Origin of the sequence: Burkholderia sp. Bp8986, assembly GCF_003854225.1 — a bacterium.
In the GTDB taxonomy this organism is placed as follows: Bacteria; Pseudomonadota; Gammaproteobacteria; order Burkholderiales; family Burkholderiaceae; genus Burkholderia.
Genome location: NZ_QTQM01000047.1, coordinates 1 through 55,711, shown reverse-complemented (window position 1 = coordinate 55,711; position 55,711 = coordinate 1). Strand labels below are relative to the sequence as shown.

Below are 55,711 nucleotides of genomic sequence, written 5' to 3'. Positions count from 1 at the left end.
GCGGCGACACTGACGCGAGCGCCTTCAGCGAGACGGTTTCCATCGATCAGTAGCGTGCGTTCAGCGTGACGAACGCCGAGCGGCCCGGCGCGATCGACGCATAGTGCGCCGGATACGCCTGATCGAAGTACGTGCGGTTGAACAAGTTGTTCACGTTCAGCTGCAGGTCGAGCTTCTTGTTGATCCGGTATTGCGCCATCGCGTCGAAGCGCCAGTACGACGGCACCGCACGCAGGTTCGCGGGATCGCCGAACACTTCCGACATGTAGAACGCGCCGCCGCCGACAGTGAACTTCGGCGTCACGTCGTAGTTCGACCACATCGTCAGGCTGTGCTTCGGCGTATTCGGGAAGCGGTTGCCGTCGTTCGCTGCATCCTTGCCGTTGTCGCGCAGCTCGCTCTTCATGTACGTATAGCCGCCGAACACCTGCCACTGCTTCGTGATCTGCCCGGCGACGCCGAGTTCGAGACCCTGCACGCGCTTGTTGCCGACCATCGCGTACTGGTTGTTCGGCAGCGTCACGCGCGCATTCGTCGTGTCGATCTGGAACAGCGCGGCGGTCAGCGACAGCTTGTCGTTCAGCACGTTCCACTTGGTGCCGAGTTCGATGCTGCGGTTCTTCTCGGGGGCCATTTGATCGGCGTTCGGGCCGACGCCGCCGCGGCCCGGCGTGAGCGACTGCGTTTCGCTGCCTTCGCCGAGCAGCATGCCGGCCGGCGTCGACGACGTCGCATACGACGCGTAGATGCTGCCGTTCCGCGCGGGCTTGAACACGAGGCCGGCCTGCCAGTTGAAGAGCGTGTCGTCGCGCGTATAGGTCTTGCTGCCGTTGGCCTTGGTGTCGGTGAAGCGGGTCGAGTAATCGTCGACGCGCACGCCGGCGTTCACCTGCCAGCGCGGCGTGAGCTCGATCGTGTCGAAGCCGTAGATCGACTTGGTCGTGGTGCGTGCATGCGCATAGTCGTTGTTGCGCGTGACGGAGCCGGCCCACGGATCGTTCGGATCAGGCGACCACAGGCTCGTGCAGTTGTAGCCGGACGGCGCGCCGATGCCCTTCTGGCAGATCGTTCCCTTGTCGGTCGCGACCGTGTACGAATCGCGCTTGCCCCATTCGCGCGTCAGCTCGATGCCGGTCGTGAAGCTGTGCTTGAACGGGCCGGTGCGGAATTCGCCGAACAGTTCGGTCAGGTTCGCGAGGCTGTTGATCGAGCTGTCGCGGTTGTTGTTGCGGCGCCAGACACGGCCGTTGACCACGTTGCCCTGGCTGTCGTCGGGCTGCGTCCAGATGTAGTCCTGCGTCGATTCCGTGTAGCGCGTGGTGTTGCGCACCGTCAGATTCGACGTGATGTCGTGCTCGATCTTGATCGTGCTGATGTCCGAGGTGGTCTTGCGGAAGTCGCGGTCGATCAGGCCGTAGAAGTTGTGGCGGTCGACCGGCGCCGGATAGATCGTGTCGACGTTCGCGGGCTTGTTCGACGTCGTGTAGAAGTACGGAATGCCGCCGTCGGGCATGTCGTCGGTCGACAGGTGGTAGTAGCTCGCGGTCACGCGCGTCGGCGTGCCGAGGCCGAACGCGATCGACGGCGCGACGCCCCAGCGCTCGTTGTTGACGGCGTCGCGGCCGGCGACGTCGTTGTTGTGGCTCATCAGGTTCAGGCGGAACGCGGCGTGATCGGCGAACTGCCAGTTGCCGTCGGCGGTGAAGCGGCGGTAGCGGTCGGTGCCGAGGCCCGCGCTCGCGGCGGCCGTCGTGCCGAGGTGCGGCGCCTTCGTGATCAGGTTGATGCTGCCGCCCGCGCCGCCGCGGCCGCCGTACGCGCCGTCGGAGCCCTTGGTGATCTCGACGTGTTCCGTGTTGAAGATCTCGCGCGTGGTCGCGCCCGTGTCGCGCATCCCGTCGACGAACATGCTGCCCTGCGTGTCGTAGCCGCGGATGAACGGGCGGTCGCCGAGCGGGTTGCCGCCTTCGCCGGCGCCGAACGTGATGCCGGGCACGGTGCGCAGCGCTTCGGTCAGCGTCGCCGCGCCGCTGTTCCGGATCAGTTCCTGCGGGATCACGGTCACCGACTTCGGCGTGTCGACGAGCGGCGCGGTGAATTTCGCGGATGCGGAAAAGTCGGCCTTGTAGCTGTGCTCGGCCTTGCCCTGGACCTCGATCGGCGCGAGATGGCCTTCGGTGCTGACCGGGGCGGATGGCGGCGTGCCGTCGGCGAACGCCGGGCTCGCGGCGAGTACGCTGCACAGGGTGGTGAATTTGCCGAGCTTCTGCTCGTCAGGACGGGACTTCATGGTGCGCTTCGACCTCGCAGTATGGCCCCGGGAACGACGCGCTACGGAAATGTGCATGCCGCCCGGAATTATTACGATTTGTTTTCAGGCGGCATTCTATGTAATTTCTTTTTAAATGAGAAGCGTTCGTGTTCGCATTTGCGAGGAGAATGTTGACGAATGTGGCGGAGGGCTGCCGAGCGCGTAGGGGCCGCGGCGATGGCCGAATGGCCGAGTGGGAAAGGCGTGTCGGGCGATTTACAGTGATCGGGTCTTCACTCGTCCAAAATGACAGCAAGGTGATAATATGACTACATTGAAAGCAAATGTAGTGAGGCGCATCATGCCTGTGATCACTGTTAGAAACCTGCCCGACGAGGTGCATCGCGCGCTTCGAATCCGTGCTGCACAACATGGCCGCAGTACCGAGGCCGAGGTGCGCGATATCCTCGAGCAGGCCGTTCGGCCCGGCGGACGTCCCAGGCTGGGAACGCTGCTGGCGGAGATCGGGAGAGAGGCCGGCGGCATCGATTTCGAGGTTCAGCGCGATCAATCGCCAACCGATCCGATGAGCTTCGAATGATTCTGGTCGATACCAACGTCATTTCGGAGCCGCTGCGACGCGAACCGAGCGCGGCCGTGATCGAATGGCTCGACGCGCAAAACGTCGAGACGCTGTTTCTTGCCGCGATCAGTCTGGCCGAGATGCGATTCGGCGTGGCCGCGTTGCCGGAGGGGCGCAGGCGAGACTGGCTGCACCAAAACATCGAGCAACGCGTCGTGCCGTTGTTTCGCGGGCGGATTCTGCCGTTCGACGATGCGGCCAGTGACGCATATGCGAGCCTACGCGCGAAGGCGCGCGCCCTGGGGCACACGATGGCGCCTGCCGATGGCTTCATCGCTGCAACCGCCGCAGCCAACGGGTTGATCGTGGCCACGCGCGACGTCGCACCGTTCGAAGCAGCGGGCCTGCGCGTGATCGATCCGTGGGCTCGCTAACTTCCGGCCGGTCGCCTCGATATCACCCGCGCCGAAAATGAAAACGCGCCGTGCAAGGCGGCGCGTCGTGCGTTGCTTCGGCGCGCGGCGCTCGATCTTCAGCAATCTCGAGTCTGGCCGCGCGACACTGGATGCGGGTCAATCGATTCCGTGAAACACCGCATCCTCCGGCCCGAGGTACGCCGGCGGGCGCCACGTCGCATCGCGCATCGAATGCTGGACGAGATTCTCGACGCCGAGCAGCACCGCGAAGATCGCCATCCGCACCGGAATGCCGTTGTCGGTCTGCCGGAAGATCGCGAGTCGCGGATCGCGGTTCAAGTCGACCGACAGGTCGTTCGCGCCGGGCCGGCTGTCGCGCGGCAGCGGGTGCATGATCAGCGTGTCGGGCTTGCAGACGGAGTCGACGAGCGCCTGGTTGATCTGGAAATCCGGCGTATAGCCCTCGAACGACTCGTCGGTGAAGCGCTCCTTCTGGATCCGCGTCGCATAGACGACGTCCGCGCCGCGCAGCCCGCCCGCGAGGTCGTTCGTCTGCTCGATCACGTGGCCGTTCGTCGCAATCTGGTCGATGATGTACGCGGGCATTTCGAGCGTCGGCGGCGACACGAGCGTGAACTTCAGCCCGCGGTACAGCGCGAGCAGCTTGACGAGCGAATGCACGGTACGGCCGTATTTCAGGTCGCCGACGAGCGCGATATGCGCGCCGTCGACGATCTTGCCGAGCCGCGAGAACTCGCGCTGGATCGTATAGAGATCGAGGAGTGCCTGGCTCGGGTGCTCGCCCGGGCCGTCGCCGCCGTTGATCACCGGCAGGTTGGTCGCGCGCGCGAATTCGGCAACCGAGCCTTTCTCCGGGTGGCGGATCACGAGTGCGTCGACGTAGCCGGCCATCACGCGGCTCGTGTCGTAGATCGATTCGCCCTTGGCCATCGACGAGAACGTGAAGCCGGTCGTGTCGCACACCGAGCCGCCGAGCCGGCAGAAGGCCGCGCCGAACGACACGCGCGTGCGCGTGCTGGCTTCGAAGAACAGGTTGCCGAGCACCGCGCCCTCGAGCACGCGCGAGATCTTGTGGCGGCGCGCGATCGGCTGCATCACGTCGGCGACGCGGAACAGCGCCTCGACCGAGTCGCGCGAGAACTGGTCCACCGAGATCAGCTGCGGCTTGCCTTCGAACAGGAATTGCTTTGCGAGCTCCTGTTTGTCTACGCTTTGCGTATAGTCTGCGCCGTCCGGCGCCGAGCGCTCGACGATTTCCGACACGAAGCGTTCGACGATCTCGGGCATCCCGCGCGATTCCTGCGAGTCGTCGGGCAACAGCCACGTGTCCAGCGCGCGGCGGCTTACGCCAATGCGGTTCGCGAACGCTTCGCGGGTCATGTTGAGGCGGCGCATCGCGTCGCGCAGGAAGGCTTGCTGGGGAACGGTCATCGGGGGCACCTGATGAAAAATATACGCGGTGCGTATATTAGTTCGCGCGCCGACGAAGTCAAGGAAAATCTGTGCGACCGGCCGTGTCGTGCGCGGGCACTGGCGCGGTCGCCACTGGCGCACGGCGGCCGTCTCCGTATAATCAGGTCAGGCCCCGTGTCCTGCACGCCGCAGGGCACCACGCCGCATACGATTCGCCCGGTCGGGCATGTTGACTCGAAGGAGAATGAGCATGACGCGTACGATTGCTGCAGTGCTGCTGGTGGTGACCGCCGCGCTCGCCGGTTGCAATACCGTTGCAGGCATGGGGCAGGACATTTCGAAGGGTGGCCAGGCAATCAGCGATACGGCTGAGAAGGCCAAATAAGCTGCCGGGTTCCGGAATGCAGAAGGCGCCGGGCCGTCCCGCGATTGCGGGGCGGCCCGGCGCCTTTTTCACGGTGCGAGGTGCGTGGTGTGCGGTATCAGGCGGTTTCCACGAACGCGTAACGGCCCTCGACCTTGCGCGGCGTGAACCAGCCGAAGTCGGGGAACAGCCGGTTGCGGACGAACCAGACGTAGCCGACCAGGATGACCGTCACCCCGAGGGTCGGCAGCGCGGTCGACGGATCGCGGCCGAGATCGGCGATGGTCTTCGGTACCTGCAGCAGCGACAGAATGATGAACGCGTGATATGCGCCGACGCGATGGGTCGCGAAGCCCCAGATGAACAGCAGCGACAGCGGCACCGTCAGTGCGAGGAACAGCGCCGCGGCGCCGACGCTGAGTGTGTCCACCAGGATGAGATAGGCGAGTGCGACGCTGATCACCAACTGCGCGATGCCGAGCCCGATCAGGACCCGCGTATGCACCTTGTTCTTCCTGCACAGCTCGGGGTCGGGGCGCGACGCGATCAGGCGCGCGAGCACGCGATCCTTGAGGCCCTGTCCGGCCAGCTCGGCCAGCACGTCGGCTTTCCTCGCACCCGCGGACAGCAGCGCCGCGATTCTTGTCTTGGCTTCCTTCTTGTTCATGATGATGCGAATTATTGTTCGGTGGTTGTCAAATGGCCCGGCCACGCGAATATTGCATCTTGTGCGACGGTGCGCAACGATTTTGCCGCGGGCGGACACATTCCTACAGTCGCCGCGCACGCGGATCAATCGGTAGCAGTCGACGTGGATGCCGCTGGGCGCGCTGGCGACCTCGACCGTGAGTCCGTTGCGCGTGCCGGCGGCTCGCGCCGCCGCGTCGCGCCCACCAGCATTCCCGCGACGACGAGCGCGATGCCGAGGAGCCGCGTGCCGCCCAGGGTCTCGCCGAACAGCGCGACCGCGAACAGCACGGCCGAGACCGGCGCAACCGCCGTGAACAGCGCGGCTTCGGTGCCGCTCGTGCGCGCCGAACCCGCATACCAGCACAGATAGCCGAGCACGGTCGGCACCAGCGCGTAGTACACGATCGCCGACACCGCGCCGATATTCCAGTTCGTCGCCAGCGCGTGCCATTCGAACGCGGCCGGCACCAGTGCGAGCACGAAGCCGAGGCCCGACATCGCCGTCGACAGCGTGAGCGGCGGCAACGGCGCCGACAGCCGCCGGTTGAGCAGGATGAACACGGCCTCGCATGCGACGGCGGCCAGCACCAGCGCGTCGCCGGCGAGCGTCCGGAGCGACGGCATGGCCTGGCCGGGCGCGAACGTGACCAACACCACGCCGGCGGTGGCGAGCGCGGCCGCGCTCCAGTCGCGCCGCGTCTGCCGCTCGCGCAGCACCACCGCCGCGATCAGCGTCGACATCGCCGGCAGCGTGCCGAGCATCACGCCCGCATCGACCGGCGACGACAGCTTCGTGCCGCTGATCAGCAGCACCGTATAGCCGACCCCGCCCGCCGCAGCCTGCACGACCAGCAGCACGGCGTCGCGTGCGGAGAGCCGCGGCCATCGCAGCCGCTGCGCCCGCATCAGCGCGAACAGCAACGGGGTTGCGATCAGGAAGCGCAGCGCGGTGGCGGCGAACGGCGGCAGGCCGCCGGCCGCGAGGCGGCTCGCGATGACGGTGCTGCCGACGCCCGCCATCGCGGCGGCGAGATAGAGATAGCCGATCAGTCGTGTTTTCATGTGCCGCATAGTCGCGTGCGGCGGCGCGGGCGTCTTGAACGAAATTGCAGCGGCGCCGGCGAGCGGAGCGGGTGAACGGAAGGGTATTGCGCTCGGTGTCCCCGGATGACCGGTGGCGCCGCCATCAAGCGCCATCGTTGGTGCTGAACGGCGGCGATCGGCGACGTCGCGCCACGGCGGCGGCCGTGCCGGGACCGCGACGTCAGTCAGCCGGCCTGCGTGAATCGGCCCGGCGTGATCCCGAACTGGCGTGCGAACGCGCGCGTGAGGTGGCTCTGGTCGGCAAAACCGGCTTCGGCCGCGGCATCCGCGATCGGCCGGCCGCTCGCGAGCAGTGCCCGCGCCAGCCGTGTGCGCGACTGCACCAGATACGCGTGCGGCGTGATGCCGAGTTCGCGCGCGAACCCGCGCAGCAACTGGAAGCGGCTCACGCCGCTCAGGCCGGCGAGTTCGGCCAGCGAGACGGGTGCGGCGGGCGCCGCATCGAGCCGCTCGCGGGCCACGCGGATCGCCGGCGCGACGCCGGCGGCCGGCAGCGCCCGGTTCGAATGCCGCGCAAGCAGCCCGGCGACCAGTGTCACGAGCGCCTCGTCGCGGGCGAGCGGCACGGTATCTCCTGCGACGATTCGAGCATGCAACCGGCCGAACGCGGCCGCGAGCCGCGCGTCGCGCACGGCCGGATGCGCGAGCTCGACGCCGCCGACGCCTTCTTCCGCCGCGACGCCCGCGACCAGCGCCGGCGCGAGGTACAGCATCCGCCAGCGCCGGGCCGTGCCCGTCCCGATCGGCATGCCGTCGTGCATTTCGCCCGGATTGACCATGATCGCGTCGCCGGCCAGCGCATCGACCTGCCCGCGGCCGCTCCAGGACCGGTGCGCGCCGCTGACGATCACGCCGACCCCGAATTCGTCGTGCGCGTGCCGCGGAAACGTGCGGTCGGACTCGAGGCTGATCGCCTCGATGCCTTCATCGGTCCGTCGGTAGTGGGTGACACGGTGCATGGGGGCTCCTCGCGCCGGCAGCGGCGCGGATCACGTGCACTGTAGCGCGTTCCGGCGGCGCGCGCCCTTCATCCTTTTGGCCGATACCGTGCGGCGCGTGCAGCCCGCACCATGTGCACATGAGCAGCGTACACGGCCCGCCGGGCCTGAAGCTGCGCGGGAGACGGCAGGTGGAACGACAGGATCCGGTATTCATTCAGGTTGGCGCGCTCGCGGACGGCTTTGCGCCGGACGCGAACATCCTCACGCCCGTGAACGCGCTCGTCGGGCGGTCCCTGGCCCTTGGCGACGCAACGGGCGCATGGCGCGTCTATACGTTCGAGGCGGGTGCGCTGCAATGGCGCGATGCGGCGACCGACACGGGCGGCCGTGCGCCGTGCCGCGTCACGCGGCTGCGCGACGACCTGTACTTCGTCGACTACATCGATCCGGTGGCGCGCGCGACGTCCGTCAGCCTCGTGATTGACGTCGGCCGCGGCGTGTGGACGTCGGTGATCGGCACGCTGCCGACCGAGGCCGACACGCATGTCGACGCGTTCACGCGCGTTTCGCGCGGGTTGCCGCTGACGGGCGTCGACGCGGCATTCCGGCACGGCACGCTCGGCGGCCATGCGCAGCCGGGCCCGCTGCATGGGCCCACGCGCGAACTGATCGGCAAGCGGACGATGTATCGCTACAGCCCGACCGAATGCTACGAGCACATCTACCTGAACGAGAACTTCTACGCATGGCAGTGCCTGCAGGGCGTAGAAGGCGGGCTGGCGGACGTGGATCGCTGCCATTACTTCAGGATTGCCGATGAACTGTATCTGTTCGTGTGGCGCGAAAAGGTGGTGCCGACGCTCGGCGTCGTGCTGATCGACCTCGCGCAACGCAAGACGGACGGCAAGATCTTCGGCTATCAGGGCGGCGACTTCGGCACGTTGTCGAACTTCCCGGTCGGCGCGCATGCGCAGGTGCTGAACGAAACCGTGCATCCGCTCGGCGGCGAGGCGCAATGATGAGCGCCGTGCCGGGCAGCGCCCGCCTGCGTGCGGATTTCAGCGGACGCGTCGTGCTGGTCACGGGCGCCGCGCAGGGGATCGGCGCGGCAATCGCGCGCCGTTTCGCGGAATCCGATGCGTTCGTCGCGCTCGCCGATCTCAACGGCGATGCCGCCGCCGCGCAGGCGGACGCCCTTGCCAGTGCGGGCGGCGACGCGCGCGCGTATCGCGTCGACGCCGCGAGCCGCGACGAACTCGGCGCGCTCGTCGCGACGGTCGAGCGCGACGGCGGCCGGCTCGACGTCGTCGTTCACAACGCCGCGTACTTCCCGCTGACCCCGTTTGCGCAGATCGACGAGCCGATGCTCGAGCGCACGCTGTCGGTCAACCTGTCGGCGCTGTTCTGGCTCGCGCAGGCCGCGCTGCCGGCGTTCGAGCGTGCGGGAGCGGGGCGGCTGCTCGTCACGTCGTCGGTGACCGGGCCGCGCGTCGTCTATCCGGGGCTCGCGCACTACGCGGCGTCGAAGGCTGGCGTGAACGGCTTCATCCGTGCGGCGGCGCTCGAACTCGCGCGTCGCAACGTGACGGTCAACGGCGTCGAGCCGGGGATGATCCGCACGCCGGCCGCCGACAATCTCGGCGACGCGTCGGTCGCCGCGCAGATCGCGCGCGACATTCCGCTCGCGCGGATGGGCGAGCCGGAGGACGTCGCGAACGCGATGCTGTTTCTCGCGTCGGCCGATGCGGCGTACATCACCGGGCAGACGATCGTCGTCGACGGCGGCGCGACGCTGCCGGAGAGCGGGGCACTGCTGGGCGACGGGTAAGCGGCGCGTGAGCGATCGTGCGATCGCGGCCGTCGAATGTGCCGGCCGCGGTGTCGTCGGCCAAGCCGCGCACCGTCGCGCCTACAGCCAGCCGTTGCGGATGAACTCCACGATCGAGTATCGGCGGGGTTCGAGTTCGTGCCGCCGGACGGTCTCGACGATCCGCGACACGCCGTCCGCGTAAGGCGACGCGCCGTACACGCGCGATTCGAACTGCAGGCTGCATGCGCCATCCTCGATGCGGATCCGGTGGAACGCATGGCGGCCGAGCTGATCGTCGGGGATCTGCAGGGCGTCGCGCTGTTCGTCGGGGTCGCGCACGGAGCGGATGTCCTGCGCCGGCACGCCGAGCGACTGACCGATGCCGACCGCGGTGCCCGGCACGGACGTCTTGCTGGCCTGGTGCGACTCCGTCACGCTGATGCGGCAGTCGCGAAACAGATGGCCGCTGGTTTCCAGCATGCTCATGAACTTCAGCATCAGGATGTTCGTATTCGGACAAAGCACGACGGGAAAGTCGTGCGATCCGGTTTCGAGCTCGGAGCCGGTGGACAGCTCGACGAGCGGCGAGCCCGTTGCGCGGCAGAATTTGATCGCGGCAGGCAGCTCGCGGCCGGATCCGGCATGCACGACGATCGAACGCGTCTCGGTGCGTGCGGGGGCCGACCAGGCCGTCACGCGACAGGTTGCGGGGTCGAGCCGGTGCGAGCCGAGCAGTTCGGTTGCCAGCTTGCCGGTGCCAACGACGAGTACTTGCATGGGATAGACGGATTGAGGTTCGGGTTTCGTTACGGAAACGACGCGGGCCGATCAAGCACCCGGCGCGACCACGGGGCACCGCGCGGCGCACCGTGTTCGCGCATTATGCCCGGCCGTCGGCCGTCGGCCGTCCACCGTCCACCGTCCACCGTCCACCGCCCACCGTCCACCGTCCACCGTCCACCGTCCACCGCCCACCGCCCACCGCCTAACGCCTACCTCCTGCCGTCCACCGTCATGCGCGGTGCGCGCCTTCATGGCTGCGGATCAACCGAGCGGCTGCGTTGGCGGTGACGCATTTATCGCCGTGCGCACGCGGCATGAACGGCGCTACGCTGTCGAAACGGTGGCCACGCGCGTCCGTGTCGGTACCGGCATCGCCCCGAACCACGTATCATCCAACCCCCTCGACCCAGGAGAGCACATCGATGGAACACGACCTGAAAGGCAAGGCAGTCGCGATCACCGGCGGATTCGGCCATCTCGGCGTCGCCACGGCCGCCTGGCTCGGCCAGCGCGGCGCGCGCGTCGCGCTGATCGGCCGCGGCGCGGCGCCGGACGCGCGGGCGTTGCCCGGCGTGCCGGCCGATGCGCTGCGCATCGGCGGCATCGACCTCGTCGATCCGCAGGCGGCTGCGCGCGCCCTTGAAGCGGTGAATCGCGAATTCGGCCGGGTCGACGCGCTGCTGAACATCGCGGGCGCGTTCGTCTGGCAGACGATCGCCGACGGCGACGCGGCCACGTGGGACCGCATGTACGAACTGAACGTGAAGACGGCATTGAACGCGTCGAAGGCCGCGCTGCCGTATCTGGTGGCGAGCCCGGCCGGCCGCATCGTCAACATCGGCGCGGGCGCGGCGTTCAAGGCGGGCACCGGGATGGGTGCATATGCGGCCGCGAAGGCGGGCGTCGCGCGGCTCACCGAGGCGCTGGCGGCGGAACTGCTCGATCGCGGCGTGACCGTGAACGCGCTGCTGCCGAGCATCATCGACACGCCGCCGAACCGTGCGGACATGCCGGATGCGGATTTCACGCGCTGGGTCCGGCCCGAGCAGCTGGCGGCGACGATCGGGTTCCTGCTGTCGCCCGACGCGCAGGCGATCACCGGCGCATCGATTCCGGTGAGCGGTCGCGTGGCGTAGTCGGGAGCGGGTTATCGCACTCGAGTGCGACGTCGGGGCATGCGAAATCGCGCACGCGGGATTTCCGCGATCGCCGCGATTTCGATCGGATCCCGCCGTCGCCCTGGACCCCGGCCATCGAGAGGGCGCCGAATGGCGCCCGGCGTTCCGGCGGATTCACTGCTTCGGCCACGGCGCGATTCCTGTCGGTGCGGGATGCGCGGCTGCGTCCGGTGCGTGCCTGCATGCCGCCGACCATCACCGTATACTGGGCGTTCCGCACCATATGACTGAAGCCGTGACCAAGCCTGCCTCCGCGGATGCGCTCGCCGACGATCCGCGTCCGACCCCGCCCGAACAACCCGAACTGGAAGACTGCTGCAACAGCGGCTGCTCGCCGTGCGTGTTCGACCTGTACGACGAAGCGCTGGCGCGCTATCGCGTCGAGCTGGCCGAATGGGAAGCACGGCACGCGCAATTCAAGCATCACCAGTGAGCCCGCCGCCGGCAAGCGGGCGCGCATGCCGCGATTCGCTGCCGGCGAGGGCTTCCCTGGCCGGCGTCGTCACGCGATGGTGCGCCCCCGCCGATGCATCGGCCCCAATGCGGCCGACAACGCGACGCACGCCAGCAGTACGGCCGCCAGCGCCCACATCGCCGTCCTGAACCCCTGCACGTAGTCGAGCGCACGCGGCTGCGCGCCGAGCCGCGCGAAGAATAGCCCGCCCAGCGTCGCGGCGCCGACGGCCGCGCCGATCTGCAGCATCGCGGTGACCATGCCGGATGCGACCCCGGCGCGCGCCGCGTCGACTTCCGCGAGCACGATCCGCACGACCGACGGCAGCACGAGGCCTTGCCCGATGCCGATCGCCGCGATGCCCGCGTAAAAGCCCGGGCCGGGCGCATGATCGCCGGCCAGCGCGGCGGCGGTCGCGACGCCGGCCGCGAGCATCGCGAAGCCGAGCGTGAGCACGCGATAGCCGCCGAACCGCTCGACGAGACGCGGCATCAGCAGTGGGCTCGCGAGAAAGCCGATGCCGAGCGGCAGGATCGCGAGCCCCGACGCGAGCGGCGACCAGTTCAGGCAGCCTTGCAGATAGATGCCGTAGCTCAGGAAGAACGCGCTCAGCATGTAGAACAGGAACGCGAGCGTGAGCCCGAGCGCGACGACCGGATTGCGCAGCAGGCGCACGTCGAGCAGCGGGTCGCGGCCGCCGGCGAGCCGGCGCGCTTCGACCGCCAGCAGCGCGCCGAGCATCGGCAGCGCACCGACGACGCACGCGATCATCCACAGCGGCCAGTCCGCCTCGCGTCCGTGCGTGAGCGGATAGACGAGCATCAGCAGGAACAGCGACAGCAGCACCGTGCCGGGCACGTCGATGCGCTGGCCGCGCGGCGGCCGGCTTTCCGGGATGAAGCGCCAGCTGCCGAGCAGCGCAAGGATGCCGATCGGCACGTTGACCAGGAAGATCGCGCGCCAGCCGAGCCCGAACGGATGCAGGTCGATCAGCGCGCCGCCGCCGAGCTGGCCGATCACGGCCGCGAGGCCGAACACGAAACCGTAGAAGCCCATCACGCGCACCTGCTCCTGCGGGCTGAACACGCTGCGGATCGTCGCGAGCACCTGCGGCGCGAGGATCGCGGCGAACAGGCCCTGCAGCACGCGGCCGCCGACCAGCACCGCGCCGCTGCCGGCGAGCCCGCACAGCGCCGACGCGACGACGAACCCGGCCATCCCGATCATGAACATCCGCTTGCGGCCGTACAGGTCGCCGAGACGCCCGCCGGTGATCTGCACGACCGCGTTCGCGCACGCGTAGGCCGACACGACGAGCTGCAGCTCGGCCGGCCGCGCGCCGATGCCGTCGCGGATGGCCGGCAGCGCGAGATTCACGATGAAGTAGTCGAGCGGCGGCAGAATGGCGCCGACCAGCAGGACCACGAGCGCCCAGCCGTGATGGCTGCGCGGCGGTGCCGCGGCAGCCGCGCCGGCCGGCGCGCAACGGGCGAGGGTGTTGTCGGTCATGAAAGGAAATCCGGAAGAATGGTGGCCGCAACGCATGCCGAATCCCGTGGAAACGGGTTCGGCGGGCCGTTGAACCGATATTCTGCGGACCGCCGATGAATCGGAAAAGCGGGAATTGGTGGTAGCATCCATCGGGTTATTCGATGGATGGAGGGTGCGATGCGCGGTTTCGACCTGGATCAGTTACGCACGTTCGCGGCGGTGGCGGATGCGGGCAGCCTTACGGCGGCCGCGCCGCTGCTGCATCTGTCACAGTCGACGGTCAGCGAGCAGGTGCGCAAGCTCGAGTCGCGCGCCGGCGTGCCGCTGTTCGTGCGCAGCAAGCGCGGCGTCGAGCCGACGCCGGCCGGCGCGCGCCTGCTGCAGCATGCGCGGCGCATCGTCGCGCTGAACGAGGCCGCGTTCGACGAAGTGCGCGGACAGGCGATCAAGGGCGAATTGCGCGTCGCGATCACCGACTACTACCGGACGCATGAAGTCGCGGGCCTGCTCGCGCGGTTGCGGGAGTGCTACCCGCAACTGAGCCTGCACGTGAGCGCGATGAAGAGCGCGGAGATCGAAGCTGCCCATGCGCGCGGGCAGATCGATCTTGGCGTCGTGATGAACCTGTCGAGCGGCCCGTTCCGGCCCGCGTCGGCCGATACGCGCTGGGTGCTGCGGCGCGAGCCGCTGTCGTGGGTCACGTCGCCCGCGCTCGCCGAGCAGTTGCCCGAGCCGTTGCCGCTCGTGCTGCTGCCGGACGACTGCATGATGCATCAGATCGCGGTGCGCTCGCTCGACGAGCAGCACGCGCCGTACGTGCTCGTGCACAGCGCGTCGGGCGTCGCGGGGCTGCAGTCGATGCTGGCGGCGGGGCTCGGCGTCGGCTGCCTGTGCGCGTCGGCGATCGGCGAGGGCCTCGTGCGGCTCGGCGCGAAATACCGGCTGCCGACGCTGCCCGACGCGGTGTTCTCGCTGACGCCGCCGATGCCGGGCGAGCGCGAGACGGTCACGCAGGCGCGCGAGGTGCTGTCGCGGCAGTTGCTGATGTAAAGCGTGAAGCACGCATGCGCGTCGGCGCAGCGGCACGTATTCGACGGGAGTCGGTACCGATGAAAATATCGAGAGATTTCGGGATCGTCGTTCGACGCGCGGCGCTGGTCGAGAAAGACGTCGACCTGTCCGCGCTCATGCGCGAATTCAATTTCGCCGACTGTTTCGACGAATCGGACCGGCTGGTGTCGCTCGGCCCGTTCTTCGGCGGCGACGCCGCCGATGCGTGCATGAGGTCGCTCGAACGGCGCGGGCTGGTCTACTTCGACGATTTCTTCATCGTCGAGCAAACGTATCCCGGTTGGTGCGAGCTGGAAGCGTTCTGAACGTTGCGTAGCAGGGGGCGATACGCATGAACGACGAACTGAAAAGCGAGATGGCCGCGCGGTTGGCGCACGCGCTCGAGCGGGTGATCGACGAGCGCTCGCTGATCCGTTTCCTGCGCGTGCTCGGCCATGACTGGCACAAGGAGCGTCAGCTCGAGGCCGACTTGCCGCCGGCGCCGTATGCGGCCGCCGCGCTCGGCTGGGAAAACCGCTCGATCGGCGAGTACCTGGAGGCGATGGTCGACTGGGCCGAGGCGTCCGAGGAGGGGCTGCGCTGCTACGACCTGCCCGACAACCCGTGGCGGCGCATGGCCGACATCCTGTTCGCCGGCAAGATCCACGAATAGCGCGCGCCGTGGCGATTCGCGCGTGCGGCGGCCGGGAACGGCCTAGTCGGCCGTCCCTTCGGCATACGCACGCAGCCCGTTCGCCAGCGCATCGAACACGGCCCGGCAACGCGGGCTCGTCCGCAGATCCTCGTGCATGACCATCCAGGTTTCCAGTTTCGTCGCGGGCCCGTCCGGCAGCACGCGCACGAGCCGTGCATCGCGCTGCGCGAGCCGGTTCTGGCAGAAGCCGATCCCGTAGCCCGCGCGAATCATCGCGAGCTGCGCGAGATTGCTGTCGGTGCGCAGCGCGAACGCATCGCGGTTCCACAGCGGCATCCCGCGCCCCGCCGCGCGGATGAACGGCGTGACCGTATCGAAGCCGATCAGCGCGTGATGGGCGAGTTCGTCCGTCGATGACGGCGTACCGTTGCGCGCCAGGTAGTCGTCGCGCGCATGCAGCCCGACTTCCAGCTCGCCGATGCGCCGCGCGACGAGCGCCTCCTGCGCGGGCGGCGCCATCCGCACCGCGATGTCGGCCTCGCGATTCAGGACGTCCTGGATGCGGTCGGTCGGCACCAGTTCGATCACGAGCCCCGGATGCTCACGCCGCAACTGCGCGAGCATCGGCGGCAGCACCTCCACCGCGATCACGTCGCTGGCCGAGATCCGCACGGTGCCGCGCACGCCCGCGCCGTGGCTCGCGGCCGCGCGCTCGAACGCGGCCGCCGCGCTGCGCAGCGCCTCGGCATGGCCGCGCAGCGCCAGGGCCGCCTCGGTCGGCAGCAGCCCCGACGGCGAGCGCGTGAACAGCGTCTGGCCGAACGCGGCTTCGAGCGCCGCGACGTGGCGGCCGGCCGTCGGCTGCGTGATGCCGAGCGTGCGCGCCGCGCCCGACAGCGAGCCTTCCGTCAGCACGGCGAGGAAGGTGCGGTAGCGTTCCCAGTTCAGATCGATGGCCATGCATAAATGTATAGCCGATGCATCGGGTTAGGCAATTCCTTGTTAGGCGGCCTCGCGCCAGAATGGGTGCTGACACGGTTCATTCACGGAGAACGGCAATGACGGCGAACGCAGGCGGGACGCAACGACAGGCACTCGTGCTCGGCGCGAGCGGAGGTATCGGCGGCGAGGTCGCGCGTCAGTTGCGCGATGCCGGCTGGCAGGTGCGCGCGCTCAAGCGCGGGCTCGACGCCGAGACGGTGGAGCGCGACGGGATCGCGTGGCTGCGCGGCGACGCGCTCGACCGCGAGGCGGTGGTTCGCGCGGCGCGCGGCTGCAGCGTGATCGTGCATGCGGTGAATCCGCCCGGCTACCGGAACTGGTCGACGCAGGTGCTGCCGATGCTCGACAACACGATCGCGGCGGCGACGCTGGCGCAGGCGACCGTCGTGCTGCCGGGGACGGTCTACAACTATGGCCCCGACGCGTTTCCGGTGCTGCGCGAAGAGGCGCCGCAGCATCCGGTGACGCGCAAGGGCGCGATCCGCGTCGAGATGGAGCGGCGGTTGCAGGCGGCGACCGCGCAGGGCGTCCGGACGATCATCGTGCGGGCCGGCGATTTCTTCGGGGCGCACGCCGGCAACAACTGGTTCGGGCAGGCGCTCGTCAAGGCCGGGCGGCCCGTCGCGGCCATCAGCGTGCCGGGCCGGCCGGGCGTCGGCCATCAATGGGCGTACCTTCCGGACGTCGCGCGCACGATGGTCGAACTGCTCGAGCGGCGCGACACGCTGGCGCCGTTCGCGCGCTTCCACTTCGGCGGTCACTGGGACGCGGACGGCACGCAGATGGCGCAGGCCGTACGCCGCGTCGCGCAGCGTCACGGGATGCGGCCGACGGTGCGGCGTTTCCCGTGGTGGCTCGTGTGGGGCGCGGCGCCGTTCGTCACGACGATGCGCGAGATGCTCGAGATGCGCTATCTGTGGCGCGAGCCGCTCCGGATGGACAACGCGCGGGTGACGGCGGTGCTGGGCCGCGAGCCGGTGACGCCGCTCGATACGGCGGTGGAGGCGACGCTGGCCGGGCTGGGCTGCTTGCGATGACGGCGAGCGCTCAAGGCGGGTGACGGGGCCGCGTGCGGGTCATGTTCTTTATTGCCTGCGCACCCGCCGCCGTCCTTTACGCGACAACCGGCAATACCTCGACCTCGTATCGGTGCCGCAGGCTGCGCCCGAGCACCGGATCGTGGAGTTCCATCTCGAACGCGTCACCGTCGCCCATCGCCGCGATCGCGCCGTGTACGGCGACCGTGCCGCCGAACATCGCGCAGCGCGCGGGCATCGTGCGCCGATCGTCGAAGCGGTGCCACAGCGCGGCGGGCGCAAGCAGCCCGCTGACCGCGCCGTGCTGATACGCGATGCGGCTGCCGCCGGGTTTGATCCACCACGAACGCATCTCGATCGCGTCCCAATGATCGGCGACGTCCGCATGACGCCACGCCTCGCGGCCGAGCGGTTTCGCGCACACCTGTTTCGACACCGCGACGCCGTAGGCCTCGACTTCCCGATCCGTATGATCGGAGCCGACCGTCACCAGCGTGCCGACCGGGCTGTCGATCAGCACGCACTCGATCTCGCCGCCCGAGCGTGCGCCGAGCACGCCGATCGACGGCGCCTGCGTGAGCAGCGCGGACGACACGCGATAGAAACACGGCGTGGCCGACGGCGGCGCGACGCCGAGCGCCGCGAGTTCGTCGATGTGCGCGCGGATCGCTTCCGGATCGCGGCCAGCCCAGCCGGCGATCACGACACGTTCGATCTCGACGTCGACCTGGGCGGGCGCGCCTTGCAGGGACATCACGTTGAACGACAGGGCTTGCATGCGGGTATCCGTTCGAAGTGCGAATGAGTGAAACGACCGGCGGGGATGTTCAATCCGCGAGCGGCCGGTGCGCGGTCTCGCGCGCGGCCAGCAGCGCGATCGACGTGACGACGAGCGCCGCGGTGACGTACAGCGACACGGCCGTCGTCGTGCCCGTCTGGCGGAACAGCGTGGCGATCACGAGCGGTGCGAAGCCGCCGCCGGCGATGCCGGCGAGCGTGTAGGCCAGCGACGAGCCCGCATAACGCACGCGGGTCGGGAACTGTTCGGTGACGAACGCGCCTTGCGGACCGTACATCACCGCATGGATCACGAGGCCGATCGCAACCGCCGCGACGATCGCGCCCGGCCGCGCCGAATCGAGCATCGCGAAGAACACGAACGCCCATACGATCCCGGCGATCGCGCCGGCGAGGTATACCGGACGGCGTCCGAAGCGGTCCGACAGCGCGCCGAAGAACGGCACCGCGAGCGCGTTGCAGGCCGTGCCGATCATCACGGCCGTCAGCGCGACCGGGCGCGACAGGTGCAGCACGGTCGTCACGTAGGTCAGCGTGAACACGACGATCAGCGCGTACAGCACGTCGGAGCCGATCCGCGAGCCGCCGGCGATCAGCAGGCGCCGCCAGTGACACTTCAGCACTTCGGCGACAGGCACGTCGGCGGTCGCGTGCGATTCGGCGAGCTGCTCGAACTGCGGCGTTTCGTCGACGCCGCGCCGCAGCCAGAAACCGAATACGACGAGCAGCGCGCTGGCCGCGAACGGCACGCGCCAGCCCCACGACAGGAAGGCGTCGGACGTGGTGGAGAGCGTCACGAGCGCGATGCAGCCGGTGCCGAGCAGCGTGCCGAACGACGGGCCGATCTGCGTCCACGACGCGGACAGTCCGCGCCGTTTCTGGTCGCCGTGCTCGACCGACAGCAGCACCGCGCCGGCCCATTCTCCGCCGAGCGCGACACCCTGCACGAAGCGCAGCGCGACGAGCAGGATCGGGCTCAGGATGCCGGCCTGCGCATAGGTCGGCAGCGCACCCATCAGCGCGGTCGTGACACCCATCAGCACGAGCGTGAGCATCAGCACCGCGCGGCGGCCGATGCGGTCGCCGAGGTTGCCGAACACGAAGCCGCCGAGCGGACGCGACACGTAGCCGACCGCATAGGTCGAGAACGCGAGGATCGTGCCGGCCAGCGGATCGACCGACGGAAAGAACAGGTGGTTGAAGACGAGCGCGGCGAGCGTGTTGTAGATCGTGAAGTCGTACCACTCGAGCGACGTGCCGATCATGCTCGCGGTCGCGAGTCGGCTGTTGCGGACGCGGCGGGGCGCGTGGGCGGCGGGCTGGGCGAGAGTGCTCATGGTGTCGGGCATGTCGTGAAGAAGGACGGGGGTGACGCGCGGGGACCGATGCGCGGGCCGCGTGTGGATCACGGACGGCGCGGCCGGTGGCGGCGTCGGCGTTCAGGCCGGCAACGCGGCGGCGGCCGGTTTTGCTTGGGCGTCGCGACCGGCGGCCGGCAGCGGCGCGGCGGCGCGCCACAGCAGGTCGAAGGTGCGCACGTCGTCGTGACCGGCGATCGCGGCGGCGACGCGGCGCGTGGCCGCGGCATCGCTGCCCTCGATCAGCACGAGCGCGTCGGCGGCCGGACGCGCGGCCGCATCGGCGCCGATCGGCGCGGACAGGTCCGGCGCGGTGCGGAACAGCCGGGCCGCGTGGATGCCGGGTTCGTGCAGCGCCGCGTCGAAGCGCTCGCGCAGGTGCGGCACGTCGACGCGCTCCGGCGGTAGCACGAACAGCGCGAGATGCATGCCTTCGCCGTCGCCGGCCTCGATCGTCAGGTCGCCGACCCGCCGCTGCGTGCCCGTCATCCGTTCGAAGTTCGCGAGCGACCACGCGGTCTGCTGCGTGAACGCGCGCCGGTACGCGTCGCTATGGAATACGTCGAGCGTGTCCGTCACGTACAGCGCGAGGTACTTGCGCGGGCCGCCGTCGGTCGCGCGAAACCGCCGCGCATGCGTGAAGCCGGGAATCGCGACACGCTCCTGCATGTGCTCGCGGTCGTACCACGCGTTGAAATCGGCTTCGTGTGCGGGATCGATGTCCGTCCAGACGCAGAGCTGGCCGTGCGGAAGGGAAAGGCGGGACATGGCGGGTTCCTTGTGACGGGGTGTGTCAGGAACCGCAGTGTCCCGAAGACGGGCCGCACCCGTCCAACAAGAAAACAAATTCGCGGTGAACAGGTTTTCTTATGAGCGGCGCGGGCGGCGTTTCGCCGGGGTGGCGGGCGACGCGGATTGGGGCGTGCGTTTTGCTGACGCGGGTCGGGCTTTTTTCGCCGAGCGGGCGGGGGACTTGTCGACGATGTCGGTCTCGGCCTTTGCCGATGCGGCGGGCTTCGCATGACTGGAAGCCGCCGGCATCGCGCGCGCGACTTCGCTCGCCAGTTCCGCGATGCGCGCGGCGACCGGCAGCCCCTGCGTGCGATACGACGCGACGAGTGGCAGCGCGGGGAATTCGGGTTCGACGTCGAGCAGTTCGAGCGCGCCTTCCTGCAGTTCGCGCCCGATGATCGCAGGCGGCAGCGCGGCCACGCCGAAACCGTCGGCGACGAGCCGGATCATCGCGGCGACCGACGTGATGCAGTTGATGCTGGCCGGCCGCTCGACGGCCGCGAACAGCCGCTCGATCGTCGCGTGCGGGCCCGAGTGGCGCGAGAAGCTGATGATCGGGTACGCGGCAAGCCGCGCGACGTCGAGCCGTTCGCCGCCGAGCCCGAGACGCGGGCTCGCCGCCCAGCGTACCGGGAATTCGCACAGCGGCAGGTTCGTGAAGTCGGGGCCCGGCACCGGGTCGGTCTGCAGGATCAGGTCGACGCCGTCGGTGCTCAGCAGGCGGATCAGGTGCAGTGTCGTGTCGCTGGTGATCTCGACGTCGAGGCGCGGATAGCGCTCGCGCAATTGCGCCATCAGTGCCGGAAACCAGCTGTGCACGATCGACTCGATCACGCCGATCCGGATCAGCCCCGCGTCGCTCGCTGCGTCGATGTCGCGCCGCATCTCGCTGTCGAGCCGCACGATGCGTTCCGCGTACGCGAGCATGCGCCGCCCCGCGGGCGTGAGCGTCGCCGAACGCGTGTTGCGGTCGAACAGCCGCACGTCGAACGCTTCTTCCAGCGACGCGATGCGGCTCGACACGGCCGCCTGCGTCGTGTGCAGTTTCTCGGCCGTGAGCCGGAAGTTCTCCAGCTTCGCGAGCCAGACGAAGGTTTCAAGAAACCGGATGTTCATCGAATGCCGATCGGTGAGGCAGTGCCGCGCAGGGGCGGCGGGATCGGTCGATGTTAGCGGATTTCCGGGGCGGGAAGCGCGCGCGGCGTGGTGCATGCGCCGGGCGAAGGGACGGGCGGTCGCGTGCCGGCGGGCGAGCGCGGCCGCCCGTCACGATGCGCGCGCGGGCGATGCGTCCCCGTGCAGTGAAGATGCGTGGTGCGGGCGGCGTATCCCCATGCATCAAAGCGTGTCGAATGCGAGGGTCGGCACGTCGACGACCGTTGCGCCGCCGTCGGCGACGAGCGTCGCGCCCGTTACGAACGACGCATCCGGTGATGCCAGGAATGCGCATACGGCCGCGATCTCGTCCGGATCGGCCGCGCGCCGCAGCGGCACGTCGGCGCTCACGCGGGCATACGCACCGTCGAGCGTGTCGCCGTATGCGGACATCAGCGGTTCCATTTCCGCATCGGCCATCGGCGTGCGGACCCAGCCCGGGCACACAGCGTTCGCGCGCACGCCGTGCGGCCCGTAGTCGCGTGCCAGCGATCGCGCGAGCCCGAGCAGAGCATGCTTGCCGACCGTATAGCCGCATACGCCGGGCCCGGCCGCGAGCGCGGCGATCGACGCGACCAGCACGATGCTGCCGCGCTGCGCGATCAGGTCGGGCAGGCACGCGCGTGCGCTGACGAACGCGGTGTCGAGGTTCGCATGCAGCGCGTCGCGCCATTGCGCGTCGTCGGTTTCGTCCGCGCGGCCGAGACCGTGGCCGCCCGCGCACGCGACGAGCGCATCGACGGGGCCGAACCGCCCGGCGATCTCCGGCACGAAGCGGGCCCAGTCGGCCGTGCTCGCGGCGTCGCCGGCGAGCGCGAGGCCGCCCGTCTCGGCGGCGAGCGCGTCGAGCGGCGCGCGGCGCCGCCCGATCAGCACGACGTGATCGCCGCGGGCGGCGAAGCGGCGCGCGCACGCGGCGCCGATGCCGGTGCCGGCGCCGGTGAGCACGATCGTGCGGGGTTGCGGGTGCGTCATGTCGTTCTCCGGAAGGGGGGCGTTCCGGTCACTTTAGGCGGCACGGATGAACGCCGGTATCAGCCGAAAGGATGAACGTGAATGAGGGGCGATGGCCGGCGATGACGTAACGCCGCACGGCGAGGCGCCCGCGTTTCTGCCGTTCCGGATCCGGGGGCGAGCGTGCACCCGCCCGCCGGGGGGGCGACTGATATTCGGACGCCTGACCAGTCCGGAATCCGGACGTCCCAAGGCGAATCGCCTACCCGAAGCAACCCGCTCCATCCGATGGGCGCCCCGCCTGGCTTGACCGGGGCGCGCCGACCGGCCGGATCCACCGAATGGCACGGTTGTTGCCTCCTTGCAGATGAGCCGGCGCCCGGGATCGAACGATGACCCCGTTCGAACCGGAGCGCGGCTCATCACGACTTCAATCATTGGAGACATCACCATGGAAGGACTTTCGCAAGTCCAGGTCTTGGGCATCGACGCGGGCGGCACGATGACCGACACCTTCTTCGTGCGCGAGGACGGACGGTTTGTCGTCGGCAAGGCGCAAAGCAATCCGGAGGATGAATCACTCGCGATCTTCAACTCGTCGCAGGACGCGCTCGCGCATTGGCAACGCGACGTCGACGACGTCTATCCGGAACTGGTCACCTGCGTGTATTCCGGCACTGCGATGCTCAACCGCGTCGTGCAGCGCAAGGGGCTCGACGTCGGGTTGCTCGTCAACAAGGGCTTCGAGCACGTGCACCTGATGGGGCGGGCGATCCAGAGCTACCTCGGGTACGCGCTCGAAGAGCGCATCCACCTGAATACGCACCGCTACGACGAGCCGCTCGTGCCGTTGTCGCGAACGCGCGGCGTCACCGAGCGTACGGACGTCCAGGGCGAGATCGTGATTCCGCTGCGGGAAAACGAAGTGCGGCAGGCTACGCGGGAGCTCGTCGCCGCCGGTGCGAAAGCGATCGTCATCTGTTTTCTTCAGTCGCACAAGAACGCCGCGAGCGAGCGCCAGGCGCGGGACATCGTGCGCGACGAGCTGGCTGCGCGCGGCGTCGATCTCCCGGTGTTCGCATCGGTCGACTACTACCCGCAGCGCAAGGAAAGCCACCGGATGAACACGACGGTGCTCGAAGCGTATGCGGCCGAGCCGTCGCGGCAGACGCTCAGGAAAGTCAGCGACCGCTTCCGCAAGCACGGCGCGAAATTCGACCTGCGCGTGATGGCGACGCACGGCGGCACGATCAGCTGGAAAGCGAAGGAACTGGCGCGCACGATCGTGTCGGGGCCGATCGGCGGCGTGATCGGCTCGAAGCTCCTCGGCGAGGCGCTCGGCTACGACAACATCGCATGCTCGGACATCGGCGGAACGTCGTTCGACATGGCGCTCATCACGAAAGGCAAATTCGCAATTGCGTCCGACCCGGACATGGCACGCCTGGTGCTGTCGCTGCCGCTCGTCACGATGGATTCGGTCGGCGCGGGCGCCGGCAGCTTCGTGCGGCTCGATCCGTACAGCGGGGCCATCAAGCTCGGGCCGGACAGTGCCGGCTATCGCGTCGGCACGTGCTGGCCCGACAGCGGCCTGACGACGGTGTCCGTATCCGATTGCCACGTCGTGCTCGGCTACCTGAACCCGGACAACTTCCTCGGCGGCCAGATCAAGCTCGACGTGAATCGCGCCCGCGAGCACATTCGCGTGCAGATCGCCGAGCCGCTCGGACTCTCCGTGGAGGATGCTGCGGCCGGCGTGATCGAGCTGCTCGACCTGCAACTGCGCGAATACCTGCGCTCGAACGTCAGCGCGAAAGGGTACAACCCGACCGAATTCGTGTGCTTCTCGTATGGCGGCGCGGGGCCGGTTCATACCTATGGCTACACCGAGGGCCTCGGCTTCAAGGATGTCGTCGTGCCGGCGTGGGCGGCGGGCTTCTCGGCATTCGGCTGCGCGTGCGCGGATTTCGAGTATCGCTACGACAAGAGCGTCGATCTCGCGCTGCCGCAGCTCGCGTCCGACGCCGAGAAGGCGCAGGCCGCGCAGACGATCCAGAAAGCCTGGGCCGAACTGACCGCCAAGGTGATCGACGAGTTTCGCATCAACGGTTTCGGCGAGCGGGACGTGATATTGCGGCCGGGCTTCCGGATGCAGTACATGGGCCAGCTCAACGACCTCGAAATCGAATCGCCGATCGCGGGCGCGTCCGGTGCGGACGACTGGGACAAGATCGTGACGGCCTTCGAAGAGACCTACGGCCGCGTGTACGCGAGCTCCGCGCGCTCGCCGGAGCTGGGTTTCTCGGTCACGGGCGCGATCATGCGCGGCATGGTCGTCACGCAGAAGCCGGTATTGCCGGAAGACGCCATTGCCGGCCCCACGCCGCCGGCGGACGCGCGTATCGGCACGCGGCGTCTGTATCGGCACAAGCAGTGGCATGACGCGGTGATCTGGCGAATGGAGTCGCTCAAGCCGGGCAACGAGATCGCGGGGCCCGCGATCATCGAATCCGACGCGACGACGTTCGTCGTCCCGAAGGGCTTCGCCACCACGCTCGACAAGCACCGCCTCTTCCATCTCAGCGAAGTCAAGTAAGGAGACATGCGATGAACATGATGTCCAGCCAGGAAGTCGGCTTCGCCGATCTGCTGAAGAACGGCCAGACGCTCAAGCAGTTTCGCGACGGCATTCTCGAGCGCACCGCGCAAACCGGCCATTACAACGGGCTCGAACGGCTCGAGCTGCGCGAGCGCGATCCGATCCGCTACGAGAAGATCTTCTCGAAGCTGCGCGGCGGCCTCGTGCATGCGCGCGAAACGGCCAAGAAGATTGCCGCGAGCCCGATCGTCGAGCAGGAAGGGGAGCTGTGCTTCACGCTCTACAACGCGGCGGGCGATTGCGTGCTCACGTCGACCGGAATCATCATCCACGTCGGCACGATGGGCGCGGCGATCAAGTACATGATCGAAAACAACTGGGAAGCCAATCCGGGCATTCAGCCCGGCGACATGTTCACCAACAACGACTGCTCGATCGGCAACGTCCACCCGTGCGACATCGCAACGATCGTGCCGATTTTCGCGCACGGCAAGCTGGTCGGGTGGGTTGGCGGCGTCACGCACGTGATCGATACCGGCGCGGTGACGCCGGGCTCGATGTCGACGGGCCAGGTGCAGCGTTTCGGCGACGGCTACATGATTACGTGCCGTAAGACAGGGGTGAACGACACGCCGCTGCGCGACTGGCTGCACGAGAGCCAGCGCTCGGTTCGCACGCCGAAGTACTGGATTCTCGACGAGCGCACGCGCATCGCCGGCTGCCACATGATCCGTGATCTGATCGAGGAAGTGATCGACGAGGAGGGCCTCGACGCCTACGAGAAATTCGGCTTCGAGGTGATCGAGGAAGGACGGCGCGGGTTGCAGACGCGCCTCAAGGCGATGACGCTGCCGGGCAAGTATCGCAAGGTCGCGTTCGTCGACGTGCCGTACGACCATCCGGACGTGCAGACGTCGTCGGCGTTTGCGAAGCTCGACTCGATCATGCACTCGCCGGTCGAGATGGAGATCCGCAAGGACGGCTCGTGGCGTCTCGATTTCGAAGGCGCGAGCCGCTGGGGCTGGCACTCGTACAACGCGCACCAGGTCGCGTTCACGAGCGGCATCTGGGTGATGATGACGCAGACGCTGGTGCCGACGCAGCGCATCAACGACGGCGCGTATTTCGGCACCGAATTTCACCTGCCCAAGGGCGCGTGGATGAACCCGGACGACCGCCGCACCGGACACGCTTACGCGTGGCACTTCCTGGTGTCGGGCTGGAGCGCGATGTGGCGCGCCCTGTCGCAGGCGTACTTCAGCCGCGGCTATCTCGAGGAAGTCAACGCGGGGAACGCCAACACGTCGAACTGGCTGCAGGGCGGCGGGATCAACCAGGACGGCGACATCCATGCGGTGAACAGCTTCGAGGCGTCGTCGTGCGGCACCGGCGCGTGCGCGATCAAGGACGGTCTGAATCACGCGGCCGCGATCTGGAACCCCGAAGGCGACATGGGCGACATCGAGATCTGGGAGATGGCCGAGCCGCTGCTGTACCTCGGCCGCAACGTGAAGTCGAATTCGGGCGGCTACGGCAAGTACCGCGGCGGTTGCGGATTCGAGACGCTGCGCATGGTCTGGAAGGCGCAGGACTGGACGATGTTCTTCATGGGCAACGGCTACATGAACAGCGACTGGGGCCTGATGGGCGGCTACCCGCCCGCCACCGGCTATCGCTTCGAAGCGCATCGCACGGGCATCGAGGAGCGCATCGCGCTCGGCGAGAGCCTGCCGCTCGGCGGCGATACGAATCCGGACCTGCCGGATTACGAAAACCACCTGAACGCCGGCGCGGTCGTCAAGCGCGACCAGCAATGCATGACCACGGAGGACTGCTACAGCAACTACGATCTCTACCTGAACTATCTGCGCGGCGGCCCCGGCTTCGGCGATCCGCTCGACCGCGAGATCGACGCGATCGAACGCGATCTCAACAACGCGGTGCTGCTGCCCGAATACGCGCAGAAGGTCTATGGGGCGGTCGCGACGCGGGATGCCAACGGCATCTGGACGGTCGATCCGCAAGCGACCGCGCTGCGGCGCATCGAGATCCGCAACGCGCGGCTCGCGCGCTCGCAACCGACCCGCGAATGGATGAAGGGCGAGCGCGAGCGGATCCTGCTCAAGCATGCATCGACGCAGGTGCGGCACATGTTCGCGACGAGCTTCGGCCTGTCGACGAAATTCGAGCAGCAGTTCCGCGCGTTCTGGGAGTTGCCGGACACGTGGACGCTCACCGAGGACGAGCTCGACGTGCCGACCTACGGCTCGAAATTCCGCATGGACCTGTCGAAGATGCCCGACGTCAATACGGTGGTGCTGGTCGAGGAGTGAGCCGGACCCTGCGCACTATCACCCACATGGAGGACTGGAGATGTCTACCTACACCAAGGAACAGATCAGGAACATGGTCGACGGCAAGCTCGACTGGGACACCACGTTGCGCATGCTGTCGATGCCGAAGGACGGCGAGCGCTTCCGGATGTACGTCGATGCGCTGCAGCAGAAGCTCGGCTGGAAGGACCGCATCGTGTTGCCGCTCGGCCCGCACCTGTACATCGTGCAGCAATGGGCGACGAAGCACTGGGTCACGCAATGCGACTGCGGCCATGTGTTCTGCGATTACCGCGACAACTGGAAACTGCACGCGAACATCTTCGTGCGCGAATCCGAAGAGGCGATGGACGAGGTCTACCCACGCTTGATGGCGCCCGACACGCAATGGCAGGTCTATCGCGAATACTACTGCCCGACCTGCGGCGCGATGCACGACGTCGAGGCGCCTACGCCGTGGTACCCGGTCATTCACGACTTCGAACCCGACATCGATGCGTTCTACGCGGAATGGGTGAAGCTGCCGGTTCCGGAGCGCGTGCAATGATCTGACGTTTGACGCTGTCCGCGTGGCTCGGCGTTCGCCGGCCTCGCTTCGGCTTCGTTCGCGGAAAGTGTTCGATTTCCGGCCGTTCGATTTTCGAACGGCCGGTTTCTTTTCGGCCACCGGTTCTCGACGGCGTGCCGAGCCGCGCGACGACGTGCGGGCGACCGCTTGCTGGCGCGCGCATTGCTTGCAGTGATTGGTGTCCGGACGGACGTCGAGGCGCCGGGACGGAGTACGATAGTCGCTACGCTCGCCGCCGGCTGCGGTCGGGCGCCCCACAAAGTCGACAAAATGGCCGCTGAGACGGCCGTGCGGTTGGTGCCGTCACGACACCGCCAGGAGACAGACATGCAACAGAGAGGCACGCCGATGGACTGGTTTCCCAGTCCACGCCATGACGCGAGCATCATGGCCGCATGGGAGCATCTGGTGACAGGCAGCGAGTGGCGTTCGCCCGACGTACGCGGCGTGGTCGACGATTCGTGGCAGCGCTGTCTCGTCAGTCGCGTCGATCCCGGCGTCGACCGTGCGCCGCCGCCGCTCGATGAAGACGGGCTCGTGCAGTGGCGCACGTCGAACCGTCGCCTCGTCGATGCGAGCCTGCCGCTGATGCAGCACACCCGGGATTTTCTTTCGCAGACGGGTACGGTAATGCTGCTGGCCGATCCGAGCGGGATGATCCTCCAGCAGGAGGGCGACATGCGGATCGTCGAGCCTGCGCGCGAGGTCGGCCTCATTCCGGGCTGCGAGTGGACCGAGCTGAATTGCGGCACCAATGCGATCGGCACCGCGCTCGCGCTCAGGCAGCCGGTCCAGATCCATGGCGCGGAGCACTTCTGCGCGGGCATCAAGCGCTGGACCTGCTCGGCGACCGTCATCCAGGATCCGCGCGACGGGCACGTATTGGGCGTGATCGACATTTCGGGGCTCGCGCAGACCTACAACCCATACAGCCTTGCGCTCGCGGTATCGCTTGCGGGCCGCATCGAAAGCCGGCTCGCGAAGGAGGGCATGGCGCGCCGTCTGAGCCTGCTCGACCGCTGCGCGTCACGCTTCGGTGCGTCTTCCTCCGATGCGGTGATCGTCGTCGACGAACGCGGCCGACTCGTCAAGGCCAACGCGCAGGTCGTTCCGGTGTTGCGCCGGCTCGGATTCGATATCCGGTGCGACGCGGCGTTCGCGCTGCCCGAACTCGAGCACTACGCGGGCGACGGCCGCCTGTCGGCGAGTGCGCCGGCATGGCTGTCGCGCAGCCACATCGAAACCGTGCGTGACGGTGCGGACGTGCTCGGCTACATGATCGTGACGCCGGGCATCACGAATCCCCGCGGCGCCGTTCCGATCGCGCGCGGACGGGAACGGCACGGCGGTGAGCCGCGAGGGTTCGAGCGTATCGTCGGCGACAGCGCCGCATTGCGGGCGGCCGTGAATCGTGCGCGCCAGCTCGCGCCGTCCAGGGTGCCGGTGCTGCTGCTTGGCGAAACCGGCGTCGGCAAGGAACTGTTCGCGCAGGGTATCCACCAGGCGAGCGATCGCGCCGACGGTCCGTTCGTTGCGCTCAACTGCGGTGGGTTGTCGAGAGACCTCCTGGCCAGCGAGTTGTTCGGCTACGCGGAAGGCGCATTTACCGGCGCACGCAAGTCCGGTGCGGCGGGCAAGATCGAAGCGGCCGATGGCGGCACGCTGTTTCTCGACGAGATCGGGGAAATGCCGCTCGATATCCAGCCGCACCTGCTGCGCGTGCTGGAGGAGAGCGAAATCTATCGCCTGGGCGAGAACACGCCGCGCAGGGTGAATTTCCGGCTGGTCGCGGCGACGCACCGGGATCTGAAGGACGCAGTCGCGAAAGGCCGGTTCCGGATGGATCTGTACTACCGGATCGCGGTCACGACCGTGTCGATTCCGAACTTGCGCGAGCGCGGCGAGGACCTGCCGGCGCTGATTGCGCATTGGCTCGGGCATCTATGCGAGTCGTATGGCCTCTCCCCGAGGTCGTTCGACGACGATGCGTATGCACGCCTGTTGCGCTATCCGTGGCCCGGCAATGTGCGCGAGCTGCGGAACGCGATCGAGGGGGCGCTGCTGCTGTCGGACAGCCCGGTGATAAAGGCCGACAAGTTGCCTGCCGAGATCGGCGCGGGGGCGCCGATCGATGCATGCGCCGCGCGGGCCGTCGACGCGCTCGCGCCGGATGCGGGCGACTCGTTGAAGATGGCCGAGGCGGAATCGATCCGTCGCGCGCTTGCGCGTCATGCCGGCAATCTGACGAAGGCAGCGAGTCAGCTCGGCATCGCGAAGAGCACGCTCTATGAAAAGATCCGCAAGTACCGCTTGCTCGAAGCAGTGAGCGACGTTCGTCGAGGTCACGCGAAGTAAGTCGCGGCAGGCCTGGCCGGGCGGCAGACGGGCAAGCCTGGTTCTTCCGCCGGTCATCTCGTCCTCCCGGGCCGCACGCGCCGTCATTTTGCAAAGAATGACGATGTCGCCGGTCCGGTCGCTCTATGCTCCTTATTTTGCGATAAGACGCCAAGGTCGGCAAAATGGCGCGTGCGCCAGCCTGTCGTCCGGGTGCCGCGTGCGTCGTGTAACGGCGGGGCGGCGCGGGACTGGATGGTGCCGCGCCACTGACCGGGCGGTGCCGCCGTGCGATGGCGCGCCGGACGCTGCACGTCGCAACGGGAATCAATCGTCTGCCGGGGGCTGTCCGGTCAGCACAACGACAAGGAAGGGAGGGGCCGGCAATGAGGCTGGACGACGAAAGAGAAAGCGTGAACGTCGAGGATCGACGCGGTGGCGGCGGGTTCGGCGGCGGGCGTGCGACGATCGGCATCGGCACGATCGTGGTCGCGCTGGCCGCATCGTATTTCTTCGGGATCGACCCGCGCGTCGTGCTCGAAGGCGCATCGGCGCTGCAGGGCCGCCAGCAGCAGGCGCAGCCCGCGCCCACGCAGCACCAGGGCGCGCCGGCGAACGATCCCGGCGCGGTATTTACGCGCAAGGTGCTCGGCAATATCGAGCGCACGTGGACGGGCGTCTTCAACACCCAGTTGCATGCGCAGTACGAGGCGCCGAAGCTCGTGATGTTCACGAACTCGACGCCGACCGCGTGCGGCACCGGCCAGACCGCGATGGGGCCGTTCTACTGTCCGGGCGATCGCAACGTGTACATCGATCTCGGCTTCTACGACGAACTGCGCAAGCGCTTCGGCGCGGGCGGCGATTTCGCGCAGGCCTACGTGATCGCGCATGAAGTCGGCCATCACGTGCAGAACCTGCTCGGCATTTCCGACAAGGTCGATGCCGCGCGCCGCCGTTCGAGCGAAGCGCGCTCGAACGCGCTGTCGGTGCGGATGGAGCTGCAGGCCGACTGTTTCGCCGGCGTGTGGGCGAACAACGCGCAGCGCGCGAACCAGCGGCTGATGGAGCCCGGCGATTTCGAGCAGGGGCTGAAGGCGGCGGCTGCGATCGGCGACGATCGGCTGCAGCAGCAAGGCCAGGGCTATGTCGTGCCGGAGAGCTTCACGCACGGCACCAGCGAGCAGCGCGTGTACTGGCTGCGGCGCGGGATGGAGTCGGGTGAAGTAAGCGCCTGCGACACGTTCGCCGCGAACGCGCACTGACGCAGACCCTGACTGACCGGGCGCGGCGCACACGCTGCCGCACCGCCGTTTCGCGGCTGCGCGTGCGGCCGCTCCGCGCATTTCGCTGATCATTCCGATCATGCTCGATCGGCGCGCGCGATGTCTCGCGTCACTCTCGACGTCCATTCTCGACTGCACGGCTTGCGGCGCATGCCTACGCGACGCGGATTCTGTCGTCGGGTCGCCGCCGGCGCGTGCGATGACTCGCGTCACCCTCGACAGCCATCATCGTCCGAACGGCTCGCGGCGCAAGACTTCCCGACGCAGGCTCCGTTGTCGCGACATGGCCGGCGGCCCCCGTCATCCGTCACCCACGGACGAATTGCCGATTTGTGCTCACCGGCCCATTTCGGCGTGGGTAGGCTGGCCCTATCTTCGACGCGTTCGGCCGCCGGCCGCTCCCATCATGCCGACCTCATCCGCTTCCGCCGACCACGAAGCCGCCGACTGGCAGCGCGCGCTACGCGCGTGCGTCGATGCGTTCGACGCGTTTGCGAGCCCGTCCGCGACCGTGTTCTACCGGCTCGACCTGAGCGGCGAGCCGGCCGATTTCGAGCTGTTCGGGATGCCGGAGGCGATGCATCGCACCTACATCGCGCGCTACCGGATGCTCGACCCGCTGCACCCGTCGCGCTGCGCGGCAGGTGAACGTGCGGTCGTGACGCTCGCGTCCCAATTGCCTGACGAAAGACGCGATGCGTCCGCGTACTGGACCCGTTTCCTGCGACGGCACGATGTGGCCGACGTCGTCGAGATCTGGCTGCGCGACGACGCGGGCCGCACGGTCGGCGCGTTTTCGCTGCTGCGCTTCGGGACGGGCGACGCGGACGGCAACCGCACGGCGGGCCGGTTCGCATCAGGCGAGATCGACGCGCTGGCACGGCTGCAGCCGGTCGCCGAAGCCGCGCTGGCCCCGCTGCTGCGCGCGCGGCGCGGGATTCACCGGATCGGCTGCGAGGAGCGGTTGACTTACCGCGAGGAGCAGATCGCCCGACTCGTACGCGACGGCCGCTCGAACAAGGAAATCGCACGCGATCTCGCGCTCGGCCAGCCGACCATCAAGACACATCTGATGCGCATGTACCGGAAGCTCGGCGTGTCGAACCGCACCGAGCTGGTCGGCGCGTTGTTCCTGTAGCTTTTCCGCATCCGCATCCGCATCCGCATCCGCATCCGCATCCGCATCCGCATCCGCATCCGCACCCGCACCCGCATCCGCGTCCGCGTCCGTACCCACGTCCGCATCCACGTCCGCGTCCGCATCCACGTCGCACCGATCGCATCGCACGCCGCCATTCCACGTTCCCGAGTCACCCGCGTTCCGGTCCCGCACGCGCTTGCCAATTTGCGCTCACCGGGCGCGATCCCCCGTCGATACAGTGGTTCGACACCCGCATGCCGAAGCGCACGCGGCCCAGTCATGACAATCATCGAGACGCCCATGAGCACCACGAACTTCGTCGCGGTCAGCGACACCGTGCGCACCTTCGTCGCACGCGACTTCGGCCTTTTCATCGACGGCGCCATGCAGCGCGCGCACTCGCCCGCGCGGCTCGACGTGTACGACCCGGCGACGGGCGAGCGGCTCGCGACGGTCGCGGATGCCGACGCGCACGACGTCGACCGCGCGGTCGCGAGCGCGAAGCAGGCGTTCGACACCCGCGTATGGAGCGGGCTGCGCCCGGCGGACCGCGAGCGCATCCTGCTGAAGCTCGCCGACCTGATCGACGCCGACGCCGAAACGCTCGCGCAGCTCGAAACGCTGAACCAGGGCAAGTCGATCCATGTGTCGCGCGCGATCGAGGTCGGCGCGAGCGTCGAATACGTGCGCTACATGGCCGGCTGGGCGACCAAGATCACCGGCCAGACGCTCGACGTGTCGATCCCGTTCCCGCCCGGCGCCCGCTATACGGCCTATACGCGCAAGGAGCCGGTCGGCGTGGTCGCGGCGATCGTGCCGTGGAATTTCCCGCTGATGATCGCGGTGTGGAAGCTGATACCGGCGCTCGCGGCCGGCTGCACGATCGTGCTGAAGCCGTCGCCGGAAACGCCGCTCACCGCGCTGCGTCTCGCCGAACTCGCCCTCGACGCCGGCGTGCCGCCTGGCGTGTTCAACGTCGTCACCGGCGGCCGCACGTGCGGCGCCGCGCTGTCGAGCCACCCGTCGATCGCGAAGATCTCGTTCACGGGTTCGACCGCGACCGGCAAGCTGGTCGGCGCGGCGGCCGTGCAGAACATGACGCGCTTCTCGCTCGAACTCGGCGGCAAGAACCCGATCGTGATGCTCGACGACGTCGACGTCGCGCAGGCGCTCGACGGCGTCGCCGCCGGCGCGTTCTTCAACCAGGGGCAGGTGTGCGCGGCCGCGTCGCGCATTTACGTTCATCGCAGCAAATTCGCGCAGCTCGCGGACGGCCTCGCGGGCGTCGCGCAGTCGATGAAGCTCGGCGCGGGGCTCGATACCACCGCGCAGATCAACCCGCTGGTGTCCGCGCACCATCGCGACAAGGTCGTCGAGCACATCGAATGCGCACGCCGCGCGGGCCTCACGTTCCTCGCGGGCGGCACGCCCGCCGACGACCTGCCCGGCTACTACGTGAAGCCGGCCGTGATCGCCGATCCGCATCCGGACAGCGCGATCGTGCGCGACGAAGTGTTCGGCCCGGTGATCGTCGTCGTGCCGTTCGACGATGCGGCCGACGCGGTGCGTCTCGCGAACGCGTCGCCGTACGGCCTCGCCGCGAGCATCTGGAGCAACGACCTGAAGCGCGTGATGAACCTCGTGCCGCAGATCGAGGCCGGCACCGTGTGGGTGAACTGTCACATTCCGCTCGACCCGTCGATGCCGTTCGGCGGCTACAAGCAATCGGGCATCGGCCGCGAGTTCGGCCAGTACGCGATCGAAGGCTTCACCGAAACCAAATCCGTCTGCATCGCGCACTGACGCGCGGCGCCTGCTCCGAACACCACGAACCCCGCGAACAACCCGAAAACCTCGAACCCCGACCCCGGACGGTCGAGGTTCAAACGATCCGAAAGTGGAGATTGCAATGAGCTACAACGAAGCGAAATTCTGGCACCCGATGCTGCACCCGAACGAAATGAAACAGCGCAAGCCGATCCGCATCGTGCGCGGCGACGGCTGCTACGTGTTCGACGAAACCGGCAAGCAGCTGGTCGACGGCGTCGCGGGCCTGTGGAACGTGAACGTCGGGCACAACCGCCAGGAAGTGAAGGATGCGATCGTGCGCCAGCTCGACGAACTCGAATACTTCCAGCTGTTCGACGGCATCTCGCATCCGCGCGCGGAAGAGTTGTCGAAGAAGCTGATCGACATGATGGAGCCGGAAGGGATGCGCCGCGTGCTGTACAGCTCGGGCGGCTCGGACTCGATCGAGACCGCGCTGAAGATCGCGCGCCAGTACTGGAAGGTGCGCGGCCAGGCCGACCGCACCAAGTTCATCTCGCTGAAGCAGGGCTATCACGGCACGCACTTCGGCGGCGCGTCGGTGAACGGTAACACGGTGTTCCGCCGCAATTACGAGCCGAACCTGCCCGGCTGTTTCCACGTCGAGACGCCGTGGCTGTACCGCAACCCGTTCACGCAGGATCCGGAGGAGCTCGGCCGGATCTGCGCGGAAATGCTGGAGCGCGAGATCCAGTTCCAGAGCCCCGACACGGTCGCCGCGTTCATTGCCGAGCCGGTGCAGGGCGCGGGCGGCGTGATCGTGCCGCCGGCCAACTACTGGCCGCTCGTGCGCGAGGTGTGCGACCGCTACGGCGTGCTGCTGATCGCCGACGAAGTCGTGACCGGCTTCGGCCGCAGCGGCAGCCTGTTCGGCAGCCGCGGCTGGGGCGTGCGCCCGGACATCATGTGCCTCGCGAAAGGGATCTCGTCCGGCTACGTGCCGCTCGGCGCGACGGCCGTGAACGCGCGGATCGAGGACGCGTTCGCCGCGAACGCGGACTTCGGCGGCGCGATCATGCACGGCTACACGTACGCAGGGCACCCGGTCGCCTGCGCGGCCGCCATCGCGAGCCTCGACATCGTCGTGAAGGAAGACCTGCCGGCGAACGCGGCGAAGCAGGGCGCGTATCTGCTCGAAGCGCTGCAGTCGTTCCCGGAACGCTTCGCGGCGGTCGGCGAGGTGCGCGGCAAGGGGCTGATGCTCGCGCTCGATCTCGTCGCGAACAAGCAGACCCGCGAGCCGATCGACCCGCTGTCCGGCTATGCGAACGCGGTCGCGGAAGTGGCGCGCGAGCACGGCGTGCTGGTGCGGCCGGTCGGCACGAAGATCATCCTGTCGCCGCCGCTCGTGATCCAGCGCGAGCAGCTCGACCGGATCGTCGACGCGCTCGCGGCAGGCTTCGAGGCCGTGCCGTTCGCATGAGGCGGTGACACGGGAAGCGCATGACGCCGAACCGGCGGTGGAGGGCGGGATAACCCGTTCGCCACCGCCGGTTTGCCGATTTGCGCTATGACCGGATTATTTTGCCTGCGTATTTTTTCGACATCGGATCAGGTTTGGATCGACAGGGGCCCGGGTGCCGGCGCTTGAGCGCCGCCCCGGGCCGACCGCGAAGCATGGCTCGGAGCGGGCGCCGCAGCGCCGGTTCCGGCCCGAAAAGGGAAGGAGACGAAGATGTCGGGATGGTCTGGAATGACCGGCGCAGCGGGCGATTCGCCCGCCGGTGCGTCGGCTGAAGCGGGCGGCGGCACGGTGCTGAAGGCCGGTGCGGTCGGGTTTCCGACCGCGCTGGCGAGCGCCGTCGGCCTCATCATGGCGAGCCCGGTGATTCTCACCGCGACCTCGGGCTTCGGGATGGGCGGCTGGGCGTTCGCGGTCGCGATGCTCATCGCGTTCGTGATGATGCAGGCGCAGGCGACGACGTTCTCCGAAGCCGCCGCGATGCTGCCGACGGCCGGCTCGGTTTACGATTACCTGTCATGCGGGCTCGGCCGCTTCTGGGCGATCACCGGCACGATTTCCGCGTATTTCCTCGTGCACGTGTTCGCCGGCACGGCGGAGACGATCCTGAGCGGCATCATGGCGCTCGTGAACTTCGAATCGCTGAACGCCGTGCTCGAGAAGCACAACAGCTCGTGGCTCGTCGGCGTCGGCCTCGTGGTCACGTTCGCGATCACCAACATCATCGGCATCAAGGTGTTCAGCAAGCTCGAGATCGTGCTGACGGCCGGCATGTGGCTGTCGCTGATGATCTTCGGCATCCTCGGCCTCGCGGCCGCGCCGGCCGTGCATCTCGACGGCTGGTTCGGCGGCTCGGAAGTCGGCACGTCGGTGCCGGCCGTGCTGTCGCTGGTCGGGATGGCGATGTTCATGTTCGTCGGCTGCGAGTTCGTCACGCCGCTCGCGCCGGAAATGAAGGCGCCGGGCCGCACGATTCCGCGCGCGATGGCGCTCGGCCTCGTCGGCGTCGCGATCTGCATGTTCCTGTACGGCGCGGCGATCCGGCGCCAGGTCGCGAACGTGCCGGTGAGCCCGGACGGCCTCACGCACCTGCTCGACACGCCGGGCGCGATTCCCGCGTTCGCGCTGCAGGTGCTCGGGCCCTTCGGCCGCATCTGGTTCGGCATCGCGTTCCTGTGCGCGGGCGCCGCGACGATCAACACGCTGATGGCCGGGCTGCCGCGCATCCTGTACGGGATGGCGATCGACGGCGCGCTGCCGCGCTGTTTCGCGTATCTGCATCCGCGCTTCAAGACGCCGGTGGTCGGCATCGTCGCGTCGGCGATCGTGCCGATCTTCCATGCGTGGCTGATCAACGGCAACCTCGACAGCATCCTGCACCTCGTGCTCGCCGCGACCTGCGCATGGGGCACGGCGTACCTGCTCGTCACCGCGTCGGTCGTGATGCTGCGCATCCGCCGCCCGGACCTGCCGCGCCCGTACCGTTCGCCGCTGTTCCCGCTGCCGCAGATCGTGTCGAGCGTCGGCATCGTGCTCGCGATCTGGTACATCACGCCGCCCGGCATGAATGCGCGCGACATCTACGTGCCGTTCGGCGCGATGCTCGGGCTCACCGCGCTGTACGCGCTGTTCTGGACGCTCGTCGTGCAGCGCCGGCATCCGTTCAGGCCGGTGCCGGTCGAGGAAGTGCTGCGCAACGAGCACGTCGCCTCGTGAGGGCCGCGCTCGCCCGCTGGCGCGCGGCGCCCGACGCACCGCCGCCCGGCCAACGGCCCGGCGCGATCGCCGCGCGCGTGCTCGCCGACCTCGGTGCGGTGCGCGACGCGGACGGCGGCGCGGCCGAAATCCTGGCCCGGCTGCCGAACGGCGTGCGCGTGAGCATCGAAGAGCGCATCGACCGGCAGTTCCTGATGCATACGGTCAGCGTGCAGGTGTCGATTAGCGCGGACGGCCCGGCCGCGCAGGGCCTTGCACGCGTGCTGCAGACCGGCTGGCTGCGGCGCACCGGCATCGCGGCCGCGCCCGAGCCGGGAGGCGACCCCGGATTCGCGCGGACGGTGGCCGCACTCGCCGCGCAGCCGTCGCTCGCCGACGCGTTGCGCCCGCTGCACCTGACCGACTGCACGATCGCCGCGCGCGACGGCCGCTGGACGCTCGCCGTCGTGCCGTTCGGCGGCAGCGAGGTCGTGAACCGGATGCCGTCGTTTCGCCGCTACGTGCGCGTGACCGGCGAGCAGGCCGCCGCGCTGTCGGCGGCCTGTCTTGCATTCGAAACTGCACTACGCGGAATTTTGCGGGGGTAAGCTGTGGCGCTGCGCGCCGTGCGGCCGCAGCGTGGAATCAGGGTTTTACCGGAGATGCCGATGCTGTTCCAGTCACGCTCACACGAAGACGTGCATGACCACGGGCTCGCGATCGCGGGTTGGCATCAGGTCTACCGCCAGATGACGCCGGGCCGCTTCAGGGGCACCGTCACGCAGGTGCTGTACGACGATTTCCATTTCTTCCGCGAGACGACCAACCGGCGTGTCGCGCAAACCGGCCTCGCACCGGCCGGGCGCACGTCGCTCGCGGTGCCGCTGTCGGTGCCGCTCGCCGGCACGTTCCAGAGCCAGCCGGTCGACGGCTATGCGCTGCTCGCGCTGCGCGCCGGCGAGGATTTCGAATTCCATACGCCGGAAGGGATGGGACTGGTCGGGATCAGCGCGGCGTCGGACATGGTCGACGAGCTCTGTGAGGCCGAATTCGGTGCGGCCGGCGCGCGCAAGCTGCGGCACGTCACGCGGCTGTCGGACGCGCAAGGCGTCGCGCTCGGCGCGCGGCTGTCGTCGCTGATCGATGACGCGCAGCGCAACCCCGGCTGCCTCGAATACGCGGCCACCCGCAAGATGTTCCGCGACACGATGCTCGGCATGTTCCTCGATGCGCTCGAGCAGGGCATCGGCGTCGAGCGCCGCGACATCACGCACGCCACCTACAGCGATATCGTCAGCCGTTGCGAGAAACACCTGCGCGACCGGCCCGAGGAACCCGTCACCGTGCTCGAGCTGTGCCGCGCGCTGCGCTGCAGCCGCCGCACGCTGCAGACGAGCTTCCAGCGCGTCGCCGACGTCACGCCCGTCGGCTATCTGCGCACGATCCGGCTGAACGCGGTGCGGCGCCTGCTGCGCACGACGTCCGCGCATCAGTTGGGCGTCGGCGAGGCCGCAGCAAGCTGGGGCTTCACGCATCTCGGCTATTTCGCGCGCGAGTATCGCGACCTGTTCGGCGAGCTGCCGTCGCAAACCTTGCGCCCCGAATGACGTCTTCGCACCGCGACGGTGCCGCCGGGCGTCGCCACGTGCCGCCCGTTTCGTTCGCTTCACCATTTGCTGATTTGGGATAGAGGTCCCGAATTTTCGCTGGATAGAGTCCTGTCACCGATATCGACAACACCATCGATTTGCACTGCGAATCGATGACAATAGAGGGACGGGACATGAAGATCGGACGAAGACTGGCCGCGGCCGCGGCCACGCTGGGTTGCATGCACGCGCACGCGCAGACCTCCGGCAGCGTGACGCTGTACGGCACCGTGGACACCGGCATCATCTATTCGACGAACCAGCAGTTCACGCGCGCCGACGGCAGCACGGGCGGCGGCCATGCATGGCAGATGGGCGGCGGCAACCTCGTGCCGTCCCGCTTCGGATTCCAGGGTGCCGAGCCGCTCGGCGGCGGGCTCGACGCGGTGTTTTCGCTCGAGCAGCAGTTCCTGTCCGCGAACGGGCAGGCGCTGCAGGGCGGCACCGCGTTCAGCCGGCAGGCGTGGGTCGGGCTGCGCCAGGATGCGATCGGCACGCTCGGCCTCGGCCGGCAATACGACTCGTACACGGACATGCTCGGCGCCTATGTATCGAGCAACAACTGGGCGACGCCGTACGGCTCGCACCTCGGCGACGTCGACAACCTGAACGCCGCGTTCAACTTCAACAACGCGGTGAAGTTCACCAGCGCGGATTTCAACGGCCTGACGTTCGGCGGCACGTTCAGCTTCGGCGGCCAGGCCGGCGATTTTTCCGCGAAGCGCGGCTATGCGGTCGCCGCGACCTACACGCGTGCGCCGGTCGCGTTCTCGGTCGGCTATCTCGACCTGCACCAGCCGCTCGACGCGGCGCTCGGCGGCGCGAGCGGCTATATCGGCGACTTCGCGTGCAGCAACCCGGGCGCGATGTACTGCCTGCTGCAGGACGCCGGCTCGATGCGCGCGTTCGGCGCGGGCGGCTCGGTGACGCTCGGCGCGGCGACGGTCGCGCTGACCTACACGCACACGCGCCTCGGCGACAGCCGCTATTTCTCGACCGGCGCGCAGCCGCGCACGCAGGCGTTCACGTTCGACATCGGAGAATTGAACGCCACGTACATGTTCACGCCCGCGCTGCAAGGCGGCGTCGCGTACATCTTCAACGCCGCGCACACGGACGGCCGCGGCACGACGCGCTTTCACCAGGTCAACGTCGGCACGAACTACAGCCTGTCGAAGCGCACCGCGCTGTATGCGGTCGCGATCGGCCAGATCGCGAGCGGCACGGGGCTCGGCACCGACGCGAACGGCAATGCGGTGAACTACGCGCAGATTCCGGTGCTCGCGAACAGCAATTCGAGCCGGCAACTCGCGGTGATGGCCGGGATTCGCGTGAACTTCTGACGGCACGCACACGACGGCACGGGTGGCGGGCGGGGCGGGTGGGGCGGGCGGCCGCACCGTCGGCCGCTTTCGCCGCGTGCCACAAATTCTTAACGATCGACGTGAACAATGGCGTTCGCTTCAGGCCGCCCGAAGCGTCGCCCGCGTTGCACACGTGTGCAACGCCCGGCGGCTCGCCACCACGCCGATCGAGAGAGACCACATGACCCTGCTGAGCCGCCTGCGCGCGCTGTCCGCCGCCGTTGCGCTGTCCCTTGCCGCCTCGCACGCCTTCGCGGCGGACCTCGTCATCGCGGGCCGCGACGACATCTACGGCAAGGGGCTGGCCGACGCCGTCGCCGGCTTCACCAAGCTGCATCCGGGCACCGACATCGAGTTGCTCAAGCTGCCGAACGCGAACCTGTACCAGAAGCTGAAGCTGTCGATGCGCGAAGGCACCGGCACGTACGACCTCGTGATGATGGACGATACGTGGGCACCCGAATTCATCGGCAACGGCTGGCTGAAGCCGCTGCCGGCCGCGCTCGCCGACGCCGATCTCGTGCCGTCCGCGGTCGCGCTCGGCCGCAACGCGGCGGGCGCGCTGTACGCGCTGCCGATCGTCGGCAACGTCGAGATGTTCGCGTACCGGAAGGATCTGCTCGCGAAGTACCAGCTGCAGCCGCCGCGCAACTGGGACGACGTGCTGAAGATCGCGCAGACCATCGGCGGCGCGGACAAGAGCGTGTCGGGCGTCGTGTTCCGCGGCACCAAGGGCAACCCGGTCGTGACGGGCTTCCTGCCGATCCTGTGGGCCTACGGCGGCGACGTGTTCGACCGTGCCGGCAACGTGACGATCGATTCGCGCGAGTCGCAGGCCGCGCTGAAGACTTTCCTTGCGCTGAAGACCGCCGCGCCGAAGGACGTCGACGTGTACGGCGCCGCCGAGGTGCGCGACGCACTGCAGCGCGGCACGGCCGCGCAGTCGATCGAGGTGTGGCCGGCGTGGATCCCGGCGCTCGACGATCCGAAGCAGTCGCGCGTGGTCGGGCAGATCGCGCTGCAGCCGCCGCCCGGGCAGACGGCCGGCCCGGCGCCGATGCTCGGCATCTGGCAGATGGGCATTCCGAAGGATGCGCCGCACGCGAAGCTCGCGCAGGATTTTCTGGCCTACCTGAGCTCGCGCGACACGCAAACGCGTCTCGCCGGGATCGGCATTCCGCCGACGCGCCGCAGCGTGTTCGCCGATCCGGCGCTGGTGCGCCAGTACCGCTGGTACCCCGATCAGCTGAAGGCGCTCGAGGCCGGCCGTGCGCGGCCGCGCGTGAAGGACTGGCAGCAGGTCGAGAGCATTCTCGGCGACCAGCTGCAGCTCGCGCTGACCGGGCAGGCCACTCCCGACGCCGCGCTGCGCCAGGCGCAGCAGAAGATCGCGCAGGCGATGGCCGCGGCCGGCAAGTGACGGCACGCCGCCACGCATCGTCCGGAAACCGCGCATGAAAGCCCTCGGCCGCAGCCTGCCGTTCGTCGCGCTGCTCGGGCCCGCGCTGCTGGTGCTGGCCGCGCTCGCGCTGTACCCCGTCGCGCAGGTGCTGATCGACTCGTTCTGCCAGGTCGACTACACGGCGGGCCGTCGCGCATTCGCGGGGCTCGCGAACTATCGCGCGGTGCTCGGCGACGACGCGTTCGCGGCCGGTTTCGGCAACACGCTGCGCTTCACGATCGCGGCGTCGCTCGTCGAGGTCGCGCTCGGCTTCGGTCTCGCGCTGCTGTTCGTGCGCGCGTTTCCGGGGCGGCGCATTGCGCTGCCGCTCGCGATCCTGCCGATGATGCTGTCGACGCTCGTGTGCTCGGCGATCTGGCGCAACTGGCTCAACTTCGACGGCTTCCTGAACGCGCTGCTCGCCGCGTTCGGCGTCGAAGGCGTGCGCTGGCTGTCCGATCCGCATCTTGCGTTGTGGTCGCTCGCGCTCGTCGACGTGTGGCAGTGGACGCCGATGGCGTTCCTGATCGTGTTGGCCGGGCTGCAATCGATCCCGCAGGAACTGTACGAAGCCGCGCGCACCGACGGCGCGAGCGAATGGCAGTGCCTGCGCGACATCACGCTGCCGCTCGCGGCGCCGCAGATCGGCCTCGCGCTGCTGCTGCGCTCGATCGACACGTTCAAGCTGTTCGACAAGGTCTACGCGCTGACGGGCGGCGGCCCCGGCAACGCGACGCAGACGCTGTCGACCTACATCTACGACACGGGCTTCCGCTTCTTCAACGTCGGGCCGGCGAGCGCCGCGTCGGTGCTGATGCTCGCGGCGTCCGCGCTGCTCGTTTCGGGGTACGTATGGCAGACGGTTCGCAAGCGGCGCGCATGACGGCGCGATCCGCATCCCTCGCGCATGCGCGAACGGGGGGTGTATTCGGTCGTGCTGCGCCGTGGATGCTGCGCAGCGTCGCGCTCGCGCTGTTGCTGCTGCCGTGCCTGTGGATGGCCGGCGCGGCGTTCATGCCGACGCTCGAACGCCTCGATCATCCGCTACGGATCTGGCCGGCTGCACCGACGTTCGAGCATTTCGCGTCGGTGTGGTCGAACGGTATCGGCGCGCCGCTCGCCAATTCGCTGCTGGTCGGGTTCGGCACGACGCTGCTCGCGCTGACGCTCGCGTTTCCGGCCGCATACGCGCTCGTGCGGCTGCGGTTTCCGGGGCGGCTGGATGTGCTGTTCCTGATGCTCGTGCTGGCCTTGAAGCTGATGCCGCCGATCACGATCGCGGTGCCGCTGTTCGCGCTCGCGAAGCGGTTGCATCTGCTCGATTCGACGCCCGGGCTGATGCTTGCTTACCAGATCTACGCGTTGCCGATGGCGATCTGGATGCTGCTCGCGTTCGTGCGCGACGTGCCCGTCGAATACGAGGAGGCCGCGTGCATCGACGGCGCGGGGCTCGCACGGCGGCTCGCGCAGATCGTGTTGCCGCTGTGCGCGCCGGGGCTGATCGCGACCGCGATCTTCGTGTTCATCGCCGCATGGAACGAGTTCCTGATCGCGCTGCTGTTCGTGTCGACGCCGAGCCGCTTTACGCTGCCGCTCGCGATTGCCGGCTACGTGACGGAGAACGGCATCGACTGGGGCGACCTGATGAGCGCGGGGCTGCTGGCGTCGCTACCGACCCTTGCGGTGGCCGGCTACGTGCAGCGCTACCTGCTGCGCGGCTTCGCCGGCGGGCTGAAGTGACGCGACGCGTTACGCGCAGCTATGCCGCACCACGTGCCTAACCGGCACGACCCGCGTGCGCGACGCGCCGTCGAACGTCTGGATCCGGTCGGCGAGCAGGTCGACGGCCGCGTGCGCGAGGCCTTGCGTGTCCTGGCGCAGCGTCGAGAGCCGGTAGGCGTCGTATGCGGCGGCGGGGATGTCGTCGAAGCCGATCACGCGCAGGTCGTCGGGCACGCGCAAGCCGAAGGCGTCGCGCGCGGCGTCGATCATGCCGAGCGCGAGCAGGTCGGACGAGCAGAACACACCGTCCGGCCGCTCGCCCGTCGCGAACAGTTGCCTCGCGGCGTCGAGGCCGCATGCATGCGTGTCGGAGTCCGTATCGATCACGCGGACGAGCGCCGCATCGTACGCGTCGCCGCATTGCAGCGCCTGCTCGAACGCATCCGCGCGCGCGCGTGCGCTGTAGCTCGCGGTGCGCGGCCCGACGAACGCGAGCCGGCGCGCGCCGGTCCGCACGAGCCGTTGCGCCGCATGGACGGCGCCCGCCGCGTTGTCGCTGACGACGACGTCCGCGCCCGGCAAGTTCGCTTCGCGGTTGATCATCACGACGGGAATCCGGTGGTCGAGATACTGCTGCGCGACCGACAGCGGCGGCGAAGCGGACGTCATCACCAGGCCCGCGATCCGGTAGCTGAGCAGCCGTTCCAGCGATTGCCGGACCTGATGCGGATCGTCCGCATTGGTCACGAGCGGCGTGAAGGCGCGCTGCCCGAGCGCGGCCATCAGGTCCGACAGCAGCCGTGCGCGGAACGGATTCTCGAACCCGGCCGTCACGACGCCGATCATGCTGCTGCGCTGCGTGATCATGTCGCGCGCGATCAGGTTGACCTGGTAGCCGAGCGCACGCGCGGCCGCCATCACGCGTTCGCGCGTCTCGGGCGCGATGCTCGCCGTCGGCGAGAACGCGCGCGACACCGCGGAACGCGACACGCCGGCCCGCACGGCGACATCCGACGCGGTCACCCACGTCTTTCTTTCCTTGTCAGTCATCGATTCATGATCCCTTCGCGACACGAAGCCTCCACGCCGCTGGCCGACTGGATGTCGGCGCTCGACGACGCGCGGCCGCTGCATACGCTGACCCTACCGGGCAGCCATGACACCTGTGCGTATACGGTCGACGATCCGCTCGTACGCACGCAGCGCGCGCCGCTCGATGCGCAGCTCGCGCATGGCGTGCGGCTGCTCGACATTCGCTGCCGGCACCGGGGCGATACGTTCGACATCCATCACGGCGGCATCGCGCTCGGCCTGTCGTTCGACGACGTGCTCGCGGACTGCACGCGCTTTCTCGATGCGCATCCGCGCGAATGCATCGTGATGTCGGTGAAGGACGAATGGCCCGCGCATGCGTGCACGCGCAGTTTCGATGCGACGTTCGATGCGCATTGCGCGCGGCATCCGCGGCTGCGCTGGCATGCGGGCCGCGCGCTGCCGGCGCTCGGCGACGTGCGCGGCGCGGTGGTGCTGTTGCGGCGGTTCCGCAGCAGCCGGCCGCTGGGCATCGACCTGACCGCGTGGCCCGACAATGCGACGTTTACGGTCGATCATCCGGATGCGGCGTTCGTGATCCAGGATGAATACCGTGTGCCTGTCGCCGGGTCGATCCACTACAAGTGGCGTGTGATCGATGCGCTGCTGAGCCGCATGCCGTCGCCGGAGAGCGGGCGCTGGGCGATCAATTTCTGCAGCGGCACGGGGATGGGCGCGAATCCGTCGGTGGTCGCGCGCGGCGACGGTAGGGTGATCGGGATTCAGGCGCGGCTCGCGGCGCGGTTGCGCGAAGCGCGCGGGCCGTGCGGTGCGATGCTGCTCGACTTCTGCGACGACGATGACTGGGCGTTGGTGCGGGCGCTGGTCGAGTGTAATGAGGATGGGCCCGTGGTGGGTGGCAGGCGCAGGCTAATGGGTTGTTAGCGCATTCGCATTGAAGACCGCGAACTCGCCGACAGTCAGGACCCAACCTTCCCAACCATAGATCGGAATGCGCTGACGCTCGCAATAGTCAATGCATTCGAGCGCGGCGTCGAGCGGAAGCACGATCTCGCGACGAGAAATCGACAGTGCGGCAAGTGCCGCGGGAATTTTCTCGAGTTACGGCATTGCAGGTCTACGGAGAACGGGATGGTGTGCGATCGACGGACTACCGCGTCGCGATCGCCACCGCCGCACCTGCCATCGCGGTCGCGCTCGTGCGGTTCGCGACCCGCTTCGCGCGTGCCGACGTCAGAAATGCCCGCGCACGCACCGCGAGCAGCGACCAGAAGCAGTCGGCGAGGATCAGGATCGCGAGCATCGTGCCGACCAGCTCGGCCCACGCGAGCACACCGACATGCGTCAGATCGACGATCGTCGGCAGCAGCGCGAGATAGAACAGCATGATCTTCGGGTTGCCGAGCGTGACCAGCGTGCCCGCGACGAACATGCGCCACGGCGACTGCCCGCGCGGCAGGTCGCCGGCCTGCGTGTCGGTCGGCGCGGTCCACATCTTCCACGCGAGGAACAACAGGTACGCGACGCCGAGCAGCTTCAGCACGAGCAGGCCCGTCTCGAACGTGCGTGCGAACGCCGACAGCCCGGCCACCGCCAGCGTGAGCCACAGCGCCTCGCCGATCCACATCGCGGCGAGGAACGGCAGCACGTCCCGCACGCCGTTCGTCAGCACGCGCGCGACGAGCGCGGCGACGCTCGGGCCGGGCGTGCCGGCGGTGACGAGCAGGGCGATGGCGAACACGGCGAGCGCGGACAGCGTCATGGCGAACCTCGTGGGCAAGGCGTTCGAAAGGTATGAAGTTTCGATTATAGTGACGGCCGTTCCTGCCTGCCTACCTCGTCGTGATGACAGTATCGATCCGGATTCGTCCCGCCACGCGGGAAGACGCGGCCGCGATGGCCGCCGTGGAAGTGGCCGCCGCCCAGCGCTTTCGCGACATCGGCATGTCCGACATCGCCGAAGGCGAGCCGACCGATGCGGCCGACGTGCTCGCACGCATCGACGACGGCCGCGCGTATGTGGCGACGGACGAAGCGGGGGCCTGCGTGGGTTTCGCGTTCTACCGGCTGCTCGATGCGCAGCGGCTTTATCTGGAGGAGCTGGACGTCGCGCCGTCGCATGCGGGGCAGCGGATCGGCGCGCGCCTGATTGAACGGATCATGACACGCGCCGCGCAAGACGGCATCGCGCAGGTCGTGCTGTCGACGTTTCGCGACGCGCCGTGGAATGCGCCGTACTACGCGCGCCTGGGCTTCGACATCATCGACGACGCATCGCTCGACGACACGCTGCATGCGGTCCGCGCGCATCACGTCGCGCGTGGGCTCGACGAGACGCAGCGCGTGTTCATGCGCGCGGACGTGCGCGCATGAACGTGCCGCCGGCCGTCATGCCGCGTCGCTGAGCGCCGGGTAGTCGGTGTAACCCGTTTCGCCTTCGGCGTAGAACGTCTCCGGCACCGGCTTGTTCAGCGGTGCGCCGAGTTCGAGTCGACGCGGCAGGTCCGGATTCGCGATGAACAGCTTGCCCCACGCGATCGCGTCGGCGTGGCCGCTCGCGAGCGTGTCCTGCGCCGATTCGAGCGTGAACTGCTCGTTCGCGATCAGCGGGCCGCCGAACGCCTCCTTCAGACGCGGGCTCAGCTGGTCGCCCGAATACGATTCACGCGTGAAGATGAACGCGATCTTGCGGCGGCCGAGTTCGCGTGCGACGTAGCCGAACGTCGCGGCCGGATCGGAATCGCCCATCGTGTGCGCGTCGCCGCGCGGTGCGAGGTGCACGCCGACACGGCCCGCGCCCCACACGTCGATCGCCGCGTCGACCACTTCGAGCAGCAGGCGCGCGCGGTTCTCGATCGGGCCGCCGTACGCGTCGGTGCGCAGGTTGGTGCTGTCCTGCAGGAACTGGTCGAGCAGGTAGCCGTTCGCGCCGTGGATCTCGACGCCGTCGAAGCCCGCCTTCTTCGCGTTTTCCGCGCCCCTGCGGTACGCGGCGACGATACCCGGAATTTCATCGATGTCGAGCGCGCGCGGCGTCACGTACGGCCGCGGCGGCCGCACGAGGCTCACGTGACCGCCCGCGGCGATCGCGCTCGGTGCGACCGGCAGGTCGCCGTCCAGGAACACCGGATCGGAAATCCGGCCGACGTGCCAGAGCTGCAGCACGATGCGGCCGCCCGCCGCGTGCACGGCCTGGGTCACGCGCTTCCAGCCTTCCACCTGTTCGTCGGACCAGATGCCCGGCGTGTCCGCGTAGCCGACGCCCTGCGGCGTGACCGAAGTCGCTTCGCTGATGATCAGGCCGGCCGATGCGCGCTCGGCGTAATAGCGGGCCATCAGGTCGTTGGGCACGCGCGCGCTGCCGGCGCGGGCACGGGTGAGCGGCGCCATCACGACGCGGTTCGGTAGAGTCAGGTCGCCGAGGGTAGCGGGATCGAACAGGGTAGGCATGGAGATAACCTCTTCACGAAAGGCGGGATGGCCGTCGCGTCGTGCGCGACGGGTGGCCCGCATGGCCTGGGTCAGAGTTCGCGACGCAGGGCGTCGAGAAATGCGTCGATGACGGCCTCGTTGCGCTGGAAGAACGCCCACTGGCCGATCCGCGTCGACGTCACGAGCCCCGCGCGCTGCAGCGTCGCGAGGTGCGCGGAAACCGTCGACTGCGACAGCCCGCAGCGCGCGTCGATCTGCCCGGCGCAGACGCCGTGGTCGTACGGCAGCGTCTGCTCCGGGAAATGCGCGCCCGGCGTTTTCAGCCAGACGAGGATTTCCCGGCGCACGGGGTTCGAGAGCGCTTTCAGGATCGCGTCGATGTCGAGTTCGGTCGGCATGGAAGGGCGTGGTGTTCTGGGCATACGGGTATCGTCGAAGGGCGAATCATATATCGGAAAATAACGATACGTGTGAAGGCACTGATGGAAGTGGGGTTGTTGATCCGTCGGACTTCAGCGCGTCACCCGTTCCCGTACTGCGCGAACAGCCACCGCCGCATCGCATCGAGCGCTTCCGAGTGCGCACTGGCCTGCGGAAAGACGACGTAAAACCCGAGCGACATTGGAAACGAAAAATCGAACACGCGCCGCAGTCGGCCATCCGCGATATCGCGTTCGACCAGCGGCTCGCTGGTCAGCGCGATGCCCTGGCCGGCGACCGCGGCGTCGATCGCGAGCAGCGACTGGCTGAATCGCGGCCCTTTGGTCGGATCGGCCCGGCCTTTGCCGCCGAGCTTGTCGATGAACTCGGGCCACAGATCGTGCGCGTCGTGCAACAGCACGTGCTTTGCGAGGTCCGCGGGCGTCCGGATCGGCGAGCCGCTGTCGAGCAGTTTCGGGCTGGCGACGGCAAAGATGTCGAGCGGAAACAGCAACTCGGCGACCAGGCCGGCCGGGAACGGCGGCTTGCTCAGTCGAATCGCGATGTCGACGCCGTCGGCCCGGAACGACGCAAGCCTTTCGTCGGCGATCACGCGCACTTCGATGTCGGGATGCAGCCGGCCGAAGTCCGACAGGCGCGGAATCAGCCACTTCGACGCGAACGACGGCGTCGTGCTGACCGCCAGAACCGTCGGGCGCTGCCCGAGCGCGTCCGTGGCGTCGGAGATGATCTGCAGCGCGCGCTGGACCGACGAAAAATACTCGAGCCCTTCGCGCGTCAGCGCCAGCCCCCTGGGCAGCCGCCGGAACAGCTGAACCTCCACGACGTCCTCCAGATGCCTGACCTGTTGCGCCACCGCGCCCTGGGTCACGCCGAGTTCGTCGGCGGCCAGCCGGAAATTGAGGTGTCGCGCGGCGGCCTCGAACGCGCGAAGCGCATTGAGCGGCGGGAACCGGCGGGTACGCGATAGCGCCTTCATGCAGTAGAAATTCTACAGTGTGGGTGGAGAAATCATGGTTCGACAAGCCGATTATAGAGTCCTACAGTGCTGCGATAGACGATGATCGCGGCGCTGCGCCGACCCATTCAGGAGAACAGCATGACTGTAGAGAAAGTGGCTTTGGTGACAGCGGCGGGCAAGGGCATGGGCGCCGCGATCGCGCGGGATCTCGCGGGCAACGGTTATCGCGTCGCGCTGATGTCGCCGTCCGGCAGCGCGGTCGAACTGGCGAAGGAACTCGGCGGGTTCGGCGTGGCGGGGTCGGTCACCGAAGACGCCGACATCGCGCGCTTCGTGAACGAGACGCTCGCGAAGTACGGCCGTATCGATGCGGTCGTCAACAATACCGGGCATCCGCCGAAGGGCGACCTGCTCTCGATCGACGACGACAAATGGCATGAAGGGCTCGACCTGATCGTGCTCAACGTCGCGCGCGTGCTGCGCCGCGTGACGCCGGTCTTCCTGAAGCAGGGCGGCGGCGCGGTGGTCAACATCTCGAGCTTCGCGGCCGACGCGCCCGAGCAGGCGATGCCGGTGTCGTCCGCGCTGCGCGCGGCGCTCAGTGCCTTCACGCGCCTGTACGCCGACCGGTACGCGAAGGACAACATCCGCATCAATTCGGTGCTGCCCGGCTTCATCGACAGCTGGCCGGAGACGCCCGAGATCGTGGCCCGCATTCCGGCCGGCCGTTTCGGCAAGACACAGGAGATCGCGCAGACCGTGACGTTCCTGCTGTCGGAAGGCGCCGGCTACATCACCGGGCAGAACATTCGCGTCGACGGCGGCATCGTCCGCGCGCTTTAAGCCGCTGCCGGGCCGGGCGGTGCGCGCGCGGACGTTGCGCCGGCTGCCTCAGTTGTGCCGTTCGCCGATCCGGTTCTCTTCCGGGCTCCAGACGCTGAGCCCTTCCGTCGGGTCCATCGGCTGATCCCACGGGCGCGCGGCGATCGCCTGCATCGTCGCGTCGAATCCGGCCTGCCGGCGCGCCGCGATGCCGTCCGGCGTGAAATCGATGTCCTTCCACTGATCGTCGCCGTCGAGCCGCGGCGCCGCGAGCTTGATCACGTGCATCGTCGTCTGGCAGCCCCACGCGGCGAGCGCCTGCACGTCGGCCGACGTACGCTCCGCCTCCGGCAGCCGCATCACCAGTTCCTTGATCACGTGGCGCAGCCGGTGAATCTGCTGTTGCCGCGCGATGTTGCCGTCCGTTCGGCTCGCGTACTGGATGTCCTTCTGCCGCTCCGACACCTGCCAGATGCTTTGCGGCTCGGGCCCGACCGGATTCCACATCTGCACCGAGAAGATGATCGAGCTGCGGCGCGGCGCATCGTCGAGCACGACCTCGACCGGCGTATTCGAATAGATGCCGCCGTCCCAGTAGGGCGCGCCGTCGATCCGCACGGCCGGAAACGCGGGCGGCAGCGCGCCCGAGCTCATCACGTGGTCGAGGTCGAGCGGCCGGTCGCGCGAATCGAAATAGCGCATCGTGCCGGTGCACGCGTTGACCGCGCCGACGGTCAGTCGCGGCCGGCACGCATTCAGCAGGTCGAGGTCGATCAGCGACGCGAGCGTGTCGCGCAGCGGCTCGACCACGTAGTACGACGCGTGCTCGACGCCGACCCGCGCGAGCGGCCCGAGCCACGCGGCGGGATTCGGCCGGAAGAATCCCGTGAGGCCCGCGCCGATCACCGCGAGTTCCGAGCCGATCTTGTCCCAGGTCGTCGGGAAGCCCGGCACGGTCACGGCGGGCCGTTCGGTGACGTGGCGCCAGAATTCGGCCATTCGCTGCGCGCGGTGCGCGGGCGCGTTGCCGGCGATCAGCGCCGCGTTGATCGCGCCGATCGACGTGCCGATCACCCAGTCGGGCTGGATGCCCGCCGCGTCCATCGCCTCGAATACGCCGAGCTGGTATGCGCCCAGTGCGCCGCCGCCCTGGAGCACGAGCACGACCTGTCCGGGTAGCTTCGGGTGTGCGGGTTGACTTGCCGTCATCGCTTGCCTCGTGGTCGGTGACGGCCGGCGGGGGCCGGCCGGTTGGAACCAGTGTAGGCGATCGGCGGGCGTCGCTCCGCGGTGCCGGACCTTCGCGCGCGTGGCGCGGCGCGCCGCGTCATTCCACGGTGATGGTCTCCTTCATGTACGGATGAATCCCGCAGAACACCTTGTAGACCCCCGGCTTGTCGAAGCGGAACGAGTAGGTCTCGTCCTGGTCGAGCGCATTCGAATGGAAGATGCCCGCGTCGTTGACGACGGTATGCGGTTCCGCGTCGAGGTTCTTCCACGTGACCGTCGTGCCGGCCTTGATCGTGGTCGACATCGGCGAAAACATGAAGTTGTGGATCGTCACGAGCGGGCCGGCCGGGGGTTGCGCGAATGCGGCGAGCGGCGTGCCGGCGGCGGCCGCGCACAGGGTCAGCGCCGCCAGCAGCGTCGAGGGCTTGAGGATGGTCATGTCGGTCTCCTTGCGTAGCGGAATCGGGCGAGGGATCAGGCCAGCGTCGTGTCGCGCAGCGACGCCGCCACGGGATGGCCGGCGAAGTCGACGGTCGTCACGCCGAGCATCGCGGGCAGCCGGTCGCGCGGCACGGTGAGCGGCACCGGGCCGGGGCCGTTGCCGGCGGTCGGCTGCGGGAACGCGGTGGAGCGCGCGGTGTGGAACGTCACGTTGCCTTCGACCTTCGACACGATCTGGTGAATGTGCCCGTTCAGCACGGTGACCGAGCCGAAGCGGCGCAGCAGCGCCATCGTCTGCGGTGCGTCGCCGGTGCCCCAGCCCCACGGCTCGTAGATGGTCCACATCGGCATGTGCGAGAACACGACGATCGGCGTACTCGACGATTGCCCCTTCAGATCCTGCGCGAGCCACGCGAGCTGCTCGTCGCCGAAGCTGCCGAGCCCGTTCGGCTTGAAGTGCATCACGTTGACGAGCGCGACGAAGTGCACGCCCGCGTGATCGAAGCTGTAGTAGCCGCGGTTGTCCGACGCCTTGCCGAAGCGGCTGAAATATTCGGCACCCGAGCCGTCGGTCACGTCGTGTTCGCCGGGCACCGTATGCAGCTCCGGCACGCGCAGCGCGGACAGCAGCTGCGACGCCTGGTCGAACTCCGCTGCCTTGGACAGGTGCGTGATGTCGCCGGTATGGATCGCGAGCGCGGGCGTGGCAGGCATCGCGTTGACGAGCTCGATGGTCTGCCGCAGCGTGGCCGCGACGTCGGGATTCGCGTCCTTGTTGAAGCCGATGTGCGTGTCGCTGATCTGCACGAACAGCGGCCGGCCCTTGTCCGCGGGGAGTGCGGCGCCGCTTTGCGCGAGCGCGAGGTCGAACGGCGTCAGGATGCCGCCCGACAGTGTAAACAGCGTGCCGAGGCCGCCGAACGCCATGCATTGCAGGGCCTTGCGACGCGACGGGCGGGTGGGATTCGATGAAGACATGTGAGCCTCGCATTCGTGTGACGGAACCGGACGGCCGGATCGTCCTGGAATAAGCCGGCGCCTTCGTATGCCATACCGCTGCGGCGGCGGATTTATTCCCGCGCGTTGCGAGGTTGCTCGCGGCTTGCGGCGCAATGACCGACCACCGGCGGATGACCTGTCAATGTCCTGTAAGTGACACGTCACGTTTGCGTCATGTCCGCCCGATAGCCTGCGACACCGAATCACTTCTCCGGAGCCCCTCATGCCGAATCTCGCGGCAACGGAAACCAGCGGTGCGGGCGGTCATCGCACGCGCACCATCGGCTTCGCGCCGTTCGTGCCGATCGTTGCCTGCGGCATCGTCTACGTCGGCGTTCACCTGAGCGCGGATCCCAGTCCGGTCAAGGAAGGTTCGGTCCTGCCGATCGTGCCGCTCGGCGTCGCGGGCGTGCTGGTCGTGCCCGCGTCGATCGCGTGGTCGGCGGTCCTGGGCCGGGCGCGCCACAAGCCGTTCTGAGCCGCGCCGGCTGATGCCGCATCCGGCCGCACGTCACGCGGCCGATCCCATCGATTTTCAATTCGACCAAGACGCTACCGATGGATATCAGTTTCTTCGATCCGAATCGCACCGCCAACGCGTCCGCGTGGCGCGTGCTCCCCAACCGCTGGGATGCGGTCGCGTTTCCGCTGATCATCGGCATACTCGCAATGGCGATCGTCGGCTTTCATCAGACGATGGCGCCGATCGCCGTACTGCAGACGCAGAAGATCTCGCTCGATCCGTCGAACCTGCCCGAATACGCGTTGCGCACCACGCTGCGGATGCTCGCCGCGATGGTCGCGTCGCTCGCGTTCACGCTGGTGTACGGCACGCTCGCCGCGAAAAGCCGCCGCGCCGGCATGGTGCTGATCCCGATCCTCGACATCCTGCAGTCGGTGCCGGTGCTCGGCTATATCTCGTTTACGGTCACGTTCTTCCTCGCACTGTTCCCGGGCCGCGTGCTCGGCGCCGAGCTCGCGGCGATCTTCGCGATCTTCACGAGCCAGGCGTGGAACATGACGTTCAGCTTCTACCAGTCGCTGCGCACGGTGCCGCGCGACCTGAGCGAAGTGTCGCGCGGCTTCCACCTGACGCCGTGGCAGCGCTTCTGGAAGCTCGAGGTGCCGTTCTCGATGCCGGGGCTGATCTGGAACATGATGATGTCGATGTCGGGCGGCTGGTTCTTCGTCGTCGCGTCGGAGGCGATCACCGTCGGCAACCAGACGATCACGCTGCCGGGCATCGGCGCGTATCTCGCGCAGGCGATCACCGACCAGAACCTCGGCGCGGTGGGCTGGGTGATCGTCGCGATGTCGGTCGTGATCCTCGCGTACGACCAGCTCCTGTTCCGCCCGCTCGTCGCGTGGGCCGACAAGTTCCGGATGGAAAACACCGCGTCGGGCGATGCGCCGCAGTCCTGGCTGCTCGACATGCTGCGCCGCACGCACCTGATCCACCAGCTGCTCGTGCCGGCCGGCTGGCTGCTGTCGCAGGCCGCGCGGATTCCGTTGCGCGTGCCGGCGCTCACGGGCAAGCGCTCGCGCGGCACGTCGGCGCGCGGTTCGTCGCGCGTCGGCGACGTCGTGTGGGGCGCGTTCGTGATCCTGCTGACGGTGTACGTCGGGTGGCGCGTCGTCAGCTTCGTGGCGACCGGCGTGACGCTGGGCGAGGTCGGCCACGTGGTGGTGCTCGGGCTGATCACGTTGCTGCGCGTGCTGGTGCTGATCGCGATCGCGTCGGTGGTCTGGGTGCCGCTCGGCGTGCTGATCGGGCTGCGCCCCGCGCTGGCCGAGAAGATCCAGCCGCTCGCGCAGTTCCTCGCCGCGTTCCCGGCGAACCTGCTGTTCCCGGTGTTCGTGATCGTGATCGTCCACTTCCATCTGAACGCGGACATCTGGCTGTCGCCGCTGATCGTGCTCGGCACGCAGTGGTACATCCTGTTCAACGTGATCGCCGGCGCGATGTCCTATCCGAACGACTACAAGGAAGCGACGAAGAACTTCCGCATTCGCGGCTGGCAGTGGTGGCGGCAGGCGATGCTGCCCGGCATCTTCCCGTACTACGTGACCGGTGCGATCACCGCATCCGGCGGCGCGTGGAACGCGAGCATCGTGTCGGAGTTCGTGCAGTGGGGCGACACCAGGGTCGTCGCGCATGGCCTCGGCTCGTACATCGCACAGATGACTGCCGCCGGCGATTTTCCGAAGATCATCCTGGGCATCGCCGTGATGTCCCTGTTCGTTACCCTGTTCAACCGTCTGCTGTGGCGTCCGATGTACGCCTATGCGGAATCCCGGCTCCGTCTCGATTGAGAGTAAGCGCGATGCAAAACCAGACCGTAATCAACGCCCCTGTCCAGACGTCCCAGCCGCTTCAGCCGCCGCGCCTCGGCGAGGAAATCCTGCGCGTCGAACACGTGAATCGCGGCTTCAACAAGTCGCAGGGCGAGTTGCTCGTGCTCGACGACGCGAACCTGTCGCTGCGCGAAGGCGAGATCGTCGGGCTGCTCGGCCGCTCCGGTTCGGGCAAGTCCACGCTGCTGCGGATCATCGCCGGGCTGATCGAGCCGACCGGCGGTGACGTGACCTATCTCGGCAAGCCGCTGCGCGG

The 55,711-nt window shown here is 68.3% G+C and carries 54 protein-coding genes and 1 pseudogene (1 of these 55 cut by a window edge); 32 read left to right on the top strand and 23 right to left on the bottom strand.

Features of this window, described 5'->3' with window-relative positions; translation table 11 throughout:
- Positions 1-43, bottom strand: the 5' portion of a protein-coding gene (locus DID99_RS30405; RefSeq protein ID WP_124489071.1) for a tetratricopeptide repeat protein. The gene continues 713 nt to the left of window position 1, outside the view; 43 of the gene's 756 nt are visible here — the first part of the coding sequence; the start codon lies at positions 41-43; the stop codon falls past the left edge of the window.
- Positions 44-46: 3 nt separating this feature from the next.
- Positions 47-2,290, bottom strand: coding sequence for a TonB-dependent siderophore receptor (locus DID99_RS30400; protein ID WP_124668169.1), 2,244 nt, complete (start codon positions 2,288-2,290; stop codon positions 47-49).
- Positions 2,291-2,612: 322 nt separating this feature from the next.
- Here DID99_RS30400 and DID99_RS30395 point away from each other — a divergent pair, with 322 nt between their 5' ends.
- Together DID99_RS30395 and DID99_RS30390 are read left to right on the top strand one after the other, a co-directional pair.
- Positions 2,613-2,852, top strand: coding sequence for a FitA-like ribbon-helix-helix domain-containing protein (locus tag DID99_RS30395; RefSeq protein WP_124523734.1), 240 nt, complete (start codon positions 2,613-2,615; stop codon positions 2,850-2,852).
- Positions 2,849-3,268 (top strand): type II toxin-antitoxin system VapC family toxin, encoded by a 420-nt coding sequence (locus DID99_RS30390; RefSeq protein ID WP_124668168.1) that lies wholly within the window; start codon positions 2,849-2,851, stop codon positions 3,266-3,268. Before DID99_RS30395 ends, DID99_RS30390 begins: the two co-directional genes overlap by 4 nt.
- 138 nt (positions 3,269-3,406) lie before the next feature.
- Here the strand turns inward: DID99_RS30390 and DID99_RS30385 are convergent, their stop codons facing one another.
- Entirely contained in the window at positions 3,407-4,702 is a 1,296-nt protein-coding gene (locus tag DID99_RS30385) for an aspartate carbamoyltransferase (RefSeq protein ID WP_124668167.1), read from the bottom strand.
- 232 nt (positions 4,703-4,934) lie between these two features.
- Between DID99_RS30385 and DID99_RS30380 the strand changes: the two genes are divergently transcribed.
- Positions 4,935-5,069, top strand: coding sequence for an entericidin A/B family lipoprotein (locus tag DID99_RS30380; RefSeq protein ID WP_059449563.1), 135 nt, complete (start codon positions 4,935-4,937; stop codon positions 5,067-5,069).
- A gap of 97 nt (positions 5,070-5,166) precedes the next feature.
- Here the strand turns inward: DID99_RS30380 and DID99_RS30375 are convergent, their stop codons facing one another.
- From DID99_RS30375 to DID99_RS30365, 3 genes are all read right to left on the bottom strand, one after another.
- Complete coding sequence (locus DID99_RS30375; RefSeq protein WP_124668166.1) at positions 5,167-5,715, bottom strand: permease; 549 nt, start codon at positions 5,713-5,715, stop codon at positions 5,167-5,169.
- Between the two features lie 125 nt (positions 5,716-5,840).
- Entirely contained in the window at positions 5,841-6,800 is a 960-nt protein-coding gene (locus tag DID99_RS30370; protein ID WP_044846719.1) for a DMT family transporter, read from the bottom strand.
- A gap of 206 nt (positions 6,801-7,006) precedes the next feature.
- The gene (locus DID99_RS30365; protein ID WP_124489066.1) at positions 7,007-7,801 is read right to left on the bottom strand and encodes an AraC family transcriptional regulator; all 795 of its coding nucleotides are present in this window, start codon (positions 7,799-7,801) and stop codon (positions 7,007-7,009) included.
- A 170-nt stretch (positions 7,802-7,971) separates the two neighbouring features.
- Between DID99_RS30365 and DID99_RS30360 the strand changes: the two genes are divergently transcribed.
- Both DID99_RS30360 and DID99_RS30355 read left to right on the top strand, forming a co-directional pair.
- Positions 7,972-8,802 carry a molybdenum cofactor biosynthesis F family protein gene (locus DID99_RS30360; protein WP_124668175.1) on the top strand — a complete coding sequence of 277 codons (831 nt, stop codon included), beginning with the start codon at positions 7,972-7,974 and terminating at the stop codon, positions 8,800-8,802.
- The gene (locus tag DID99_RS30355; protein ID WP_124668174.1) at positions 8,802-9,611 is read left to right on the top strand and encodes an SDR family oxidoreductase; all 810 of its coding nucleotides are present in this window, start codon (positions 8,802-8,804) and stop codon (positions 9,609-9,611) included. The genes DID99_RS30360 and DID99_RS30355 overlap by 1 nt, the downstream gene beginning before the upstream one ends.
- Before the next feature lie 81 nt (positions 9,612-9,692).
- Here DID99_RS30355 and DID99_RS30350 read toward each other — a convergent pair whose 3' ends face one another.
- A complete protein-coding gene (locus tag DID99_RS30350) occupies positions 9,693-10,370 on the bottom strand; it encodes a dihydrodipicolinate reductase C-terminal domain-containing protein (protein ID WP_124668165.1) in 678 nt (225 codons plus the stop codon).
- 428 nt (positions 10,371-10,798) lie between these two features.
- Between DID99_RS30350 and DID99_RS30345 the strand changes: the two genes are divergently transcribed.
- Entirely contained in the window at positions 10,799-11,512 is a 714-nt protein-coding gene (locus DID99_RS30345) for an SDR family NAD(P)-dependent oxidoreductase (RefSeq protein WP_124668164.1), read from the top strand.
- Between the two features lie 88 nt (positions 11,513-11,600).
- On the opposite strand, the pseudogene DID99_RS38030 reads toward DID99_RS30345, so the two are convergent.
- Positions 11,601-11,684, bottom strand: a pseudogene (locus tag DID99_RS38030) (RidA family protein); the annotation flags it as partial.
- A gap of 105 nt (positions 11,685-11,789) precedes the next feature.
- Here DID99_RS38030 and DID99_RS30335 point away from each other — a divergent pair.
- Positions 11,790-11,987, top strand: coding sequence for an oxidoreductase-like domain-containing protein (locus DID99_RS30335; RefSeq protein WP_409362714.1), 198 nt, complete (start codon positions 11,790-11,792; stop codon positions 11,985-11,987).
- 69 nt (positions 11,988-12,056) lie between these two features.
- Here the strand turns inward: DID99_RS30335 and DID99_RS30330 are convergent, their stop codons facing one another.
- Positions 12,057-13,517, bottom strand: a complete 1,461-nt coding sequence (locus DID99_RS30330; protein ID WP_124668162.1) for an MFS transporter — start codon at positions 13,515-13,517, stop codon at positions 12,057-12,059.
- A 159-nt stretch (positions 13,518-13,676) separates the two neighbouring features.
- Between DID99_RS30330 and DID99_RS30325 the strand changes: the two genes are divergently transcribed.
- Genes DID99_RS30325 through DID99_RS30315 form a run of 3 tightly spaced genes read left to right on the top strand, consistent with a single transcriptional unit; the run spans position 13,677 to position 15,222 of the window.
- Complete coding sequence (locus tag DID99_RS30325) at positions 13,677-14,549, top strand: LysR family transcriptional regulator (RefSeq protein WP_044846723.1); 873 nt, start codon at positions 13,677-13,679, stop codon at positions 14,547-14,549.
- 59 nt (positions 14,550-14,608) lie between these two features.
- Positions 14,609-14,875: a hypothetical protein gene (locus DID99_RS30320; protein WP_124489059.1), complete on the top strand. Its 267-nt coding sequence runs from the start codon at positions 14,609-14,611 to the stop codon at positions 14,873-14,875.
- A gap of 26 nt (positions 14,876-14,901) precedes the next feature.
- Positions 14,902-15,222, top strand: a complete 321-nt coding sequence (locus DID99_RS30315; RefSeq protein WP_124489058.1) for a hypothetical protein — start codon at positions 14,902-14,904, stop codon at positions 15,220-15,222.
- A gap of 42 nt (positions 15,223-15,264) precedes the next feature.
- Here the strand turns inward: DID99_RS30315 and DID99_RS30310 are convergent, their stop codons facing one another.
- Positions 15,265-16,164 carry a LysR family transcriptional regulator gene (locus tag DID99_RS30310; protein WP_124668161.1) on the bottom strand — a complete coding sequence of 300 codons (900 nt, stop codon included), beginning with the start codon at positions 16,162-16,164 and terminating at the stop codon, positions 15,265-15,267.
- A gap of 98 nt (positions 16,165-16,262) precedes the next feature.
- Between DID99_RS30310 and DID99_RS30305 the strand changes: the two genes are divergently transcribed.
- Positions 16,263-17,243, top strand: coding sequence for an NAD-dependent epimerase/dehydratase family protein (locus tag DID99_RS30305; RefSeq protein ID WP_124668160.1), 981 nt, complete (start codon positions 16,263-16,265; stop codon positions 17,241-17,243).
- 76 nt (positions 17,244-17,319) lie between these two features.
- Here the strand turns inward: DID99_RS30305 and DID99_RS30300 are convergent, their stop codons facing one another.
- From DID99_RS30300 to DID99_RS30280, 5 genes are all read right to left on the bottom strand, one after another.
- Positions 17,320-18,021, bottom strand: a complete 702-nt coding sequence (locus tag DID99_RS30300) for a DUF2848 domain-containing protein (protein ID WP_124668159.1) — start codon at positions 18,019-18,021, stop codon at positions 17,320-17,322.
- A 49-nt stretch (positions 18,022-18,070) separates the two neighbouring features.
- Positions 18,071-19,390: an MFS transporter gene (locus DID99_RS30295; RefSeq protein ID WP_044846663.1), complete on the bottom strand. Its 1,320-nt coding sequence runs from the start codon at positions 19,388-19,390 to the stop codon at positions 18,071-18,073.
- A gap of 90 nt (positions 19,391-19,480) precedes the next feature.
- Positions 19,481-20,167, bottom strand: a complete 687-nt coding sequence (locus DID99_RS30290; RefSeq protein WP_124668158.1) for a DUF4286 family protein — start codon at positions 20,165-20,167, stop codon at positions 19,481-19,483.
- A gap of 99 nt (positions 20,168-20,266) precedes the next feature.
- Positions 20,267-21,307, bottom strand: a complete 1,041-nt coding sequence (locus tag DID99_RS30285) for a LysR family transcriptional regulator (RefSeq protein WP_124668157.1) — start codon at positions 21,305-21,307, stop codon at positions 20,267-20,269.
- Positions 21,308-21,529: 222 nt separating this feature from the next.
- A complete protein-coding gene (locus tag DID99_RS30280) occupies positions 21,530-22,321 on the bottom strand; it encodes an SDR family NAD(P)-dependent oxidoreductase (protein WP_124668156.1) in 792 nt (263 codons plus the stop codon).
- A gap of 430 nt (positions 22,322-22,751) precedes the next feature.
- Between DID99_RS30280 and DID99_RS30275 the strand changes: the two genes are divergently transcribed.
- The 15 genes from DID99_RS30275 (at position 22,752) to DID99_RS30205 (ending at position 43,739) form a co-directional block, all read left to right on the top strand.
- Positions 22,752-24,896, top strand: a complete 2,145-nt coding sequence (locus tag DID99_RS30275) for a hydantoinase/oxoprolinase family protein (RefSeq protein WP_185500298.1) — start codon at positions 22,752-22,754, stop codon at positions 24,894-24,896.
- Between the two features lie 11 nt (positions 24,897-24,907).
- A complete protein-coding gene (locus DID99_RS30270; RefSeq protein WP_124668155.1) occupies positions 24,908-27,232 on the top strand; it encodes a hydantoinase B/oxoprolinase family protein in 2,325 nt (774 codons plus the stop codon).
- Between the two features lie 40 nt (positions 27,233-27,272).
- Positions 27,273-27,779, top strand: a complete 507-nt coding sequence (locus tag DID99_RS30265; protein WP_034180969.1) for an acetone carboxylase subunit gamma — start codon at positions 27,273-27,275, stop codon at positions 27,777-27,779.
- 348 nt (positions 27,780-28,127) lie between these two features.
- Entirely contained in the window at positions 28,128-30,155 is a 2,028-nt protein-coding gene (locus DID99_RS38025; protein WP_260427349.1) for a sigma-54-dependent Fis family transcriptional regulator, read from the top strand.
- 365 nt (positions 30,156-30,520) lie between these two features.
- Positions 30,521-31,399 (top strand): neutral zinc metallopeptidase, encoded by an 879-nt coding sequence (locus tag DID99_RS30255; protein WP_124489049.1) that lies wholly within the window; start codon positions 30,521-30,523, stop codon positions 31,397-31,399.
- A 427-nt stretch (positions 31,400-31,826) separates the two neighbouring features.
- Positions 31,827-32,558: a LuxR C-terminal-related transcriptional regulator gene (locus tag DID99_RS30250; RefSeq protein ID WP_124489048.1), complete on the top strand. Its 732-nt coding sequence runs from the start codon at positions 31,827-31,829 to the stop codon at positions 32,556-32,558.
- Between the two features lie 303 nt (positions 32,559-32,861).
- A complete protein-coding gene (locus DID99_RS30245; protein WP_124668154.1) occupies positions 32,862-34,364 on the top strand; it encodes an aldehyde dehydrogenase family protein in 1,503 nt (500 codons plus the stop codon).
- 106 nt (positions 34,365-34,470) lie between these two features.
- Positions 34,471-35,811 carry an aspartate aminotransferase family protein gene (locus DID99_RS30240; protein WP_044846672.1) on the top strand — a complete coding sequence of 447 codons (1,341 nt, stop codon included), beginning with the start codon at positions 34,471-34,473 and terminating at the stop codon, positions 35,809-35,811.
- A 252-nt stretch (positions 35,812-36,063) separates the two neighbouring features.
- The gene (locus tag DID99_RS30235) at positions 36,064-37,566 is read left to right on the top strand and encodes an APC family permease (RefSeq protein ID WP_124668153.1); all 1,503 of its coding nucleotides are present in this window, start codon (positions 36,064-36,066) and stop codon (positions 37,564-37,566) included.
- The gene (locus DID99_RS30230; protein ID WP_124668152.1) at positions 37,563-38,153 is read left to right on the top strand and encodes a DUF3156 family protein; all 591 of its coding nucleotides are present in this window, start codon (positions 37,563-37,565) and stop codon (positions 38,151-38,153) included. Before DID99_RS30235 ends, DID99_RS30230 begins: the two co-directional genes overlap by 4 nt.
- A 60-nt stretch (positions 38,154-38,213) precedes the next feature.
- A complete protein-coding gene (locus DID99_RS30225; RefSeq protein WP_044846726.1) occupies positions 38,214-39,152 on the top strand; it encodes a helix-turn-helix domain-containing protein in 939 nt (312 codons plus the stop codon).
- 176 nt (positions 39,153-39,328) lie between these two features.
- Positions 39,329-40,537, top strand: coding sequence for a porin (locus DID99_RS30220; protein ID WP_124668151.1), 1,209 nt, complete (start codon positions 39,329-39,331; stop codon positions 40,535-40,537).
- A 202-nt stretch (positions 40,538-40,739) separates the two neighbouring features.
- Positions 40,740-41,978 (top strand): ABC transporter substrate-binding protein, encoded by a 1,239-nt coding sequence (locus tag DID99_RS30215; protein ID WP_124668150.1) that lies wholly within the window; start codon positions 40,740-40,742, stop codon positions 41,976-41,978.
- A 34-nt stretch (positions 41,979-42,012) separates the two neighbouring features.
- The gene (locus DID99_RS30210; protein WP_124668149.1) at positions 42,013-42,882 is read left to right on the top strand and encodes a carbohydrate ABC transporter permease; all 870 of its coding nucleotides are present in this window, start codon (positions 42,013-42,015) and stop codon (positions 42,880-42,882) included.
- Positions 42,879-43,739, top strand: a complete 861-nt coding sequence (locus DID99_RS30205) for a carbohydrate ABC transporter permease (protein WP_124668148.1) — start codon at positions 42,879-42,881, stop codon at positions 43,737-43,739. The genes DID99_RS30210 and DID99_RS30205 overlap by 4 nt, the downstream gene beginning before the upstream one ends.
- Positions 43,740-43,748: 9 nt before the next feature.
- Here DID99_RS30205 and DID99_RS30200 read toward each other — a convergent pair whose 3' ends face one another.
- Positions 43,749-44,771 carry a LacI family DNA-binding transcriptional regulator gene (locus tag DID99_RS30200; RefSeq protein ID WP_124668147.1) on the bottom strand — a complete coding sequence of 341 codons (1,023 nt, stop codon included), beginning with the start codon at positions 44,769-44,771 and terminating at the stop codon, positions 43,749-43,751.
- A gap of 6 nt (positions 44,772-44,777) precedes the next feature.
- Here DID99_RS30200 and DID99_RS30195 point away from each other — a divergent pair, with 6 nt between their 5' ends.
- Entirely contained in the window at positions 44,778-45,698 is a 921-nt protein-coding gene (locus tag DID99_RS30195; protein WP_185733844.1) for a phosphatidylinositol-specific phospholipase C, read from the top strand.
- Positions 45,699-45,924: 226 nt separating this feature from the next.
- Here the strand turns inward: DID99_RS30195 and DID99_RS30190 are convergent, their stop codons facing one another.
- The gene (locus tag DID99_RS30190) at positions 45,925-46,536 is read right to left on the bottom strand and encodes a LysE family translocator (protein WP_044846680.1); all 612 of its coding nucleotides are present in this window, start codon (positions 46,534-46,536) and stop codon (positions 45,925-45,927) included.
- An 83-nt stretch (positions 46,537-46,619) separates the two neighbouring features.
- Here DID99_RS30190 and DID99_RS30185 point away from each other — a divergent pair, with 83 nt between their 5' ends.
- Positions 46,620-47,147, top strand: a complete 528-nt coding sequence (locus DID99_RS30185) for a GNAT family N-acetyltransferase (protein ID WP_124668146.1) — start codon at positions 46,620-46,622, stop codon at positions 47,145-47,147.
- Positions 47,148-47,162: 15 nt separating this feature from the next.
- Here DID99_RS30185 and DID99_RS30180 read toward each other — a convergent pair whose 3' ends face one another.
- The 3 genes from DID99_RS30180 to gcvA all read right to left on the bottom strand — a co-directional run bounded on the left by DID99_RS30180 (position 47,163) and on the right by gcvA (position 49,626).
- Entirely contained in the window at positions 47,163-48,224 is a 1,062-nt protein-coding gene (locus tag DID99_RS30180; RefSeq protein ID WP_124668145.1) for an alkene reductase, read from the bottom strand.
- A 71-nt stretch (positions 48,225-48,295) separates the two neighbouring features.
- Positions 48,296-48,604, bottom strand: coding sequence for a helix-turn-helix transcriptional regulator (locus DID99_RS30175; protein ID WP_044846683.1), 309 nt, complete (start codon positions 48,602-48,604; stop codon positions 48,296-48,298).
- Positions 48,605-48,726: 122 nt separating this feature from the next.
- Positions 48,727-49,626 carry a transcriptional regulator GcvA gene (gcvA, locus tag DID99_RS30170; RefSeq protein WP_124668144.1) on the bottom strand — a complete coding sequence of 300 codons (900 nt, stop codon included), beginning with the start codon at positions 49,624-49,626 and terminating at the stop codon, positions 48,727-48,729.
- A gap of 120 nt (positions 49,627-49,746) precedes the next feature.
- On the opposite strand from gcvA, the gene DID99_RS30165 reads away from it, so the two are divergent.
- A complete protein-coding gene (locus DID99_RS30165) occupies positions 49,747-50,451 on the top strand; it encodes an SDR family oxidoreductase (RefSeq protein ID WP_124523727.1) in 705 nt (234 codons plus the stop codon).
- Positions 50,452-50,499: 48 nt separating this feature from the next.
- Here DID99_RS30165 and DID99_RS30160 read toward each other — a convergent pair whose 3' ends face one another.
- The 3 genes from DID99_RS30160 to DID99_RS30150 form a co-directional block, all read right to left on the bottom strand.
- Positions 50,500-51,639 (bottom strand): patatin-like phospholipase family protein, encoded by a 1,140-nt coding sequence (locus DID99_RS30160; RefSeq protein ID WP_124523729.1) that lies wholly within the window; start codon positions 51,637-51,639, stop codon positions 50,500-50,502.
- 118 nt (positions 51,640-51,757) lie between these two features.
- Complete coding sequence (locus tag DID99_RS30155) at positions 51,758-52,099, bottom strand: cupredoxin domain-containing protein (protein ID WP_124489034.1); 342 nt, start codon at positions 52,097-52,099, stop codon at positions 51,758-51,760.
- A gap of 35 nt (positions 52,100-52,134) precedes the next feature.
- Entirely contained in the window at positions 52,135-53,079 is a 945-nt protein-coding gene (locus tag DID99_RS30150) for a metallophosphoesterase (protein WP_044846687.1), read from the bottom strand.
- A 244-nt stretch (positions 53,080-53,323) separates the two neighbouring features.
- Here DID99_RS30150 and DID99_RS38015 point away from each other — a divergent pair, with 244 nt between their 5' ends.
- The 3 genes from DID99_RS38015 to DID99_RS30135 form a co-directional block, all read left to right on the top strand.
- Entirely contained in the window at positions 53,324-53,578 is a 255-nt protein-coding gene (locus tag DID99_RS38015) for a phosphate transporter (protein WP_260439280.1), read from the top strand.
- Between the two features lie 80 nt (positions 53,579-53,658).
- The gene (locus DID99_RS30140; RefSeq protein ID WP_124668143.1) at positions 53,659-55,413 is read left to right on the top strand and encodes an ABC transporter permease subunit; all 1,755 of its coding nucleotides are present in this window, start codon (positions 53,659-53,661) and stop codon (positions 55,411-55,413) included.
- An 11-nt stretch (positions 55,414-55,424) separates the two neighbouring features.
- Positions 55,425-55,711: ATP-binding cassette domain-containing protein (locus tag DID99_RS30135; RefSeq protein ID WP_124668142.1), on the top strand; the 287-nt coding region annotated here is incomplete at its 3' end.

Coding starts and splice junctions, on each gene's coding strand:
- DID99_RS30185 (WP_124668146.1), top strand. CDS start 46,620: ATGACAGTATCGATCCGGATTCGTCCCGCCACGCGGGAAGACGCGGCC.
- DID99_RS30195 (WP_185733844.1), top strand. CDS start 44,778: ATGATCCCTTCGCGACACGAAGCCTCCACGCCGCTGGCCGACTGGATG.
- DID99_RS30310 (WP_124668161.1), bottom strand. CDS start 16,164: ATGGCCATCGATCTGAACTGGGAACGCTACCGCACCTTCCTCGCCGTG.
- DID99_RS30365 (WP_124489066.1), bottom strand. CDS start 7,801: ATGCACCGTGTCACCCACTACCGACGGACCGATGAAGGCATCGAGGCG.
- DID99_RS30255 (WP_124489049.1), top strand. CDS start 30,521: ATGAGGCTGGACGACGAAAGAGAAAGCGTGAACGTCGAGGATCGACGC.
- DID99_RS30250 (WP_124489048.1), top strand. CDS start 31,827: ATGCCGACCTCATCCGCTTCCGCCGACCACGAAGCCGCCGACTGGCAG.
- DID99_RS30180 (WP_124668145.1), bottom strand. CDS start 48,224: ATGCCTACCCTGTTCGATCCCGCTACCCTCGGCGACCTGACTCTACCG.
- DID99_RS30325 (WP_044846723.1), top strand. CDS start 13,677: ATGCGCGGTTTCGACCTGGATCAGTTACGCACGTTCGCGGCGGTGGCG.
- DID99_RS30150 (WP_044846687.1), bottom strand. CDS start 53,079: ATGTCTTCATCGAATCCCACCCGCCCGTCGCGTCGCAAGGCCCTGCAA.
- DID99_RS30285 (WP_124668157.1), bottom strand. CDS start 21,307: ATGAACATCCGGTTTCTTGAAACCTTCGTCTGGCTCGCGAAGCTGGAG.
- DID99_RS30345 (WP_124668164.1), top strand. CDS start 10,799: ATGGAACACGACCTGAAAGGCAAGGCAGTCGCGATCACCGGCGGATTC.
- DID99_RS30305 (WP_124668160.1), top strand. CDS start 16,263: ATGACGGCGAACGCAGGCGGGACGCAACGACAGGCACTCGTGCTCGGC.
- DID99_RS30265 (WP_034180969.1), top strand. CDS start 27,273: ATGTCTACCTACACCAAGGAACAGATCAGGAACATGGTCGACGGCAAG.
- DID99_RS30375 (WP_124668166.1), bottom strand. CDS start 5,715: ATGAACAAGAAGGAAGCCAAGACAAGAATCGCGGCGCTGCTGTCCGCG.
- DID99_RS30165 (WP_124523727.1), top strand. CDS start 49,747: ATGACTGTAGAGAAAGTGGCTTTGGTGACAGCGGCGGGCAAGGGCATG.
- DID99_RS30385 (WP_124668167.1), bottom strand. CDS start 4,702: ATGACCGTTCCCCAGCAAGCCTTCCTGCGCGACGCGATGCGCCGCCTC.
- DID99_RS30290 (WP_124668158.1), bottom strand. CDS start 20,167: ATGTCCCGCCTTTCCCTTCCGCACGGCCAGCTCTGCGTCTGGACGGAC.
- DID99_RS30175 (WP_044846683.1), bottom strand. CDS start 48,604: ATGCCGACCGAACTCGACATCGACGCGATCCTGAAAGCGCTCTCGAAC.
- DID99_RS30215 (WP_124668150.1), top strand. CDS start 40,740: ATGACCCTGCTGAGCCGCCTGCGCGCGCTGTCCGCCGCCGTTGCGCTG.
- DID99_RS30300 (WP_124668159.1), bottom strand. CDS start 18,021: ATGCAAGCCCTGTCGTTCAACGTGATGTCCCTGCAAGGCGCGCCCGCC.
- DID99_RS30400 (WP_124668169.1), bottom strand. CDS start 2,290: ATGAAGTCCCGTCCTGACGAGCAGAAGCTCGGCAAATTCACCACCCTG.
- DID99_RS30210 (WP_124668149.1), top strand. CDS start 42,013: ATGAAAGCCCTCGGCCGCAGCCTGCCGTTCGTCGCGCTGCTCGGGCCC.
- DID99_RS30235 (WP_124668153.1), top strand. CDS start 36,064: ATGTCGGGATGGTCTGGAATGACCGGCGCAGCGGGCGATTCGCCCGCC.
- DID99_RS30205 (WP_124668148.1), top strand. CDS start 42,879: ATGACGGCGCGATCCGCATCCCTCGCGCATGCGCGAACGGGGGGTGTA.
- DID99_RS30245 (WP_124668154.1), top strand. CDS start 32,862: ATGAGCACCACGAACTTCGTCGCGGTCAGCGACACCGTGCGCACCTTC.
- DID99_RS30315 (WP_124489058.1), top strand. CDS start 14,902: ATGAACGACGAACTGAAAAGCGAGATGGCCGCGCGGTTGGCGCACGCG.
- DID99_RS30350 (WP_124668165.1), bottom strand. CDS start 10,370: ATGCAAGTACTCGTCGTTGGCACCGGCAAGCTGGCAACCGAACTGCTC.
- DID99_RS30280 (WP_124668156.1), bottom strand. CDS start 22,321: ATGACGCACCCGCAACCCCGCACGATCGTGCTCACCGGCGCCGGCACC.
- DID99_RS30355 (WP_124668174.1), top strand. CDS start 8,802: ATGAGCGCCGTGCCGGGCAGCGCCCGCCTGCGTGCGGATTTCAGCGGA.
- DID99_RS38025 (WP_260427349.1), top strand. CDS start 28,128: ATGCAACAGAGAGGCACGCCGATGGACTGGTTTCCCAGTCCACGCCAT.
- DID99_RS30160 (WP_124523729.1), bottom strand. CDS start 51,639: ATGACGGCAAGTCAACCCGCACACCCGAAGCTACCCGGACAGGTCGTG.
- DID99_RS30295 (WP_044846663.1), bottom strand. CDS start 19,390: ATGCCCGACACCATGAGCACTCTCGCCCAGCCCGCCGCCCACGCGCCC.
- DID99_RS30190 (WP_044846680.1), bottom strand. CDS start 46,536: ATGACGCTGTCCGCGCTCGCCGTGTTCGCCATCGCCCTGCTCGTCACC.
- DID99_RS30270 (WP_124668155.1), top strand. CDS start 24,908: ATGAACATGATGTCCAGCCAGGAAGTCGGCTTCGCCGATCTGCTGAAG.
- DID99_RS30240 (WP_044846672.1), top strand. CDS start 34,471: ATGAGCTACAACGAAGCGAAATTCTGGCACCCGATGCTGCACCCGAAC.
- DID99_RS30155 (WP_124489034.1), bottom strand. CDS start 52,099: ATGACCATCCTCAAGCCCTCGACGCTGCTGGCGGCGCTGACCCTGTGC.
- DID99_RS30390 (WP_124668168.1), top strand. CDS start 2,849: ATGATTCTGGTCGATACCAACGTCATTTCGGAGCCGCTGCGACGCGAA.
- DID99_RS30225 (WP_044846726.1), top strand. CDS start 38,214: ATGCTGTTCCAGTCACGCTCACACGAAGACGTGCATGACCACGGGCTC.
- DID99_RS30200 (WP_124668147.1), bottom strand. CDS start 44,771: ATGACTGACAAGGAAAGAAAGACGTGGGTGACCGCGTCGGATGTCGCC.
- DID99_RS30380 (WP_059449563.1), top strand. CDS start 4,935: ATGACGCGTACGATTGCTGCAGTGCTGCTGGTGGTGACCGCCGCGCTC.
- DID99_RS30140 (WP_124668143.1), top strand. CDS start 53,659: ATGGATATCAGTTTCTTCGATCCGAATCGCACCGCCAACGCGTCCGCG.
- DID99_RS30395 (WP_124523734.1), top strand. CDS start 2,613: ATGCCTGTGATCACTGTTAGAAACCTGCCCGACGAGGTGCATCGCGCG.
- DID99_RS30220 (WP_124668151.1), top strand. CDS start 39,329: ATGAAGATCGGACGAAGACTGGCCGCGGCCGCGGCCACGCTGGGTTGC.
- DID99_RS30330 (WP_124668162.1), bottom strand. CDS start 13,517: ATGACCGACAACACCCTCGCCCGTTGCGCGCCGGCCGGCGCGGCTGCC.
- DID99_RS38015 (WP_260439280.1), top strand. CDS start 53,324: ATGCCGAATCTCGCGGCAACGGAAACCAGCGGTGCGGGCGGTCATCGC.
- DID99_RS30320 (WP_124489059.1), top strand. CDS start 14,609: ATGAAAATATCGAGAGATTTCGGGATCGTCGTTCGACGCGCGGCGCTG.
- DID99_RS30370 (WP_044846719.1), bottom strand. CDS start 6,800: ATGAAAACACGACTGATCGGCTATCTCTATCTCGCCGCCGCGATGGCG.
- gcvA (WP_124668144.1), bottom strand. CDS start 49,626: ATGAAGGCGCTATCGCGTACCCGCCGGTTCCCGCCGCTCAATGCGCTT.
- DID99_RS30275 (WP_185500298.1), top strand. CDS start 22,752: ATGGAAGGACTTTCGCAAGTCCAGGTCTTGGGCATCGACGCGGGCGGC.